Annotated in this window: 49 protein-coding genes, 3 tRNA genes, 1 pseudogene and 1 riboswitch (1 of these 54 only partly in view); of the genes and pseudogenes, 25 read left to right on the top strand and 28 right to left on the bottom strand. The window is 67.9% G+C overall.

Annotation, left to right across the window (positions count from 1 at the left end; genetic code table 11):
• Positions 1 to 35, top strand: the final stretch of a protein-coding gene (locus tag NCCP_RS07365) for an ABC transporter permease subunit (RefSeq protein WP_149956596.1). The gene continues 1738 nt to the left of window position 1, outside the view; 35 of the gene's 1773 nt are visible here — the last part of the coding sequence; its start codon lies beyond the left edge, outside the window; it ends in the stop codon at positions 33 to 35.
• A 331-nt stretch (positions 36 to 366) separates the two neighbouring features.
• Here the strand turns inward: NCCP_RS07365 and NCCP_RS07360 are convergent, their stop codons facing one another.
• From NCCP_RS07360 to rpmH, 8 genes are all read right to left on the bottom strand, one after another.
• Complete coding sequence (locus NCCP_RS07360; protein WP_172627329.1) at positions 367 to 1815, bottom strand: ParB/RepB/Spo0J family partition protein; 1449 nt, start codon at positions 1813 to 1815, stop codon at positions 367 to 369.
• Positions 1816 to 2256: 441 nt separating this feature from the next.
• On the bottom strand, positions 2257 to 3144 hold the full coding sequence (locus NCCP_RS07355; RefSeq protein ID WP_149956595.1) for a ParA family protein: 888 nt from the start codon (positions 3142 to 3144) through the stop codon (positions 2257 to 2259).
• Positions 3145 to 3455: 311 nt separating this feature from the next.
• Entirely contained in the window at positions 3456 to 4097 is a 642-nt protein-coding gene (gene rsmG, locus NCCP_RS07350; protein WP_149956594.1) for a 16S rRNA (guanine(527)-N(7))-methyltransferase RsmG, read from the bottom strand.
• A 22-nt stretch (positions 4098 to 4119) separates the two neighbouring features.
• On the bottom strand, positions 4120 to 4650 hold the full coding sequence (locus NCCP_RS07345) for a Jag family protein (RefSeq protein WP_149956593.1): 531 nt from the start codon (positions 4648 to 4650) through the stop codon (positions 4120 to 4122).
• Positions 4651 to 4653: 3 nt separating this feature from the next.
• A complete protein-coding gene (yidC, locus tag NCCP_RS07340; protein WP_149956592.1) occupies positions 4654 to 5619 on the bottom strand; it encodes a membrane protein insertase YidC in 966 nt (321 codons plus the stop codon).
• 7 nt (positions 5620 to 5626) lie between these two features.
• A complete protein-coding gene (gene yidD / locus NCCP_RS07335) occupies positions 5627 to 5998 on the bottom strand; it encodes a membrane protein insertion efficiency factor YidD (RefSeq protein ID WP_149956591.1) in 372 nt (123 codons plus the stop codon).
• Positions 5988 to 6362, bottom strand: coding sequence for a ribonuclease P protein component (gene rnpA, locus NCCP_RS07330; protein ID WP_414727713.1), 375 nt, complete (start codon positions 6360 to 6362; stop codon positions 5988 to 5990). Before rnpA ends, yidD begins: the two co-directional genes overlap by 11 nt.
• Before the next feature lie 89 nt (positions 6363 to 6451).
• Positions 6452 to 6589 carry a 50S ribosomal protein L34 gene (gene rpmH / locus NCCP_RS07325; protein ID WP_127513203.1) on the bottom strand — a complete coding sequence of 46 codons (138 nt, stop codon included), beginning with the start codon at positions 6587 to 6589 and terminating at the stop codon, positions 6452 to 6454.
• Between the two features lie 622 nt (positions 6590 to 7211).
• Here rpmH and dnaA point away from each other — a divergent pair.
• The 11 genes from dnaA to NCCP_RS07275 all read left to right on the top strand — a co-directional run bounded on the left by dnaA (position 7212) and on the right by NCCP_RS07275 (position 19457).
• Entirely contained in the window at positions 7212 to 8624 is a 1413-nt protein-coding gene (gene dnaA / locus NCCP_RS07320; protein ID WP_149956589.1) for a chromosomal replication initiator protein DnaA, read from the top strand.
• A 555-nt stretch (positions 8625 to 9179) separates the two neighbouring features.
• Positions 9180 to 10301 (top strand): DNA polymerase III subunit beta, encoded by a 1122-nt coding sequence (dnaN, locus tag NCCP_RS07315; protein WP_149956588.1) that lies wholly within the window; start codon positions 9180 to 9182, stop codon positions 10299 to 10301.
• Positions 10302 to 10319: 18 nt separating this feature from the next.
• Positions 10320 to 11585 carry a DNA replication/repair protein RecF gene (gene recF / locus NCCP_RS07310; protein ID WP_149956587.1) on the top strand — a complete coding sequence of 422 codons (1266 nt, stop codon included), beginning with the start codon at positions 10320 to 10322 and terminating at the stop codon, positions 11583 to 11585.
• A gap of 44 nt (positions 11586 to 11629) precedes the next feature.
• A complete protein-coding gene (locus NCCP_RS07305; protein WP_149956667.1) occupies positions 11630 to 12127 on the top strand; it encodes a DciA family protein in 498 nt (165 codons plus the stop codon).
• Positions 12128 to 12391: 264 nt separating this feature from the next.
• On the top strand, positions 12392 to 14473 hold the full coding sequence (gene gyrB / locus NCCP_RS07300; protein WP_149956666.1) for a DNA topoisomerase (ATP-hydrolyzing) subunit B: 2082 nt from the start codon (positions 12392 to 12394) through the stop codon (positions 14471 to 14473).
• A 49-nt stretch (positions 14474 to 14522) separates the two neighbouring features.
• Positions 14523 to 17162, top strand: coding sequence for a DNA gyrase subunit A (gene gyrA, locus NCCP_RS07295; protein WP_149956586.1), 2640 nt, complete (start codon positions 14523 to 14525; stop codon positions 17160 to 17162).
• The gene (locus NCCP_RS07290; protein ID WP_149956585.1) at positions 17159 to 17752 is read left to right on the top strand and encodes a DUF3566 domain-containing protein; all 594 of its coding nucleotides are present in this window, start codon (positions 17159 to 17161) and stop codon (positions 17750 to 17752) included. The genes gyrA and NCCP_RS07290 overlap by 4 nt, the downstream gene beginning before the upstream one ends.
• A 288-nt stretch (positions 17753 to 18040) precedes the next feature.
• Positions 18041 to 18114, top strand: a tRNA-Ile gene (locus NCCP_RS07285).
• 34 nt (positions 18115 to 18148) lie between these two features.
• Positions 18149 to 18265, top strand: coding sequence for a DLW-39 family protein (locus tag NCCP_RS15105; protein ID WP_216364676.1), 117 nt, complete (start codon positions 18149 to 18151; stop codon positions 18263 to 18265).
• An 11-nt stretch (positions 18266 to 18276) separates the two neighbouring features.
• Positions 18277 to 18349 (top strand) — tRNA-Ala (locus NCCP_RS07280).
• Between the two features lie 184 nt (positions 18350 to 18533).
• Entirely contained in the window at positions 18534 to 19457 is a 924-nt protein-coding gene (locus NCCP_RS07275; protein ID WP_149956584.1) for a DMT family transporter, read from the top strand.
• Here the strand turns inward: NCCP_RS07275 and NCCP_RS07270 are convergent.
• Entirely contained in the window at positions 19345 to 20283 is a 939-nt protein-coding gene (locus NCCP_RS07270) for a glycosyltransferase family 2 protein (RefSeq protein WP_149956583.1), read from the bottom strand. The two genes, NCCP_RS07275 and NCCP_RS07270, sit on opposite strands and share 113 nt — an antisense overlap.
• A gap of 92 nt (positions 20284 to 20375) precedes the next feature.
• Positions 20376 to 21281, bottom strand: a complete 906-nt coding sequence (locus NCCP_RS07265; protein ID WP_149956582.1) for a hypothetical protein — start codon at positions 21279 to 21281, stop codon at positions 20376 to 20378.
• 162 nt (positions 21282 to 21443) lie between these two features.
• Between NCCP_RS07265 and NCCP_RS07260 the strand changes: the two genes are divergently transcribed.
• The 5 genes from NCCP_RS07260 (at position 21444) to NCCP_RS07240 (ending at position 27411) form a co-directional block, all read left to right on the top strand.
• Positions 21444 to 21989, top strand: coding sequence for a peptidylprolyl isomerase (locus NCCP_RS07260; protein ID WP_149956581.1), 546 nt, complete (start codon positions 21444 to 21446; stop codon positions 21987 to 21989).
• 208 nt (positions 21990 to 22197) lie between these two features.
• Positions 22198 to 23073, top strand: a complete 876-nt coding sequence (locus NCCP_RS07255; protein ID WP_149956580.1) for a rhomboid family intramembrane serine protease — start codon at positions 22198 to 22200, stop codon at positions 23071 to 23073.
• Between the two features lie 569 nt (positions 23074 to 23642).
• On the top strand, positions 23643 to 24992 hold the full coding sequence (locus NCCP_RS07250; RefSeq protein ID WP_172627328.1) for an MFS transporter: 1350 nt from the start codon (positions 23643 to 23645) through the stop codon (positions 24990 to 24992).
• 74 nt (positions 24993 to 25066) lie between these two features.
• Complete coding sequence (locus tag NCCP_RS07245) at positions 25067 to 26095, top strand: GNAT family N-acetyltransferase (RefSeq protein WP_149956578.1); 1029 nt, start codon at positions 25067 to 25069, stop codon at positions 26093 to 26095.
• Positions 26096 to 26112: 17 nt separating this feature from the next.
• The gene (locus tag NCCP_RS07240; protein ID WP_149956577.1) at positions 26113 to 27411 is read left to right on the top strand and encodes a PQQ-dependent sugar dehydrogenase; all 1299 of its coding nucleotides are present in this window, start codon (positions 26113 to 26115) and stop codon (positions 27409 to 27411) included.
• 92 nt (positions 27412 to 27503) lie between these two features.
• On the opposite strand, the gene NCCP_RS07235 is transcribed toward NCCP_RS07240, so the two are convergent.
• Positions 27504 to 28130, bottom strand: coding sequence for a LysE/ArgO family amino acid transporter (locus NCCP_RS07235; RefSeq protein ID WP_225873737.1), 627 nt, complete (start codon positions 28128 to 28130; stop codon positions 27504 to 27506).
• Positions 28131 to 28515: 385 nt separating this feature from the next.
• On the opposite strand from NCCP_RS07235, the gene NCCP_RS07230 reads away from it, so the two are divergent.
• Positions 28516 to 29313 carry an SDR family oxidoreductase gene (locus NCCP_RS07230; RefSeq protein WP_149956575.1) on the top strand — a complete coding sequence of 266 codons (798 nt, stop codon included), beginning with the start codon at positions 28516 to 28518 and terminating at the stop codon, positions 29311 to 29313.
• Between the two features lie 72 nt (positions 29314 to 29385).
• On the opposite strand, the gene NCCP_RS07225 is transcribed toward NCCP_RS07230, so the two are convergent.
• Both NCCP_RS07225 and NCCP_RS07220 read right to left on the bottom strand, forming a co-directional pair.
• Positions 29386 to 30858, bottom strand: a complete 1473-nt coding sequence (locus tag NCCP_RS07225; protein WP_149956574.1) for a lipase maturation factor family protein — start codon at positions 30856 to 30858, stop codon at positions 29386 to 29388.
• A gap of 131 nt (positions 30859 to 30989) precedes the next feature.
• Entirely contained in the window at positions 30990 to 31487 is a 498-nt protein-coding gene (locus NCCP_RS07220; protein ID WP_149956573.1) for a DUF3817 domain-containing protein, read from the bottom strand.
• A gap of 140 nt (positions 31488 to 31627) precedes the next feature.
• Positions 31628 to 31692: riboswitch (guanidine-III (ykkC-III) riboswitch) on the top strand.
• A gap of 15 nt (positions 31693 to 31707) precedes the next feature.
• Here NCCP_RS07220 and NCCP_RS07215 point away from each other — a divergent pair.
• Positions 31708 to 32022, top strand: a complete 315-nt coding sequence (locus NCCP_RS07215; protein ID WP_149956572.1) for a DMT family transporter — start codon at positions 31708 to 31710, stop codon at positions 32020 to 32022.
• A 66-nt stretch (positions 32023 to 32088) separates the two neighbouring features.
• Here NCCP_RS07215 and NCCP_RS07210 read toward each other — a convergent pair whose 3' ends face one another.
• Positions 32089 to 32337 (bottom strand): cell division protein CrgA, encoded by a 249-nt coding sequence (locus NCCP_RS07210; protein ID WP_225873736.1) that lies wholly within the window; start codon positions 32335 to 32337, stop codon positions 32089 to 32091.
• Positions 32338 to 32503: 166 nt separating this feature from the next.
• On the opposite strand from NCCP_RS07210, the gene NCCP_RS07205 reads away from it, so the two are divergent.
• Genes NCCP_RS07205 through NCCP_RS07200 form a run of 3 tightly spaced genes read left to right on the top strand, consistent with a single transcriptional unit; the run spans position 32504 to position 34073 of the window.
• A complete protein-coding gene (locus NCCP_RS07205; RefSeq protein ID WP_225873735.1) occupies positions 32504 to 33250 on the top strand; it encodes a class E sortase in 747 nt (248 codons plus the stop codon).
• Between the two features lie 11 nt (positions 33251 to 33261).
• Positions 33262 to 33432 carry a hypothetical protein gene (locus tag NCCP_RS14950; RefSeq protein WP_172627327.1) on the top strand — a complete coding sequence of 57 codons (171 nt, stop codon included), beginning with the start codon at positions 33262 to 33264 and terminating at the stop codon, positions 33430 to 33432.
• Positions 33429 to 34073, top strand: a complete 645-nt coding sequence (locus tag NCCP_RS07200) for an anthranilate synthase component II (protein ID WP_149956570.1) — start codon at positions 33429 to 33431, stop codon at positions 34071 to 34073. The genes NCCP_RS14950 and NCCP_RS07200 overlap by 4 nt, the downstream gene beginning before the upstream one ends.
• Before the next feature lie 14 nt (positions 34074 to 34087).
• On the opposite strand, the gene NCCP_RS07195 is transcribed toward NCCP_RS07200, so the two are convergent.
• From NCCP_RS07195 to NCCP_RS07165, 7 genes are read right to left on the bottom strand one after another with little or no spacing between them, the layout of a single operon-like run.
• Positions 34088 to 36283, bottom strand: coding sequence for a protein kinase domain-containing protein (locus NCCP_RS07195; protein WP_149956569.1), 2196 nt, complete (start codon positions 36281 to 36283; stop codon positions 34088 to 34090).
• Positions 36284 to 36303: 20 nt separating this feature from the next.
• The gene (locus NCCP_RS07190; protein WP_149956568.1) at positions 36304 to 38166 is read right to left on the bottom strand and encodes a protein kinase domain-containing protein; all 1863 of its coding nucleotides are present in this window, start codon (positions 38164 to 38166) and stop codon (positions 36304 to 36306) included.
• Complete coding sequence (locus NCCP_RS07185) at positions 38163 to 39608, bottom strand: peptidoglycan D,D-transpeptidase FtsI family protein (protein ID WP_149956567.1); 1446 nt, start codon at positions 39606 to 39608, stop codon at positions 38163 to 38165. The genes NCCP_RS07190 and NCCP_RS07185 overlap by 4 nt, the downstream gene beginning before the upstream one ends.
• Complete coding sequence (locus NCCP_RS07180) at positions 39605 to 41011, bottom strand: FtsW/RodA/SpoVE family cell cycle protein (protein ID WP_149956566.1); 1407 nt, start codon at positions 41009 to 41011, stop codon at positions 39605 to 39607. Before NCCP_RS07180 ends, NCCP_RS07185 begins: the two co-directional genes overlap by 4 nt.
• The gene (locus NCCP_RS07175; protein ID WP_149956565.1) at positions 41008 to 42408 is read right to left on the bottom strand and encodes a protein phosphatase 2C domain-containing protein; all 1401 of its coding nucleotides are present in this window, start codon (positions 42406 to 42408) and stop codon (positions 41008 to 41010) included. The genes NCCP_RS07180 and NCCP_RS07175 overlap by 4 nt, the downstream gene beginning before the upstream one ends.
• Positions 42409 to 42410: 2 nt before the next feature.
• Entirely contained in the window at positions 42411 to 42893 is a 483-nt protein-coding gene (locus NCCP_RS07170; RefSeq protein ID WP_149956564.1) for an FHA domain-containing protein FhaB/FipA, read from the bottom strand.
• On the bottom strand, positions 42890 to 43627 hold the full coding sequence (locus NCCP_RS07165) for an FhaA domain-containing protein (protein ID WP_149956563.1): 738 nt from the start codon (positions 43625 to 43627) through the stop codon (positions 42890 to 42892). Before NCCP_RS07165 ends, NCCP_RS07170 begins: the two co-directional genes overlap by 4 nt.
• Before the next feature lie 282 nt (positions 43628 to 43909).
• Between NCCP_RS07165 and NCCP_RS07160 the strand changes: the two genes are divergently transcribed.
• Positions 43910 to 43993: transfer RNA gene (locus NCCP_RS07160), tRNA-Leu, on the top strand.
• A 283-nt stretch (positions 43994 to 44276) separates the two neighbouring features.
• Here the strand turns inward: NCCP_RS07160 and NCCP_RS07155 are convergent.
• The 3 genes from NCCP_RS07155 to NCCP_RS07145 form a co-directional block, all read right to left on the bottom strand.
• On the bottom strand, positions 44277 to 44969 hold the full coding sequence (locus NCCP_RS07155; RefSeq protein ID WP_149956562.1) for a hypothetical protein: 693 nt from the start codon (positions 44967 to 44969) through the stop codon (positions 44277 to 44279).
• A 28-nt stretch (positions 44970 to 44997) separates the two neighbouring features.
• Positions 44998 to 46464, bottom strand: a complete 1467-nt coding sequence (locus tag NCCP_RS07150) for an ice-binding family protein (RefSeq protein ID WP_149956561.1) — start codon at positions 46462 to 46464, stop codon at positions 44998 to 45000.
• A gap of 93 nt (positions 46465 to 46557) precedes the next feature.
• A complete protein-coding gene (locus tag NCCP_RS07145; RefSeq protein WP_149956560.1) occupies positions 46558 to 47205 on the bottom strand; it encodes a hypothetical protein in 648 nt (215 codons plus the stop codon).
• A 732-nt stretch (positions 47206 to 47937) separates the two neighbouring features.
• Between NCCP_RS07145 and NCCP_RS07140 the strand changes: the two genes are divergently transcribed.
• Positions 47938 to 50241 carry a putative bifunctional diguanylate cyclase/phosphodiesterase gene (locus tag NCCP_RS07140; protein ID WP_149956559.1) on the top strand — a complete coding sequence of 768 codons (2304 nt, stop codon included), beginning with the start codon at positions 47938 to 47940 and terminating at the stop codon, positions 50239 to 50241.
• A 49-nt stretch (positions 50242 to 50290) separates the two neighbouring features.
• On the opposite strand, the gene NCCP_RS07135 is transcribed toward NCCP_RS07140, so the two are convergent.
• From NCCP_RS07135 to NCCP_RS07120, 4 genes are all read right to left on the bottom strand, one after another.
• Entirely contained in the window at positions 50291 to 51313 is a 1023-nt protein-coding gene (locus NCCP_RS07135) for an LLM class flavin-dependent oxidoreductase (protein ID WP_149956558.1), read from the bottom strand.
• Positions 51314 to 51377: 64 nt separating this feature from the next.
• A complete protein-coding gene (locus tag NCCP_RS07130) occupies positions 51378 to 52394 on the bottom strand; it encodes a zinc-binding alcohol dehydrogenase family protein (RefSeq protein WP_149956557.1) in 1017 nt (338 codons plus the stop codon).
• A 173-nt stretch (positions 52395 to 52567) separates the two neighbouring features.
• Entirely contained in the window at positions 52568 to 53257 is a 690-nt protein-coding gene (locus tag NCCP_RS07125; RefSeq protein ID WP_149956556.1) for a hypothetical protein, read from the bottom strand.
• Positions 53258 to 53381: 124 nt separating this feature from the next.
• The gene (locus NCCP_RS07120) at positions 53382 to 56138 is read right to left on the bottom strand and encodes a winged helix-turn-helix domain-containing protein (protein ID WP_149956555.1); all 2757 of its coding nucleotides are present in this window, start codon (positions 56136 to 56138) and stop codon (positions 53382 to 53384) included.
• A 353-nt stretch (positions 56139 to 56491) separates the two neighbouring features.
• Here NCCP_RS07120 and NCCP_RS07115 point away from each other — a divergent pair.
• A pseudogene (locus NCCP_RS07115) lies at positions 56492 to 57671 on the top strand (WD40 repeat domain-containing protein); the annotation flags it as partial.

Genomic DNA, 57671 nt, shown 5'->3' with positions numbered 1-57671 from the left:
GCACGAACTGCCCCGCCCCAACGGCCCCCCGCTGAGGAGGCCGTTCCACGTCCCGGCGCACCGGGGTATAGACCCTGCCCGGAAGGGTGCCGGCGTGGCCACCGCCCGTTGCCCCACCAGGGTGCACGGCTTCAAAGCACCGCTGTTTCACGTGAAACAGAAACAGCGGCAGTCAGCCTTGGCGGAGGACGTGCCTGGTAATGGCAGGATCAATGGTGGCGGGCCCCCACCAGGGGGGGCAACGGGCGGGGGTCCCCCGCCCCGCTCATGGACTTGGGCTTGGGCTCGGGCTTGGCCGCCGGACACCACGAGGGCCGGGGACGTTTCACGTGAAACGTCCCCGGCCCTTCGATGGAACTGAAACCGCTAGGCCTTGGTGTTGGGTGAGATGACCGCCATGATGCGGTTGAGGTCGTCCACGCTGGCGAACTCGATGCTCACCCGCCCCTTCTTGGCTCCCAAGGTGATCTTCACGTTGGTATCGAGGTGGTCGGAGAGCGAGCTAGCCAGGAAGTCCAGGCGCTCGTGGCGGGCGGAGGCCTTCGGCTTTTGCTCGCGCGCGGGGCGGCGGACGCCGTCACTCAGCGCGACCACCTCCTCGGTCGCCCGGACCGAGAGGCCCTCGTTCACGATCCGCTGGGCCAGCTTTTCCATCTCCCCCGGTTCCGCCAACCCCAGCAGGGCGCGCGCATGGCCCGCGGAGAGCACGCCCGCCGCCACCCGCCGCTGGACCAGGGCAGGCAGCTTCATGAGGCGGATGGTGTTGGAAATCTGCGGCCGCGAACGTCCAATGCGCGCGGACAACTCCTCCTGAGTGCAGCCAAACTCCTCCAGCAGCTGCTGGTACGCCGCCGCCTCTTCGAGGGGGTTCAGCTGGGACCGGTGGAGGTTCTCCAGCAGCGCGTCGCGGAGAAGGTCCACGTCCTGCGTATCGCGGATGATGGCCGGGATGGTGTCCAGCCCCGCCGCCTGGGTCGCACGCCAGCGCCGCTCACCCATGACCAGTTCATAGGTTTGTTCCCCGCCCTCAGAGGACGGGCGCACGACGATCGGCTGCAGGAGGCCGACTTCCTTGATGGAGTGGACCAGTTCAGCCATGTGGTCTTCATCGAAGACATGGCGCGGCTGCTTTCGGTTGGGGTGAATTGCACCCACCGGCAGTTCGGCAAAGAACGCCCCGGGGACCTCAACCAGAGTTTCACGTGAAACCTCGTCATCCTGCGCCTCGGCAGGCCCAGCCGCAGCGGCTGCCTGTCCGTCCCCCGCATTCAGGGGTTCCGTTTCCGGGAGGGCCGCCTCCCCTGCTTCGGACTGGGGCTGCGCATCCCGCGGCAGAAGGTTCCGGTCCATCCGCATGACATCAGGCATCTTTGCCCGCTTGCCGGCAGTCCGGCCAGCGTCCAGATGGCGGGACTCTCCGCTGGAATCGACGGAACCGTCCGCGGGCCCCTCAACGGGGAAGGTTTCATCCGCGGCCTCGAGGGCGGCTTCCTCCTCGGTCTTGCCCGGGGTGAAAAACATGTCTACGGGGCGTGCCTTGCGCACTGGACGTGGGCCCGGTTGCGCGTTCGCTCCGCTTGCCTGCGGCGACGGGAGGTTCGGCAGTTCCCGTCCGGCAGCGCGTGTTCCACCCGAGGTCTGGACCAGTGTTTCGGCCACCGTGCCCAATTTTCCGGAGGCCCCGGCGGGACGCTTGCGGGGGGTGGATTCCTGGTCGGCCGCCTGCTCCGCGCCCTGGCTGCCGGCCTGCTGTGCGGGGCTGCTGGAGATCAGCGCGCCCAGTCCCCGTCCCAACCCGCGGCGTTTCTCCGCCATCTAATTTCCTCTCGGCGCATGCATTCCCACTTTAAGTGGGCCGGATGTTCGGGTTTGAGTCTACTTGGAAAAGTCTCCTAGTGCTGGCAGGAGACAGGGTTGTGCTGGCTCCTCTGCCCAGCCGGAGCGCCTCCCGGCCGGTCCCAGGTCAGTCGTTGTGGTGATGGATTCCAGCGGACCTGGCAGGGATGCGCTGGTGCCGGGCGGCCCGTCCCTTCACGGAGGCTGCGGGCTTCGTTTCACGTGAAACGATTCGTGGCTGCCCCGCCCTGTAAGGATCTGGTCGCGGACTCCAAGGTGGCACTACAAGGTCGTTGGTTCCCCTCCCCCAGCCCCAGTTCCAGCCCCAAATGCACTGTGGCCCTCCCCGGTCGGGGAGGGCCACAGTGCGGCAGGCCTCAATGTTTCGTGCCCGTCCCTGCCGGGGAAGGCGCAGGTGGATCAGCCCCGCTCGGCGAGCTCCGCGGCTGCCTCCAGGTAGGACAGCGCGCCGGTCGAGTTCGGATCATACGTAATGACCGTCTGCTGGTAGCTGGGCGCCTCGGAGATGCGCACACTGCGCGGAATGATCGCCTGCAGTACCTGGTTCGGGAAGTGCTCGCGCACCTCCGCGGCCACCTGGGCGGCCAGGTTGGTGCGGCCGTCATACATCGTGAGCAGGATCGTGGACACCACCAGGTCCGCGTTGAGGTGCTTCTGGATCATCTCGATGTTCTTGAGCAGCTGGCTCAGCCCTTCCAGCGCGTAGTACTCGCACTGGATCGGGATCAGCACCTCGCGGGCGGCCACGAACGCGTTGACGGTGAGCAGACCCAAGCTGGGCGGGCAGTCGATGAACACGTAGTCCAGGCGGGGAAGGCCGGAAGCTTCCCGGTGCTTGGCGTACTGGTCCAACGCCCGGCGCAGGCGCTGCTCGCGGGCCACCATCGAAACCAGCTCAATCTCGGCACCGGCCAGGTGGATGGTGGCGGGAGCCACCACCAGATGGTCCAGGTCCGGACACGGCGCAACGACGTCCGCCAGCGGCATGTCGTTGATGAGCACGTCATAGATGCTGTCCACGTCGGCGTGGTGTTCGACGCCCAGGGCGGTGGAGGCATTGCCCTGCGGATCGATGTCCACCACCAGGACGTTCAGCCCGGCGGCGGCAAGGGCGGCGGCCACGTTGACGGTGGTCGTCGTCTTGCCCACACCGCCCTTCTGGTTGCTGATGGTGAGGTAGCGCGTGTGCGGGGGCTTCGGCAGCTGCCGATGGCTCAGGCGTTCGCGGCGCCTGGTCTCGTTCGCCAGCTGGCTGGCCAGCGGCGTGCTCTCATCCATCGTGTCCATTACGCTCCGAACCGGTGCTTCAGTTGCTGTTTGAACCGCCTTTTCAACCACCGGGTTCTCCTCCCCGCTCAGGATGCTGAGGAATGCGAGGTCCGCTTCCGCACCACCGGATGTTTCACGTGAAACACGATCGATGTCGACTAGCTCCTCAACCTCGTTGGGCTGCACATCCGTCGTTCCCCGGTTTGTGGAGGAAAACAGTGCGGCGAACGGGGGAATCCTGCTGCCCGGCTTTTTCACGCGCTGCTACTCCTTGTAAAACTCCTGGGGCCCCACGGCCACCAGTACAGACTATCGCTATCGGCTAAAGATCAACCGACGTGGATTCGCACCACGGTGGTCGGCTCGGCAAGGACCGCGTCACCAACGGTGACCACCTCGGTTTCCTTTCCTCCCAGGCGTCGGATGACCTTGGCGGCCTTCTCGATCTCCTCGGCGGCACTGCGGCCCTTAATGGCCAGGACCTGGCCGCTGCCGTGCAGCAGCGGAATGGTCAGGCCGGCCAGGTTGGTCAGGGCGGATACCGCACGGGCCGTCGCCACATCGGCGTCGATGAGGTCCACGACCTGCTCGGCGCGCCCGCGCATCACTGTCACATTGTCCAGGCCCAGGTCTTCCACGACCTCCGAGAGCCACACGCAGCGGCGCTCCAGCGGCTCCACCAGGGTCAGGTCCAGGTCCGGGCGGGCGATGGCCAGGGCCAGGCCCGGGAGCCCGGCACCGCTGCCGACGTCGGCCACCCTGGCGTGCGGGGCGATCAGGTCCGCCACGACGGCGCAGTTCAGCACGTGGCGGCTCCACAGCCGCGGGACCTCCCGCGGGCCCAGCAGGCCGCGTTCCATGCCGGAGGTGGCCAGGTGGTGCACGTACCGCTCCGCCAGCGGCAGGCGGTCGCCAAATACGGCCTCTGCCGCGCGGCGTTCCTCCGCGGTGAGTTCCACTTCGCTGCTCACGTTCGGATGCCCTTCCACCGGCCTAGGCTTCTGTCAGGGAAACGACGATGTGACGGCGGCTGCCCTCACCCTCGGACTCGCTGTGGAGCCCCAGGGCGGCGACGGCGTCGTGGACCAGCTTGCGCTCGTAGGCGCTCATCGGCTCCAGCGCCACGTCCTCGCCGGTTTCGCGGGCCTGGGCCACGGCGTCCTCGGCAATGCGCTGGAGCTCCCCGGCGCGGCCGGCGCGGTACCCGGTGATGTCCAGGACCAGGCGGGAGCGGTTGCCCGTGGAGGTCAGGACGGCCAGCCGGGTCAGCTCCTGGAGGGCTTCCAGCGTTTCGCCGTCCTGCCCGATCAGTGCGCGCAACGGCTCGTTGTCCTCCTCCTCGCTGAGGATGGAGATGTAGGTGCGCCCGCCGCGCACCTCGATGTCGATGTCGCCGTCGATGTCGGCGATGTCCAGGAGTTCCTCCAGGTAGTCGGCGGCAACGTCGCCCTCCTCCTCGAGGCGGCTGGGGGCGGTCTCCTCGACGATTTCGTCGGTCACGGCGCTTTCCTCCACATTGCTCATGGCCTACTTCTTCCTTCGGTTCTTGCGCTGCGGCTGCTGGCGCTGCGTCTTCGGTTCAGCGATCACCGGTGCGCCCTCCACCGGAGCCTCCGCCTTCTTCTGCCCGACGGGAGGCAGGCCCTTGGCGGCGCGACGCTCATTGAGCTCCTTCTCCGCCTGGGAGCCGGGGGTCGGGTTGTTGCGGATGACGTAGAACTGCTGGCCCAGGGTCCACAAGTTGGTGGCCGTCCAGTAGATGAGCACACCGATGGGGAAGTTGATGCCACCGATGCCGAAGACCAGCGGAAGGATGTAGAGCATCATCTTCTGCTGCTGCATGAAGGGACCCTCGAGGGCCTCCTTGGTCATGTTCTTCGACATGATCTGCTTCTGGGTGATGAACTGGGAGGCGGTCATCGCCACGATCATGATCAGCGCCACGATGATGACCGAGACGCTGGGGGAACCGGACCCGATGGTGGCCAGGAAGGTGTCGGACAGGCGGGCGCCGAAAATCGAGGAATCGTCGAAGCTGCGCACGTGCTCGGGGGAAAGCGCCCCGATGCCCTCGCCGGCTGCCTTGGCGATGGCCGTGTTGTTCAGCACCGTGAACAGCGCGAAGAAGAACGGCATCTGGATCAGGATCGGCAGGCAGGACGAGAGCGGGTTCGTCTTGTGCTTCTTGAACAGCTCGCGCTGCTCGGCCACCATGGCCTGCTGCGAGAGCTGGTCCCGTTTGCCCTTGTACTTGGCCTGCAGCTTGCGCAGGTCCGGCTGCAGGGCCTGCATGGCGCGCTGGGCCTTGATCTGCTTGACGAAGACCGGAATCAGGGCGGTGCGGATCACCAGCACCAGGAAGATGATGGACAGCGTCCAGGTCCAGCCGGAGTGCGGATCCATCCCCAGCCGGGAGAAGAGCTCGTGGAAGGCCCAGAGGATCCAGGAGACCACCTGGCGGAAAGGCCACAGCAGCGTGTCAAAGAAACCCATTAGTCGGTCATGCTCCTCGGGCCGCGTCAGCGGCGTCGTCGTCGGGGGGAATCGGGGGATGGTTCATCACCATGATCTTTGGCGTCTTGCCCTCGGGCCAAATCCTGCGCCCGGGGGGCACGTGATCTATCCCTCCATGACTCCAGGGATGGCAGCGGCAGACCCGCCACGCCGCCAGTCCCGCGCCCTTGAGCGCGCCATGGACGGTGACGGCCTCGAGCGCATACGCCGAGCAGCTGGGAAAGTACCGGCAGACGTCGCCATAGAGCGGCGAGAAGACCTTGCGGTAGGCCTTGAGGAGCAGGATCAGCAGTTGGCGCGGCACATCCAGCGCCCTGCGCAGGAGGGCGGGCAGCGGCTGGCGCGGTTCACCTGCCACGCTCCCCCGCCCCCTTCCCGGCCGCTGGGGTGCCTGCGGCCTTGCGGCAGGCGGCCTCCAGCGCGGCGCGGGCCTCGGTGGAGAGCTCGTCCCAGCCGGCGGCTGCGGCGGGCGGGAGCGCGCGCACGACGACGTCGAACCCGGTGCCGCGCTCGGCCAGGGACTGGGCAGCCACCTCGCGCAGGCGGCGCTTGACCAGGTTGCGGGCGACGGCGTTGCCGACGGCCTTGGAGACAATGAAGCCGAAGCGCGTCGGTTCCCCGGCCTGCCCGGCACCGCGGGCGCGCGCATATAGCACGACGTTCCGGCGCCCAGAACGGGCGCCGGAACGTACGGTGGCGGAGAAGTCCAGCGCGGACCGCATCCGGTGTTCCTTGGGCAGCATGGCGTCAAACGCCTGTGCTGATGCGGGAATCACCCATGCGCAGTGCCGGCTGGACCTGCACGCTGATGCTATGCAGAAAGTTCGGTACGGCCCTTGGAACGGCGAGCAGCCAGGATGGCGCGGCCGGCGCGGGTGCGCATACGAAGGCGGAAGCCGTGCTTCTTGGCACGACGGCGGTTATTCGGCTGAAAAGTCCGCTTGCTCACGGTAGTAACTCCAAGACGATCAATTGATGCGCCTTACCCGTGGAAGTACAGGCCGACGCGTCGTATTAGGGTGCCCGTCCCGGCGCTGCTCCGCGCTGGCCCGGAAACCGGACAAGGACGTGGAGTATTGCCAAAAACGTACACATAGGACTAAACCACGATAGGCGCTGGGGCGAAGGTCCGTCAAACCGGCGCGCGGCCGCAGGTCCCACTCCGGCCAGGGCCGCGCCCATGGGGTCAGGGTGGCGCCCGGGCGCCCCTGCAGGTTTCGCGGACCGGGTTCACGGGCAGGGGTCATGGACAGGGGTCAGCGGTGGCGGCGACGCTTTTTGCTCCCCTGGACTTGCCCACAGGCTGTGAGTAGCGAATTCCCTGCTGTGGACAACACCGGCCAGCGCCGGGAGGGCCGGGTGCGGCCCGGACGTGCGCGGGGGCGCGGGGCCTGATTTGACGCGGCATAAGACGGAATCGCGGCGCGCGTGGCAGGGGACACAAGTTATCCACGGGCTGTGAATAACGCTGTGGATAGACGGTAGGATGGGGGTTCGGGCCACCGCCTCCACATGCGGCGCCGAGCCATAGCCGCTGGTCGGCGGAGGATTCTTGAAGGGACTGCAGATTAGTGAGCACTGACGAGTCGAACAGCGTCGGAAGCGCCTGGCGCCAGGTTGTCCGCAACCTGGAACAGGATGACCGCGTCACGCCGCGCCAGCGGGCCTTCGTCGTGCTGGCCCAGCCACTGGGCCTGATCGGTTCGACCCTGCTGCTCGCCGTCCCGAACGAACTCACCCGCGAAGTCCTGCAGACCCAGCTCAAGGCCCCCCTGGACGACGCGCTGCGTACAGTGTTCCGCGACGACATCCTTTGTGCCTTCAGCATCGACGCCGACCTGATTCCGGTGCCGGCCGAGCCGGCCGAGCCGGAACCGCAGCCGCAGCCCAAGGAGCGCGAGGCCGCCGCGCATCCGCAGCCTTCGCCGCCGTCGACCTCCCAGGAGTTTGGCCGGCTGAACCCGAAGTACATCTTCGACACGTTCGTGATCGGTTCCTCGAACCGCTTTGCGCACGCCGCGGCCGTGGCGGTCGCCGAAGCTCCCGCCAAGGCCTACAACCCGCTGTTTATCTACGGCGATTCAGGGTTGGGCAAGACCCACCTGCTGCACGCGATCGGCCACTATGCACGCCACCTCTACAACGGCATCCGCGTGCGCTATGTGAACTCTGAGGAGTTCACCAACGACTTCATCAACTCCATTCGCGACGATGAGGGAACCAGCTTCAAGCAGACGTACCGCAACGTGGACATCCTGCTCATCGACGACATCCAGTTCCTGGCGAACAAGGACGCCACGCAGGAGGAGTTCTTCCACACCTTCAACGCGCTGCACAACCACAACAAGCAGGTCGTGATCACCTCCGACCTGCCTCCCAAGCAGCTGTCCGGCTTCGAGGACCGCATGCGTTCGCGCTTCGAGTGGGGACTGCTCACGGACATCCAGCCGCCCGAGCTGGAGACCCGCATCGCGATCCTGCGCAAAAAGGCGACCGCGGAGGGCCTCTCGGCGCCGGACGATGTCATGGAGTACATCGCCTCGAAGATCTCCACCAACATCCGCGAGCTGGAGGGTGCGCTGATCCGCGTGACGGCCTTCGCCTCGCTGAACAGCCAGTCCGTGGACATGGCCCTGGCGGAGACGGTCCTCAAGGACCTGATTACGGACGAGGGGGCCCAGGAGATCACGGCGGCCACGATCGTGGCGCAGACCGCGGACTATTTCAACCTCAGCATCGACGAGTTGAACAGCAAATCCCGCACCCGGACCCTGGTGACAGCGCGGCAGATCGCGATGTACCTGCTGCGCGAGCTCACGGACATGTCGCTGCCGAAGATCGGCCAGGAATTGGGCGGACGCGACCACACCACGGTCATCCACGCGGACCGCAAGATCCGTGAGCTGATGGCCGAACGGCGCGCCATTTTCAACCAGGTCACGGAGCTGACCAACCGGATCAAGCAGCACCAGCGCGAGGGCTGAAACTCAGTTCCATTCGGAAAAAGCCACAGTTGTGGATAAGGCTGTGGATGGTTAAGTGGATCATGGCCGAAATCCTGCGCATAACTCCCCCGATGCCTGTGGATCCCTTAAATGGCGCGGATTTCTGTCCACCGCTCGCAGGGGGTTAACGGTTTACAAGACACAGATTGTGCACATGCATAATCCGCGGAAAATCCCGGCCCCATCAAGTTATCCACAGTATCCACAGCAGTTATTAACACTACGAACTACATCTTTTGGGAATTCCAGATAACAAAACCCTCCGGGCTTCCTGCGGCCCAACCACCTCGAGCCGGACCCCTGGAACCGGCCCCTTTGAGCCCGACCCCCTTGAAACCGGAAGCCATCCCCTCTGGAACACCCGGCCGGGAACCCCCTCCAAGAACTCAGATCCGCAGCAGCCCCGCCCTAAAACGGGAAGATGCTCAGTCCCGGCAGATGGACCGGAGGAGGCGGCGGACCGGGCAGGCGGAGCGGGCTAAGCTTGCTCCGACAAACGTGTAATTCCAGTCGCTGCGGAAGGCGGACCACTTCGTGAAGTTCAGTGTCGAGAGGGACGTGCTCGCCGAGGCCGTATCGTGGACCGCCCGATCGCTCTCCCAGCGTCCGCCGTCTCCTGTCCTCTCCGGCATCCTGATCACGGCGGCTTCCGGAACCGTGGCGCTGGCCGGCTTCGACTACGAGATTTCCGCGCACCTGGAGATCCCGGCCGAAACCACCGAGGAAGGCACCATCCTCGTGTCCGGCAAGCTCCTGGCGGAGATTTGCCGTTCGCTGCCCCAAGCCATGGTGACCATCGAAACCGACGGCACCAAGGTCAACGTCACCTGCGGCCGCAGTCGCTTTCACCTGGCCACCATGCCGGTGGCCGACTACCCCGAACTGCCGGTGCTTCCGGACATCGCGGGCGTGGTCGACGGCGAGGCCTTCGCCCAGGCCGTCAGCCAGGTGATCGTTGCCGCTTCCAAGGACGACACCCTTCCGATCCTTACCGGCGTGAAGATGGAGATCGAGGACGACCTGATCACCTTCCTCGCCACCGACCGCTACCGCCTGGCCATGCGCGAGGTCTCGTGGAAGCCCTCGGTTCCAGGAATTTCCACCTCCGCCCTGGTCAAAGCGAAAACCCTGAACGAAGTCGCCAAGACCCTCGGCAGCTCCGGCGAACTGAAGATCGCCCTCGGCGAGAGCAGCGAACTGATCGGTTTCGAATCCGGAAGCCGCCGGACCACCTCGCTGCTCGTGGACGGCGACTACCCCAAGATCCGCTCGCTCTTTCCCGAAAACACGCCCATCCACGCCACGGTGCGCACCACGGACCTGATCGAGGCCGTGCGCCGCGTCGCGGTCGTTGCGGAACGGAACACCCCCGTCCGGCTCGCGTTCACCCAGGGACAGCTTGCCCTGGACGCCGGCACCGGCGAAGATGCCCAGGCCGAGGAGGCCATCGAGGCGCAGTTGGACGGCGAGGACATCACGGTCGCCTTCAACCCCGCCTACCTGGGGGAAGGCCTGAACGCCTTCGCCAGCGAGTTCGTGCGCTTTTCCTTCACCAGCGCCCCCAAGCCGGCCATGATGACGGCGCAGGATTCGCTCGACGGCGGGGACCGCGACGACTACCGCTACCTGGTGATGCCCGTTCGCCTGCCCAACTAGCCGGGCCGGGCGGGACGCGTGTACATCTCCCACCTTTCCCTGACCGATTTCCGCAGCTACGCGCAGGCGGACTTCGAGCTGGGCCCGGGCACCACGGTGTTCGTGGGTTCGAACGGCGTCGGCAAGACCAACATCGCCGAAGCGATCGGCTACCTGGCTTCCCTGTCCTCGCACCGGGTCTCCACCGATGCCCCGCTGATCCGCTTTGGCGCGGAACGGGCGCTGGTGCGGGCGCGGGTGGCGCGCGGGGGCCAGGCCACCGCCGTCGAACTGGAGATCACCGCCGGAAAGGCCAACCGGGCACGCATTAACCGCGCCAACCCGGTGCGGGCCCGGGACATCCTCGGGATCGTGCGCACGGTGCTGTTCGCGCCGGAAGACCTGGCCCTGGTGAAGGGGGATCCGGCCAACCGCCGGCGATTCCTTGATGACCTCATGGTGGCGCTGCGTCCGCATCACGCGGCGACCCGGGGCGACTACGAACGGGTCCTCAAGCAGCGCAACGCGCTGCTGAAGTCCGCCCGCTCGGGCCGGTACACCGCGGCGCACGAATCCACCCTTGAAGTCTGGGACCAGCACCTTGCCCAGGCCGGCGCCCGCCTGCTGCGCGGACGGCTGGACGTGCTGGAACTGCTTTCGGCCCACCTGGGAACGGAATATGCGGGCCTGACGGACGGGTCCAAGGCCGCCACCGCGCGGTACCGTTGCACCGTGGTGGAGGAACTGGACGACGACGGCGGCACCGCCGCGCTGCCCGCCACGGCGCTGCCCCCTTCCGCGATCCCCTCCGCGTCCCAGGACCGGGACCGGCAGGACCCGGCGGGCGGGACACGGGAGGCCGGTGCCGTGCGTGCCCCCGGGTTGGAGGGGGCCGGGATCGGGGACCTGGAGCGGATGTTCCTGGAGGCCCTGGCCGCGCACCGGAAAAAGGAGACCGAACGCGGAATCACCCTGGTGGGGCCGCACCGGGATGAGCTCGACCTGTTCCTGGGGCCCGCACCGGCCAAGGGCTACGCCTCCCACGGAGAGACCTGGTCGCTGGCGCTGGCCCTGCGGCTGGCGTCGTACCGCGTGCTCGGGGAGGACGATCCGCGCGAGGGGGCCGGACCGATCCTGATCCTGGACGATGTGTTCGCCGAACTGGACGCCGACCGCCGCAGCCGCCTGGCCGCCGTCGTGGCCGGTGCCGAGCAGGTGATCGTCACCGCGGCCGTGGCCGCGGATGTGCCCTCCGAACTGGGAGGGCGGGTGCTTAGGGTAACGCCGGGGCACGTGTCGCCGTGAGCGCCGAAGAGCCGCAGCCCCAAGAATTCGACGCCGCCCGGGCGATGCTGAACCGGATGCGGCAATCGGCCCTGGCCCGCGGCGAAATCCGCATCGACGCCGCGCAGGCCAAGCGGGCCGGCGAACGCAAGGCCGCCGACCGCGCCCAGCGGCGGAAGGGGCCGGCCCCGGTCCAGTACGACGACGGACGCGACCCGCAGGGCATCGGCAACGTCTTCGGCCGCATGGTGCGCGACCGCGGCTGGACCTCCCCGGTGGCCGTCGGATCCGTGATTTCCCGCTGGGAGGAGCTGGTGGGGCCGCAGATTTCCGCGCACTGCCGGCCGGAGAGCTTTGAGGCGACCACCGTGGTGGTGCGCTGCGATTCGACCGCATGGGCCACCCAGCTGCGCCTCCTGAGCCACAGCCTGCTCAAGCACTTCGACGAAAAACTGGGACCGGGGGTGGTGACCGCGATCCAGGTGATCGGCCCGGCCGCCCCGAGCTGGCGCAAGGGCATGCGGCGGGTTGCCGGACGGGGGCCGCGGGACACCTACGGCTGAGCCCGAAGGGCCCGGCGGCGGATTGGGGGCCGGCCCGGCGGGACGCCTGCAGGCGCGCTGGGGGGTGTGGGGCGGCATGGCCCCTTGATGTGGACCCCTAAAGCCCTCCTACGGGCATTCATGGGCCTGTGGAGGGCAAGTGGCGGGCGCGTTCCGCGCTTTTCCCAGCCCAAACACGGTAGAATTGATTGTATGGTGTCCCTCCAGTCCGGAGGGGCGCCGGTTCATGAGTGGGCCCAACTCATACGGGGGCCTGCCCGCCCGATGCACAAGGAGTCTGCAGCGCCTGTGGCTACTGAGAACACCGCACCCCAGGAAGATCCCTCCGTGGAGGCCGGGGAATTGGCCACCGGAAAGGCGGAACGCGACTACGGCGCGTCCGCCATCACGGTGCTCGAGGGCCTCGAGGCCGTGCGCAAGCGCCCCGGCATGTACATCGGCTCCACCGGTCCCCGCGGCCTGCACCACCTGGTGTACGAGGTCGTGGACAACTCGGTGGACGAGGCCCTGGCCGGCTACTGCGACCACATCAAGGTCACCCTCCAGGAAGACGGCGGCGTGCGCGTCGAGGACAACGGCCGCGGCATCCCCGTGGACATCCACCCCACCGAGGGCAAGCCGACCGTCGAGGTCGTGATGACCATCCTGCACGCCGGCGGCAAGTTCGGCGGTGGCGGTTACGCCGTGTCCGGAGGCCTGCACGGCGTGGGCATCTCCGTGGTGAACGCGCTCTCGCGCCGGGTGGACACGGTCGTCAAGCGCCAGGGCCACGCCTGGCGGATGTCCTTCGGTGACGGCGGCAAGCCGCAGGGCCCGCTGGTCAAGGGCGAAGCCACCACGGAAACCGGCACCACCCAGACGTTCTACGCGGACCCGGAGATCTTCGAGTCGACGGAATACGACTTCGAGACCCTGCGCGCCCGCTTCCAGCAGATGGCCTTCCTGAACAAGGGCCTGCGCATCACGCTGACGGACGAGCGCCGCGCCGAAATGGACGAGGACGAGATCGCCGAGAGCGGCGAGGAAGAACAGGCGCCCAAGCACCGCGTCGTCGACTACCGCTACGAGGCCGGCCTGCTGGACTACGTCAAGTACCTCAACGCCTCCAAGAAGGTCGACCTGGTCCACGAGGACGTCATCTCCTTTGAGTCCGAGGACACGGAGAAGAAGATCTCCGTGGAGGTCGCGATGCAGTGGACCACCGCCTACTCCGAGTCCGTGCACACCTACGCGAACACCATCAACACCCACGAGGGCGGAACGCACGAGGAGGGTTTCCGCGCCGCGATGACGGCGCTGATCAACCGCTATGCGCGCGAGAAGCAGATCCTCAAGGACAAGGACGACAACCTCACCGGCGACGACATCCGCGAGGGCCTGACCGCCGTCATCTCGGTCAAGCTCGGCGAGCCGCAGTTCGAGGGCCAGACCAAGACCAAGCTGGGCAACTCGATCGCCAAGGGCTTTGTCCAGGGCGTCGTCAACGAGGAGCTCGGCGACTGGCTGGAGCGCAACCCGACCACGGCCAGGGACATCATCCGCAAGGCGCAGCTGGCCGCGACCGCGCGCATGGCTGCCCGGAAGGCCCGCGAAAACGCCCGCCGCAAGTCGCCGCTGGAATCCTTCGGCATGCCCGGCAAGCTCTCCGACTGCTCCTCGAAGAACCCGGTGGAGTGCGAGGTCTACATGGTGGAGGGCGACTCGGCCGGCGGTTCGGCCAAGCGCGGCCGCAACCCCGAGACCCAGGCGATCCTGCCGCTGCGCGGCAAGATCCTGAACGTCGAACGCGCCCGCCTGGACAAGGCGCTCGGAAATACCGAGGTCCAGTCCATGATTACGGCCTTCGGGACCGGCATCGGCGAGGAATTCGACCTCGCCAAGCTGCGCTACCACAAGATCGTCCTGATGGCCGACGCCGACGTCGACGGACAGCACATCACCACCCTGCTGCTGACGCTGCTGTTCCGCTACATGCGCCCGCTGATCGAAAACGGGTTCGTCTACCTGGCGCAGCCGCCGCTGTACCGCATCAAGTGGTCCAACGCCGCGCACGACTACGTGTTCAGCGACCGCGAGCGGGACGAGGCACTGAAGAAGGGCCAGGCGGCGAACAAGCGCCTGCCCAAGGACAACGGCATCCAGCGCTACAAGGGCCTGGGCGAGATGGACTACACCGAGCTGTGGGACACCACCATGGATCCGGAACGCCGCACCCTGCTGCAGGTCACCATGGAGGACGCCGCCGCCGCGGACCAGATCTTCTCCGTGCTGATGGGCGAGGACGTCGAGTCCCGGCGCTCGTTCATCCAGCAGAACGCGAAGGACGTGCGCTTCCTGGACATCTGATCCGGGCGCCCCTTCGACGCATGCAGACTTTGACTAGAGGAAGAACCCGATGAGCGACGAGACTCCCGAGAACCCGCAGAACCCGCAGAACTTTGAGGCCGCGCAGGAGCCCGTGGAGGGCACCGTGATCGACCGCGTCGAGCAGGTGGACCTGCAGACCGAGATGCAGCGGTCCTACCTGGACTACGCCATGGCCGTGATCGTTGGCCGTGCGCTGCCGGACGTGCGCGACGGCCTCAAGCCCGTGCACCGCCGCGTGCTGTACGCGATGTTCGACGGCGGCTACCGCCCGGAGCGGGCCTACAACAAGTGCGCCCGCGTGGTCGGCGAGGTCATGGGCCAGTACCACCCCCACGGCGACACCGCCATCTACGACGCCCTGGTGCGCCTGATCCAGGACTGGACCATGCGCTACCCGCTGGCGCTGGGCCAAGGCAACTTCGGTTCCCCCGGCAACGACGGCGCCGCCGCCCCGCGGTACACCGAGACCAAGATGGCCCAGCTGGCCATGGAAATGGTCCGGGACATCGACGAGGAAACCGTCGACTTCCAGGACAACTACGACGGCAAGAACCAGGAGCCGACGGTCCTTCCGGCGCGCTTCCCAAACCTGCTGGCCAACGGCTCCTCCGGCATCGCCGTGGGCATGGCCACCAACATTCCGCCGCACAACCTGCGCGAACTGGCCGAGGGCGTGCAGTGGTACCTCGACCACCCGGGGGCCTCCAAGGAAGAGCTGCTCGAGGCGCTCCTCCAGCGCATCAAGGGCCCCGACTTCCCCACCGGTGCCATGATCCTGGGCCACAAGGGCATCGAGGACGCCTACCGCACCGGACGCGGCTCCATCACCATGCGGGCGGTGGTCAGCGTCGAGGAACTCCAGGGCCGCACCTGCCTGGTCGTGACCGAGCTTCCCTACCAGGCCAACCCGGACAACCTGGCGATCAAGATCGCCGAGCTGGTCAAGGACGGCAAGATCCAGGGCATTGCCGACCTGCGCGACGAGACCTCCGGCCGCACCGGCCAGCGCCTGGTGATCGTGCTCAAGCGCGACGCCGTGGCAAAGGTCGTCCTGAACAACCTCTACAAGCACACCTCGCTGCAGGAGAACTTCTCCGCGAACATGCTGGCGCTGGTGGACGGGGTGCCCCGCACGCTGTCCCTGGACGCGTTCATCCGCCACTGGGTGACGCACCAGATCGAGGTCATTGTCCGGCGCACCAAGTTCCGCCTGCGCAAGGCGGAGGAGGCCGCCCACATCCTGCGCGGCCTGCTCAAGGCGCTCGACGCCCTCGACGAGGTCATTGCCCTGATCCGCCGCTCGCCCACCGTGGAGGCCGCGCGCGAGGGCCTGAAGAAGCTGCTGGAGATCGACGACGTGCAGGCCCAGGCCATCCTGGACATGCAGCTGCGCCGACTGGCCGCCCTGGAGCGCCAAAAGATCACCGACCAGCACGCCAAGCTGGAGGCGGAGATCGCCGAGTACCGGGTGATCCTCGGGGACCCGGGACGCCAGCGCCAGATCATCTCGGAGGAGCTGCACGAGATCGTCGCCAAGCACGGCGACGAGAGGCGCACCAAGATCCTCATGGGCTACGACGGCGACATGTCCGTCGAGGACCTCATCCCCGAAGAGGAAATGGTCGTCACGATCACCCGCGGCGGGTACGTCAAGCGCACCCGCAGCGACAACTACCGCTCGCAGAACCGCGGCGGCAAGGGAATCAAGGGCGCGCAGCTGCGCGGCGACGACGTCGTCGAGCACTTCTTCGTCACCACCACCCACAACTGGCTGCTGTTCTTCACCAACCACGGGCGCGTCTACCGGGCCAAGTGCTACGAGCTTGCCGAGGCCGGCCGCGACGCCAAGGGCCAGCACGTGGCCAACCTGCTCGCTTTCCAGCCGGACGAGCGCATCGCCCAGGTCCTGGACCTGCGCGACTACGAGCAGGCGCCGTACCTGGTCCTGGCCACCAAGAAGGGCCTGGTGAAGAAGACCCGCCTGGCGGACTACGACACCAACCGCAGCGCCGGGGTTATCGCCATCAACCTGCGCGAGGACGACGAGCTGGTCTCCGCCCAGCTGGTCAGTGAATCCGACGACCTCCTGCTGGTGTCCCGCCACGGCCAGTCGGTGCGCTTCACCGCCACCGACGAGGCGCTGCGCCCGATGGGCCGCAACACCTCCGGCGTGACGGGCATGAAGTTCCGCGACGACGACGAACTCCTCGCCGCCGACGTCGTCACCGAAGGCTCCTACGTCTTCATCGTTACCGAGGGCGGCTATGCCAAGCGCACCTCCATCGACGAGTACCGCGTGCAGGGCCGCGGCGGCCTGGGCATCAAGGTTGGCAAGTACCAGGAGGACCGCGGCCACCTGGTCGGCGCGCTGATCGTCCAGGAGGAGGACGAGGTCCTGGTGGTCATGGAGGGCGGCAAGGTGGTCCGGTCCGATGTGGCCCAGGTCCCGGCCAAGGGCCGCGACACGATGGGCGTGATCTTCGCCAAGCCGGACAAGAAGGACCGCATCATCGCGGTGGCCAGGAACACCGAGCGCGGGCTCGGAACGGACGCCGATGACGATGCAGTACCGTTGGATGCGAACCAGATCCCGGCCGGGACGGAGACCGTTCAGTCCGCTGCGGACGAGGCGGCGCCTGCGGCCGCCAACGACGGAGGTAATGCGTGAGCACCCCGAACACTCCCCGCCCGGGGGCATCCCGCCCGGCCGCGGCCGCCGGGGCACGTCCGGCAGCGCCGCGGCAGGCACCGGCAAGTGCCGCCCGCCCCGCCGCGTCCCCGCGTCCCGCCCAGGCCCAGCGCCCCGCAGCCGGCGCGTCCCGTCCCGCCCAGGGGCAGCAGCGTCCGGCTCCGCGCCCGGGCCAGCAGCAGCTGGTCCGCCCGGTGCCCAAGGCCAAGGTCCGCAAGGCCCGTCTCCTGGTCAGCAAGGTCGACCCGTGGTCCGTGCTGAAGATGGCGTTCCTGCTGTCCGTGGCGCTGGGCATTGTCACCGTGGTCGCCTCCGTGGTGCTGTGGACGGTGCTGGACCTGACCGGCATTTTTGACCGCATCAACGAACTGCTCCGCGACGTTGCCGGCACGGAGAGTTCCTTCGACCTCCAGGAACTCGCCTCGCTGGGCCAGGTGGCCTCCTTCGCGACCATCGTCGCCGTCGTCAATGTGGTCCTGCTGACCGCCCTGTCGATGCTCTCCGCGGTCCTGTACAACATCTCTTCGACCCTGGTCGGCGGTATCGGCGTCACGCTCACCGACGACTAGGGCCCGGCCGGCTCCCGGCCCCCGCCCGGCCCGGCGGGGGGCCCGCCGCCTGGCCCGCAGGCCGAAGACGTGCCGCGGGCCCCAAAGAACCTGCCGCAGGGCCGAAGCAACGGCTCCCGGCGCGGAATCCTCCGTGCCGGGAGCCGTTGTGCGTACCCGTGCCGGGGTGGTTTTGAGGGGGTCTTCCGGTTTGGGCCCCGAAAAACCGCGGAAATACGCCCATTTGGGGCCGATTTGGTTTATCTGCTGTTCTTCGGTAAAGTCTTATCTCGTCCTAAGGGACACTGAGGGCGTATAGCTCAGGCGGTTAGAGCGCTTCGCTGATAACGAAGAGGTCCCAGGTTCAAGTCCTGGTACGCCCACGGATCCCTCCACGGTTGAGTCAAGGAGGACCGCATGCGCAAGCTGTTGGTTCTGGCAGCCGCGATTGCGGGAGTCTTCACTTACCGGAAGTGGAAGGAATCCGAGGCGGAGAAATCCGCCTGGAGCCGGTCGACCGACAAGGTGGACTAGCCACCCCTTCCGGGGGCATGGCGCAATTGGTAGCGCACCTGCTTTGCAAGCAGGGGGTTAGGGGTTCGAGTCCCCTTGCCTCCACCGGATGGAATGTCCCGGACCGCTAGGTCCGGGACATTTTTCTTTGCGGTGACTTTCTTTGCGGTGACTTTCTTTGCAGCGACCTTCTTTGCGGTGGCTTTCTTTGTGGTGATTTTTCTGCGGGGACGCTTCCTGCCCCGCCGGCGGCTCCCGTCGCCCCGGCGCGCCTCGCTAGGGTGGGACGGTGATCTTCCTCCTCGCGGCGCTCGGTATTCTGGGCGCGTCCGCCTCCGGACCCATCATTGCCTCCACCCCCGGGGTCCCCGTCCTGTCCATGGCGTTCTGGCGCAATGCGCTCGGTGCCGCCGTCATGGCGGCCCCCACAGTGGTGCGCGACCCGGGATCCCTGGTCCGGGCCGGCCGCCACGGGTGGGGCTGGAGCGCCGTGGCGGCCCTGGCGCTGGCCCTGCACTTTGCCTGCTTCATGTTCTCCGTCCGCATGACCTCCGTGGCCACGGCCACCGCCCTGGTGTGCCTGCAGTCGGTGTGGATCGCCCTCTACCGGCGGCTGGGCGGGACAGGGCTTCCCTGGGCCGTGGCCGCCGGGATCGCGCTGGCGTTCACCGGAGCCGTCACCATCACCGGCTTCGACCTCGGCGGGGATCGGCGGGCCCTCCTGGGCGATGTGCTGGCCATCGCCGGCGGCATGCTCTCCGCCGTGTATACCCTGGCCGGAGCCAAGGCCCGGCAGTCCCTTGCCACGGGCTCCTACACCACCCTCTGCTACGGGATGGCGGCGGCGGTCCTGCTGGTCCTGTGCCTGGCCTTCAACGTGCCCCTGTGGGGGTTCGGGCCGGCCGGATGGGCGGGGATCCTTGCCCTGACGGCTTTTGCCCAGATAATGGGCCATACGATCCTGAACCACGTGGTCAAGCGCCTGGGTGCCCTGACGGTCTCCACCCTGACCCTGCTGGAGATTCCGGGGGCGGCCCTCCTCGCCGCCCTCCTGCTGGGGGAGTCCCTGCCGGCCGGCACCTATGCGGGCATGGCACTGATCATGGCCGGGTTGGCCGCCGTCGTTCGCGGACAGCGCGCCGCGCTGCCTGCGATGCCTCCGAAGCCTGCAAAGCCTGCGAAGACGGCGGAGTTGTCGCGGGGAACGGACTGATCCCCCGCCGTCCCGCATCCGTGCGGCCATGGAGGTACCGCAGGGTCCGGGCCGGGTAGTAGATGGACAGGAAGAGCAATTCCGGGATCCGCAGGGCCTTCCTTTCGATCCGGTGCGCCCTGTAGGTGCGGCCGAAGCGCGCGACGTAGCGGCGGTAGTCCCCGGGGGAGTCCTCGAGCCGGCGTGCGGACATTCCGGCCACCATAGTGGGGACGTAGCGGATCTTTAGATGGTGCTCGGCAAGGTGCAGGGAAATATCGATGTCCTCGTGCATCTGGTCCGCCTCGTCGCGGCACACCTCCCCGGAAATTGCCTCCCATGCGGTACGGCGCAGGGCCATGTTGGAGCCGAAGAGGAACTGGTGCTGCCGGCAGGCAAGATTCAGGACCAGCTGGCGCAGGCGGTCGTCAGCCTTGAGGCCCCACCGGCGCAGCGGCATGTCGTAGTAGTGCACCGGTCCCGTGGCACCCATGACCTCCGGGTCCAGGAACGCGCCCGCCACCTGCTCCACCCAGTCCGGCTCCAGCACCGAATCGGCGTCGATGCGTCCCAGCACATCCCCGGTGGCCAATCCCAGCCCGGCGTTCCGGGTGGGAACCAGCCCCTGTTCGGCGTCCTGGCGCGCCAGGCGGAGCGGGGCTTGGGGGTGCTCGCGCTGGAGCCGGCGCACGATCTCGGCTGTGCGGTCCGTGGACCGGTTGTCGACCACGATGATTTCCCGAGCGGGCACGCTCTGGCGCAGCGCCGCCGCCACGCACTGCCCGATTACGGCTTCCTCGTTATACGCCGGGATGACCAGGGAAACGCTCGGTTGCCGGGGGTGCACGCCCACAATGTACCAACCCCGCCCGCTCAAAGGCACAGGGCCCCGCGTGTGCGGGGCCCTGTGCCTTTGAGCGTATGTGGCGTGCGTGCTCGCTACTCGGCCGCTCCGTCCGGGGTGCGACGGCGGGCACCACCGCGGGGGCCCGGCTTGGGGACCTCGGAGCTGCCCTCTTCGGGAGCCTCGGGCTCGGAGCCCGCGCCGGCTTCCCCTACGGGGGTCTCCTCCACTTCCCCGGCCGGGAGGGTTTCCCCGATCGGCGCGGTTTCCGGCTCGGTGTCCGCCATGGCGGACCCCGGTGCCGGCACAGCGGGCCCGGCGGCCGGCTCCGCGGACTCCGGGGCACCAGCCACGACCGGGATCGGTGCCGGGTCGACCGGGGCCGGGGACTTCCAGGGATCCTCAACCGGCTTGGAGGCCTTCCACGCGGCGATGCCCGCCGCGGCCGCGGCCGCGAAGACCGCGAAGACCAGGAGGCCCTTTTTGCCGCCCCCGCGGGCCTGTCCCTTCGGGGCCTTGGCGGAGTGCCCGGCGGCAGCCTTCTTCAAGGCCTTTTTGTCCATCTTGACGGCCGCGGCCGCCTTCTGCACCACCGGGGCGGCGGAGACCTCGTCCAGCTTGCGGATCGTGTAATCGGCGGCCTCGCCCAGCTTCACGCTGGCGGCCGGAAGGTATTCGCGGACCACCACGTCGCGGGCGTGCTGCAGCGCCGGGGCGGCCTTTTCCGCAGCGCCCTGGATCCTCGGGGTGGCCTCATCGACCACGGCCGAAATCCTCGGGGCAACCCTTTCAAGGCTTTCCTGGATTCGTGGAGTTACCCGGTAGACACCTTCCGCGAGTTCCTGGGCGGCGCGGGACAGGCCTTCCTGGATCTTCGGAGAGGCCGTTTCGATGCCTTTCTCGGCCCAGTACACGGCAGCCTCCACCCTCGGGGCAACCCAATCCCTGGCGCTGTCGGCGGAACTGCCGAGGTCTCGGGCACTGCGTTCGGTCTTCTTCACACGTTCCTCCCGGATGCTAAGGGGCTTTGCGGCCCAGCCTACGCGCATGTCAACCCCGCGGGCCATCGCCCGGCAGCAGGCGGCGGGCGCGTCCTCCCATGTTCACTGTCCGCGTACCCAAGCCGGGCAGGGGTCCGGGTGCTCCGTGGAAGAATGGAGGTCATGACTGCTATCCCCACGCACAAGGCGACCATCCACACCACTCTTGGCGACATTGTTGTGAACCTCTTCGGCAACCACGCGCCGAAGACCGTCAAGAACTTCATTGGCCTCTCCACCGGCGAGCAGACCTGGGTTGACCCCCAGAGCGGCGAGGAGAAGACCGGAACTCCGCTGTACAACGGCACCATCTTCCACCGCATCATCTCCGACTTCATGATCCAGGGCGGGGATCCGCTGGGCCAGGGCATCGGCGGCCCGGGCTACCGCTTCGATGACGAGATCAACCCGGACCTGGACTTCACCCAGCCGTACAAGCTGGCCATGGCCAACGCCGGCATCCAGGGTGGCCGCGGCACCAACGGCTCCCAGTTCTTCATTACCTCGGTTCCCACCACGTGGCTGCAGGGCAAGCACACCATCTTCGGCGACGTGACCGATGAGGCTTCCCGCGCCGTCGTCGACTCGCTGAACTCCGTTCCCACGGACGGCCGCGACAAGCCGCTCGAGGACGTCGTGATCTCCAGCATCGACATCGAGGAGCTCTAGGCAGCTTCCCGGCGCCGCACCGGCGCACCTGGTCCCGCCCGGTCCCCGCAAGGAAGCCACGGCGGGACCTTGCCGTTTAAGACCTTGCCGTTTAAGAGCGTGCCGTTCACGAGGCCGTTCAGGAGACGTGAAGACTTGGGCGATCCATACCGTGCCGGGTCGGCCGCCCTCCCACCCATCATCACGACCAAGCACCAGGAGTCCACCCATGGCCTTCGGCCAACCCGCGCACCAGCCCGAGATGGAAGTGCCGGTCTGCCCCCGCCACCCCGACCGCCCCTCCTACGTGCGGTGCCAGCGCTGCGGCAGGCCGGCCTGCCCGGAGTGCCAGCGCTCCGCAGCGGTCGGCGTCCAGTGCATCGACTGTGTCGCCGAGGCCAACCGCACCCTGCGCGCACCCCGGACCTTGCTGGGCGGCAGGGTGCGCGACGGCAAGCCGGCAGCCACCTATACGCTGATCGGACTGTGCGTGGCGGTCTACGCGCTGCAACTGCTGTCCCCCGGGGTGCAGGAGGCACTGGCCTACAACGGGGTGTACACCGGGTCGGAGCCGTGGCGGATGCTCACCTCAACGTTCCTGCATTCGCAGGGCTTCCTGATGCACATTGCATTCAACATGTACGCGCTGTTCATCACCGGGCGGATCCTTGAGCCTATGCTGGGCCGGGCACGGTTCCTGGCCCTGTACCTGCTGGCCGGCTTGGGTGGTTCCGTGGCCGTTCTGCTGATCAATCCCTATTCGTGGGTCGTGGGCGCCTCCGGAGCGGTGTTCGGGCTGTTCGGGGCCCTGCTGGTGGTCACCCGCGCCCGCGGGGGCAACTACAAGCCGGTCCTGGTGCTGCTGGGCATCAACCTGGCGATTGGATTCATTCCCGGCACCAACATCGCCTGGCAGGCCCACCTGGGAGGACTTGCGGCGGGAGCCGCCCTGGCCGCGGTGTTCGCCTACGCACCGCGGGGACCGCGCCGGGCGCTCCTCCAGTGGACGGGCGTGTTGGTGGTGGCAGCAGTGCTGCTGGCGCTGACCTGGGTCGGCTGGCAGAACGTGCTTCAGGATGTGGCCCAGCGGTACGGCGCCGCCTAGCCAAGAGATTGCCGTGGGCCCAGCCCGGGAGGGGTTTCCACACCCCTTATCCACAGTGTTAATAACTGACACCCATGTAATTCCCTGCGCGGAAGCATTCGTTCCAGCCGGAAACCCGGGACCGACCAGCACAGAAAACCCTTCCGGCCTCAATATGCACACGCAAATCCACATCTGTGGATAACGCTGTGCACAGATTGTGGGGTGTGGATAGGCGGACTGAGGGCTATCCCATTGCGTGGCCTTCCGGGGGCCAATGCCCCCATCTTCCGCGGTTTTACGGGGGATATCCAGAGGTGCGCTAAATTCTCCACAGAACTTCTCCACAGTGTTAATAACTCAACCCCCCGCGATTCCCGGGGCCGGACCGCCTGCATCCGCGCCATTCCGGGCCCTCGAATACAGTTACCAACACAATTGTCCCCATCTGTGGATAACTCTGTGCACAGACTGTGGTTTCCCGGCCCGGGGAAGCCATTCAGGGCCACTAGGATCAGGGGGTGAAATCCCCCGAGTCCTCCGGTCCCACCGCGCTCCCCCAAGCGGTTTCTCCGGGTTCCACACCTGCCGTGGATTCCGCACCTACCCTAAACTCCGTACCTTCCGCAGGCCGGGCATCTTCGCTTGAAGGGGCACAAGCCGCCCGCCGGGCCTGGACCGTTGCCGCACTCACGCTGCTGGCGCTGGTAGCCGGGGCTGCCTTCCGCTCGACCACCGGGGCCCTGCTGGAGCCGCTGGAGTCCGAATTCGGCTGGACCCGCTCCGCAACCAGCGGCGCGGTCGCCGCGAACCTGGTGGTTTACGGCCTGACCGCGCCCTTCGCAGCCGCCGCCATGGAACGGTTTGGGGTGAAGAGGGTGGTGGCTGGCGGCCTGCTGCTCACCGCCGCCGGCAGCGCCCTGACCACGGTCATGTCCGAGCTGTGGCAGCTGTGGATCCTCTGGGGGGCGTTCATCGGCGCCGGCACCGGGGTTATGGCCCTGGTCTTCGGGTCCATCGTGGCCAACCGCTGGTTCGCCGCCCGGCGCGGGCTGGTGATGGGCCTCTTCTCCGGCGCCAATGCCTGCGGACAACTGATCTTCCTGCCGTTGATCGTCCACCTGGCGCACTCCCCCGGCTGGCGGGCGGCCGCCCTGGCCGTGGCCTTCGTGGCGGCCTTGGCCGTTCCGTTGTGGCTGCTGGGGTTCGCCGACCGGCCACAGGACCTGGGCCTGCGTCCCTACGGGGAAAACCCGGACGATCCCCAGCCGGACCCCGTTCCGTCCCCCGTGCCGGCCTGGAAGCTGGCGGTGGTGGTGCTCCGTGAAGCGGCGTGCAGGCGGGTGTTCTGGATCCTGGCCTTCACCTTTTTCGTCTGCGGCTGGTCCACCAACGGGCTGGTCCAAACCCATTTCATTCCCGCCGCGCACGACCACGGCATGCCCGCCACCACGGCCGCCGGGCTGCTGGCGATCATCGGGGTGTTCGATATCGCCGGGACGGTCCTCTCCGGCTGGCTGACGGACCGCTTCGACCCTGCCCTCCTCCTGGTCGCCTACTACGGCCTGCGCGGGCTCTCGCTCCTCTTTATCAACACCATGCTGGCCCCGGCCATCGAGCCCCCGCTGTGGATCTTCATCGTCTTCTACGGCCTTGACTGGGTAGCAACCGTGCCCCCGACGGTGGCGCTGTGCCGGGAGCACTTCGGCATCCAGCGTGCGGGCATTGTGTTCGGCTGGGTGTTCGCCGCGCACATGGTCGGCGCCGGCATTGCTTCCACCGCGGCCGGGTGGATCCGTGAAAGCACCGGCAGCTATGCGCTGGCGTGGATGTCCGCCGCCGTCCTGTGCGGGGTGGCAGCACTGTCCCTGTGCGTCATCCGGTCTCCCGGGAGGCGCCTGCCCCCTGGAAGGCCGCCCGGGGACGCGGCGGGTACGTGACAGGCCCCGCCCCCGCAGCTAGCGTGGTGGAGTCTGTGGAAGACACCCGCACAGAAGCCCGGAGGAGAGCCGCCGTGCCGCTGGAACACCGGCCGATCACGCCCGCCGACACCGGGGCGTGGAGCGTCCTGACGAACGCGCTCGCCGCGGCGGACGGCACCGGCGAGCGCTACGCCCCCGGGGACCTGGCGGAGGAACTGCTGGAACCCGGCTTCACTCCGGCCTTCGACAGCACGGGGGTCTGGGACGGGGACCGGATGGTCGGCTACGGGCAGCTGCGCGTGAAAGCCGTCCTGCTCGAGGGGCAGGCGATGGCCAGTATCCACGGGGGTGTGCACCCGGCCTACCGGGGGCGCGGCGTAGGGCGGGCCATCATGGACCGCATGGAGGCACGCGCCAGCGGCCTCTCCGCCCAGCGCCATCCCGGAGCTCCGGTGCGGCTCAACGTGTGGGCCCCCGTCCCGGACTCGGGAACCGCCCGTCTTGCGGCCGCCCGCGGCTATGTGCCGGTGCGCTACTTCCAGGACATGCGCCTGGACCTGTACCACTGGCAGGATCCGGACCCCGGAGGACCGTCGCCACGTGCAGTCCCTTTCGAACCACGCCATGCCGAGGCGGTCCGACTGGCCCATAACGAGGCCTTCGCCGACCACTGGGGCTCCACGCCGCGGACTCCCGAAGCGTGGGCAGACATGCTCGCATCGCGCAGCGCGCGCCCGGAGCTCTCCCGCGTCGCGCTCGCCGAACCGCCGGCCGGAGCATCCCTTGATCCGGCCGGGCCCGGCGCCCCGGCCACGGACTCCCCCACCGCGCACTTCCCCACCGCGGGCTCCCCCGCCGGCGCCGTCGACTCCTACGTCCTCTGCGCCGAATGGGTGCCCGGAACGCTCCACGTCAACCTGGTCGGGACCCGGCGGCGGGCACGGGGCCGGGGCCTGGCCGCCCTGCTGCTGACGGACGCCATCCGGGCGGCGAGGGAGGCCGGGTACCGGTACGTGGAACTCGGCGTGGACTCGGAGAGCCCCACCGGTGCGGTGGGCCTGTACGAGCGCGTGGGTTTCACCAAGGTCCGCACCAACGCGGTCTATTCGCGGCTGCTCTAGGACCCTACGCTGGCCCCATGGGTGTGGAACGCTCGGGCAGCCCGGTGGAGGAATCCCTTCCCCGCCTTGCGGTTCCGGCCGGCAGGACGGTCCTGTCCCGCAGGGCCGTCCTGGCCGCCGCGGCGGCCGGGCTCATGGCCGGGTGCGGGCGCGGGGACCGTGCAGGACAGCCGTCGCCGCCCCAGGCCACCGCGGGTGCCACGCCGGGAAGCAGCACGCCCGGAAGCGCCGCACCGGCGCCATCCACCCCCGCCGCGGAGGGCGGGGCGGACCCTTCCGTCACCGCAACCATCGCCGAAGGACTGGACACCCCCTGGTCGCTCGCCTTCCTGCCCGACGGCACCGCCCTGGTTTCCGAGCGCGACACCGCCCTGCTCAGGCGCATCGGCCCGGCCTCCGGTGGTTCGGGCGGGGATGGAGCGGGTGGGGCTGAAGCGGGCGGTGGCGGATCGGGTGCAGCGGGGCGGGGCCTGAAGGAAACGGTTGCCGAGGTCCCCGGCACGGTCCGCGGCGGCGAGGGAGGCCTGCTGGGACTGGCCCTCTCCCCCGATTTTCCGCGCGACGGGCTGCTCTACGTCTACCGCACCGCAGCGGATGGAAACCGCGTGAGCTCTTTCCGCTACGGGGACGGGCTCGGCCGCGAAACCGTCCTGCTGGGGGAGATTCCCAGCAGCCGCATCCATAACGGAGGCCGGATCGCCTTCGGCCCCGATGGTTTCCTGTACGTCGGCACCGGCGATGCCGCCCACGCGGATTCCGCGCAGGACACCTCCTCGCTCGCCGGGAAGATCCTGCGGCTGGCCCGGGACGGGACCCCCGCCCCGGGGAACCCTTTCGGCAACGCGGTCCACAGCTTCGGCCACCGCAACGTGCAGGGCCTGGCGTGGGACGGGCACGGGCGCCTGTGGGCGAGCGAGTTCGGGCCGGACCGCGACGATGAACTGAACCTGGTCCGAGCCGGCCAAAACCATGGCTGGCCGCTGGTCACCGGCACGCAATCGGCCGCGGGGACGGTCCCGGCGGTGCATGTGTGGCCCTCCCCGGCGGACGCCTCCCCCAGTGGCGTGGCGATCCTGGGGGGGACGGCTTACGTCGCCTGCCTGCGCGGGCAACGCCTGTGGCGGCTTCCGCTGCCCGGACCGGGCACGGAGTACGACGCCGGCGGGCGGCTTCCGGGGGCGGCGCACTTCCTGCGCGGGAACGCCGCAGCGGGCGGGTTCGGCCGGCTGCGGGACATCGTCGCGGCCCCGGACGGGACCCTGTGGCTGGCGACCAACGAGGGCTCCACCTCGCGCGTGCTGCGGGTGGAGGCCTGAGGCGCAGCCGCAGGAGAGCCCGCAGCCGCAGGAGCCCGCAGCCGCAGGAACCCGCACGCCCGGTCCCGCACGCCCGGTCCCGCAACCGGAGCTCAATGCATCAGCAGGGAGACGGCCAAGGCGGCCATGAACACGGCAACCAGCCCGTCCAGTACCCGCCAGGACGCCGGGCGGGCGAAGAACCGGCGCAGCCCCCGCGCCCCGAAGCCCAGGGCGGAGAACCACACCAGGCTGGCCAGGGCCGCCCCGGCGGCGAACAGCCAGCGCCCCGGATCCCCCTGTGCGGAGGCCAGGGAACCGAGCAGCACCACGGTGTCCAGGTACACATGGGGATTCAGCCACGTCAGCGCAGCAACAGTGAGCACCGCCGCCTGCGGCCCGCTGCTCCGGTTCCCCCCGTGAGGCCCGGTGTCCGCCTCTACGGTCAGGGCCGCAGGCCGCAGCGCGCGCCGGGCCGCGAACGCGGCATAGACCAGCAGGAATGCGGCCCCGCCCAGCCGCGCGGCCATCAGCAGTCCGGGCACCTGTGAGGTCAGTACGCCAAATCCGGCCACGCCGGCCAGGATCAGCAGGGCATCGGAGGCGATACACACCACCACCACGGGCAGGATGTGTTCGCGCCGGATGCCCTGGCGGAGCACAAAGGCGTTCTGGGCACCGATCGCAGCAATCAGGGACAGGCCGGAACCGAAACCGGCAAGGACGGGGAAGGAAGACACCCCTCCACGGTAGGAACCCCCTTTCTCCGGGTCCAGCGAAGGATCCTCGGTTGCCCTTGGGATTCCTGAATATGGACTGTCCCTGGACCAGCCGCGGGCCTTTGCCGCCGTGGTGGATGACGGCGGCTGCGAGGAGGCGGTTCGGCGCCTGCACGTCATCCCCCTCCACCCTCAGCCGGAGGATCAAGACGCCCGAACGGCAGGCGGGTACCGTCGCCGTACAGCGCCTGCGCCCGGCCGCCTCCGGTCCGGCCAACGGCGGGGAGGCCCGAAGGATTGGCCGAACCTCCGGCAGAGGTACCGGCCGTGACCGAACTGGCCGGGATGCGACGGGCCTTAATGGGGCCGGCATTGACCGGACCGGACCCGGGCATAGGCTGGGGGCATGCGGATTCTGGTGGCCGGAGGAACGGGAGTGCTCGGCACCCGGGTGGTCGAACTGTTGCGCAGCCGCGGGGACGAGGTGTCGGTGCTGACCCGCCGTGAGGGGATCCCCGGTGGCGTAGCCGGGGACCTGGCCACGGGAGCGGGGCTGGATGCCGCGTGCGTGGGTGCCGACGCCGTCATCCACCTCGCCACGGGCTCCACCCCCGCGGGCTGGCAGGAGGTGGACGTTGAAGGCACCCGCCGGCTGGCCGAGGCAGCCACCCGGCAACACGTGGGCCATTTCCTGTACATCTCCATCCTTGGAGTGGACCGCATCCCGTACGCCTACTACCGGGCCAAGGCGGAGGGCGAACAGGAAGTCCTCCGGGCCGGAGTGCCATGGACGGTACTGCGGCTGGGACAGTTCCACGAACTGCTGGACACGTTCCTGCGCGTGGTGGCGGCGGTGCCTGTCGTCTTTGTGCCGCGCGGGCTCGCCGTGCAGCCGCTGGCCGCCGCGGACGCCGCCAGGGTCGTCGTGGCCGCGCTCGACGCCGGTCCCCGGCAGCGCATCCTGGGAGCCGGCGGCCCGCAGATCCTCACGGCCAAGGACGCCGCCGAGCAGTGGCTGGCCGCCCGGCGCGCTGCCGGAGGCCGCGGCGGATCCGTGGTCGAACTCCCCCTTCCGGGCCGCTTGATGCGCGCCTTCCGGGCCGGGCATAACCTGATGCCGGCCTCGATGCAGCCGGGCACCGCGTTTGGGGACTGGGCCCGCGAACGGTTTGCCGCAGGGACCGGTCCCGCCTACCGGAGGTAAACCGAGGGGTCCCCGGCCGGACGCATCCCTCCCGGCCGGATTTCCGGCCCGGCGCCCGGTGGAGGCCGGGACCTACCGGTCCCACCCCCGGGATACCGGCGGGACCACTTCTCCCAGCGGGGTGCGGATCCAGCGCTGCCCTGTTTCGCGGAACTCCGCCCGCGTCGCAAACCGGTACAGGAACGCCCGCGCCCGCACCCAGGCCGGGCGCTCGCCGGCGAACGGGTCCTCCCGCAGCAGCCGCAGGACCGCCGGGTCGGCGGCCAGCAGGCGGCTCAGGAACACGTGGAACCAGCGCTCGTGCACCGAACGCAGGGGCAGGAACCACATGAGCCAGTCCAGCCGCAGGTGGTACGGGGCCCACTGGCGGGGTATCCGCCGCACGTCCCCCGGCTTGCCCTTGAACCCGTATTCGCGCCACTCGGCAGTGTTATCAGGGTCCGCGTCCAGGGTGCCCTCAACGATGATCTCGATCCGCTCCTTGGTCACGGTCCCGAAGGCGCCATAGGCGTTGACCAGCTGCCAGCGGTTGAAGGCGGCATTCATGAGCTGGTGACGCGAGAAGAGGTTCAGCAGCGGCCGGTAGCTGAGCACCAGCAGCAGCACCGTTACCGCGGAAACCAGGACAACCCACCACAGCGGGGACTCCGCGCCCGCTTCCTGCCCTAACGGGATCACCGGGAACACGGAGTGCGCCACTCTGTCGCTGACCGCGCTGAAGGCAAGCACGATCGCCATCCAGTTCAGCCAGGCGAAGTTCCCCGTGGCTATCAGCCACAGCTGGGTCACCACGATGACGCCCGCGGCGATGCTCGCCACCGGTTGCGGCGCGAAAAGCAGGAAGGGCACCACCAGCTGCGCGAAGTGGTTGCCGGCCACCTCCACCCGGTGCAGCGGTTTCGGCAGCAGGTGGGCCTGCCGGCTGAGCGGGCCCGGCATGGGCTGGGTCTCGTGATGGTAGTAGAGGGCCGTGAAGTCCCGCCATTCCCTGCCGCCGCGGATCTTGATCATCCCGGCCCCGAATTCCAGCCGGAACACCAGCCAGATGGCCAGCAGCATTATGGGGGCCGGCGGGGGCACGCGGTTGGAACCGAGGAAGGCTGCGAGGAACCCGGCCTCCAGCAGCAGCATCTCCCAGCCGAAGCCATAGAAGGTGTGCCCGACATTGACGATGGACATGTAGAGCCCCCACAGCAGCAGGAACGCGGCCATGGGCACCCAGGGGGGACCCGTTTGGGGCAGGCCCGCCACCAGCAGTGCGGAGACGGCCAGGCCCGTCCAGCACATCGCGCGCAGCCGCCGGTCGGTGTATCGCCAGCGGGTGAACAGGGTGGGACGGGGACGCTGTCCGCTTTGGGCTGCCCGCTCGAGGTAGCGGGGTACCGGCAGCAGGCCGTGCTCGCCGAGCAGTGCGGGGAACTGGTTCAGCGTGGACAGGAACGCGACAAAGTACAGCGCTGCGATGCCGCGCTGCAGCACCTGCCGGGCGAACTCACGGTCCGTGGCGTTGAACCAGTTCGCGTCGAACCAGAGGATCCAGTCCACGCCTCCACGCTACGCCGGAAGCGGCGTCCGGTCACCTGCTGGGACGGCGGATCCGTCGTTCCACCCGGCGCGGGGAAGCCGGGTATGCTGCGCGGCGGCGAAGCCGATTTGAGCGGGCCTGCCCCCGCGCATTAGCCCTTGGGGACCGGCGGGCCAACGGCCAGCAGGACGGCGGTGGCCGCGGCGACCAGCACGGCGCCGGCCACGGAGGCGGCCACGGGCCGGCGCAGGCAGAGGGCCTGGAGCTTCTCCACCGGTCCGGCGGGCTGCTCGCCCCCGGGCGCCAGCCGCCATCCGCCCTCCAGCAGTCCCCGCCGCGCGGTAGCCCGCTCGAACGGGAGCGTGGCGAAGGGGATGACGGCCGAGGCCAGGCCCAGCAGGCCGCGCGCAAAACCCCAGCGCTGGTTGACCCATACGAACACCGTCACCACGCAGTAGGCCAGGAAGACCACGCCATGCGCCAGCCCGAAGACCGGCACCAGGGCCTCGGTAGTGCCCGAGTACTTCAGCACCATGCCCAGGATCAGCAGGGCCCACGTGACCATTTCCGCCAGCGCCAGGGCGCCGTAGAGCTTTTTGGGAGTAACCCCGGAAGGGCTGGGGGGCGGGGAGGGGCGGGCCTCGGTCATGGCGGTCCTTCGGTCGGTGGCGCAACGGGTATTGGACGAGGGGGCAGTAGACAGGCGGGCAAGGAGTAGGCAGGCAGGAGTAGGCCGGCAAGCAGCGGACAGGCGGTCAGGGAGGCGGGGGACTCCGGTGATAGCCTAACCGGCAGGAATCCACCTTTCCCCGGACGAGGGAGCCGTACCCGGACCACGACAAGACGGCCGCGGAAGGGACGGGTGTGCCATGGCGTGGGCCGTGTTGGTGGTATCGGGGCTGCTGGAGGCCGTATGGGCGGTGGCCTTGGGCAAGTCGGAGGGGTTCACCCGCTGGGTGCCCACCGCCGTGTTCGGAGTGTGCGTGGTCCTGAGCATGGCCGGGCTGGCATATGCCATGCGAAGCATATCCACGGGCACCGCCTACGCCGTGTGGGTGGGCATCGGGGCGTCCTTGACGGTGGCCTACGGAATGGCTTTCGGCGGTGATGCCGTCAGTTGGCCCAAGATTGTCCTGATCACGGTCCTGATCGGGTGCGTGGTGGGCCTGAAATTCGTCGAGTGACCTTCCCGCGCGGCCGCTGGGCCCCGTCCGGGCGGCTCCTGGGGCCGGTGGGGGACAGGTGGCGGGCTAGCGCCAGCGGGTGGTCATGAAGAAGCCCACCATCGCCAGGCCAAAGCCGATCACAATATTCCAGCCGCCGGCCGTGACCAGCGGCAGTACACCCTGGGAAATGTAGTAGACCATGATCCAGAGCAGGCCCAGGAGCATCAGGCCGAACATCACCGGCTTGTACCAAACCGGCAGCGGCCTGTAGTCGGCCTGGCCGGAGCCCTCCTCGGGCCGGCGGTTCTTGCGGCGGGTCTTGGACTCTGGCACGGCTTCTCCTGCGCTCGGGCGCCGGCGACATCCGCTGAAATGCGGGTCGGGCGATATTGTGGCTGGTGGGGCCGGCCCGGATCGTACCGGCACGCTCCCTGTCAACATCTCAATAGTAGCCGCTGGGTCCCCTATGCCCCGGGCGGCGGCGCGGAAGGAACCTGGAATGCCCAAAGTGGCCCAAGGCACCGGCATGCCGGCGGGTGCCCCGCCCCGCGGTTCGCGGCGTGGACCCCTGTCCGCCGCCGTCGGGGTGTTTGGCGAACTGTTCCTGACCGCCGGCGTCGTGCTGCTGCTCTTTGTCGCCTGGCAGCTCTGGTGGACGAACCTTGACGCCGGGCGCACCCAGGAAGCGGCCGTGGAACACGCCCTGGAAGGATTCTCCGCAGGCCCGCCGGCCGAGCCCGCCGAGGGCCCGGCCTTGGAGGGAGACACGTTTGCGGTGCTGTACGTTCCCCGCTTCGGCGAGGACTTCGCGCGGCCGGTCGCTGCCGGCGTCGGACTGGACGTGCTCAACACGCTGGGTATTGGCCACTACCCGGAAACGCAGATGCCGGGGGAGAAGGGCAACTTTGCGGTCGCCGCCCACCGGCAGACGTACGGGGAAGCGTTCCGGGACATCCACAAGCTTCGGGAGGGCGACCTGGTCTACGTCCAGACCGCCAAGGGCTTCTATACCTATGCCTACCGGAGCACGCAGATCGTCCACCCCTCCAGCTCAGAGGTCCTGGCTCCGGTGCCCGGCAGGCCGGGGAAGGAACCCTCGGAGGCCGTGCTGACCATGACCAGCTGCGACCCGCCCTTCACCACCAAGATGCGGATCATCGCCGTCTCCGTGCTGGAATCGTTCACTCCTGCCGCGGATGGCCCGCCGGTGGCCATCGCCGACACCGTAGCCCAGGCGCGGAAGTAAGGGAGCACTAAATGTACGCCTGGATTTTCCGCCACCTGCCCGGACCGCTGTGGCTCCGCCTGCTCATTTCCGTCCTGCTCGTTGGGTTGGTCATACTGGTTCTGATGGAATACGTGTTCCCGTGGGCGAACCAGTTCGTTCCCTGGACCGACTCGACGATTGGCATGGTGCTCCCGCGATGACCGCCCCCACCCGGATCCTGGTGATCGACAACTACGACAGCTTCGTCTACACGCTGGTCGGCTACCTGCAGGAACTCGGCGCCGAAACCACCGTGGTCCGCAACGACGACGTCACGCTGGCCGAGGCGATCGAGCTGGCCGCCGCCCGCGACGGCGTCCTGATCTCCCCCGGCCCGGGCAACCCGTCCGAGGCCGGCGTATGCATCGACCTGATCAAGTGGTGCGGAACGCACGCCAAGCCCCTGCTGGGAGTGTGCCTGGGCCACCAGGCCATTGCCGAGGCCTACGGCGGAGTCGTCACCCACGCCGAGGAACTCATGCACGGCAAGACCTCGCTGGTGCACCACGGCTCCCACCCGATCTTCCGCGACGTGGCGAACCCGTTTACGGCCACGCGCTACCACTCCCTGGCCGCCGTGCGCGGATCCATCCCCGAAGAGCTGGAGATTACTGCGGAGACCGAGGGCGGCGTCGTCATGGGCCTGGCGCACCACGAGGCTCCGCTGTGGGGCGTGCAGTTCCACCCCGAATCCGTGCTCACCGAAGGCGGCTACCGGATGCTCGGCAACTGGCTGGAGTCCCTGGGCCTGGCCGGCGCGGCCCGGGCCGCAGCCACCCTAAGCCCGCTCATCAAGCAGTAGTCCCCTCCGGGCGGCTAGTCCCGCCGACCGTTGCCATTTCCTTGGCCGTTGCCCGAATTGCCGGAGCCGTTGCCTGAATTGCCGTTGCCGTTACCGTTGCCCGAATTGCCGTTGCCCGAATTGCCGGAGCCTGAATTATCGGAGCTGCCGGAGCCTTCCGGGCCGGACGGGTCCGGCTCCTGCGCGGCCGGGGCAGCGGCGACGGTGGCCACGACCGTGCTGCCCGGCTCCACGTCGCTGCCGGGGGCCTGTTCCTGGCGGATGATCGTGCCCGGTTCCACCAGCGAGTTCTCTTCCCGGCGGACCTCCAGGTTCAGCTGCACGGCGTCGTCGGCGAGGGCTGCACGGGCGCTCTCCTCGGTCATGTCGATCAGCCGCGGGACGGTGACCTTCCCCGTGGAGAACGTCAGGTCCACCGTGCTGCCGGCCTTGACCTCCTCGCCAAGTCCAGGGTTCGTGCCCACCAGCCGGTCCCGCGGAACGGTCGCGGAGTTGTCGTGGGACACCTCCCCCACCAGCAGCCCCAGGTCGGTGAGCACGCGCTCCACCGAGGCTTCGCTCTGGCCGGCCAGGTCCTTGGGCAGCCGCACCTGCTCGGGCCCCATGGAGATCAGCAGCCGCACCTCGGAATCCACCCGCAGTTGCTCGCCCGCCAGGGGCTTGGTGCCCACGGCAAGGTCCTTCGGGACGGTATCGTCGAACACCTGCTCGGTGAGCGGGCGCAGGTCGACCGCGATCAGGGCGTTCTGCGCCTGCGTGAGGGTCATGTTGGCGACCTCCGGTACTGCGACGGTCGCGTTGCGCGCCCGTTCCTCCTGGCTCCAGTTCCACAGCAGCCAGCCACCGGTGCCCAGCACCACCACCACGGCCAATGCCAGGACCGTGATCCAGGCCCGCTTGCGGGCGCCGTCGCCGTGGTCCTGGCCGTCGCGGTCCTGGCCGTCGCGGTCCTGGCCGTCGCGGTCCTGGCCGTCGCGGTCCTGGCCGCCGCGCCGCGACGGGAGGGCTGGTTCGGCGTGTTCCACCGCGTATTGGTCCCCGTAGAACCCGTCGGACAGGAGATCCGCGGAGAGGGCATTCCCGGAGAAGTCATCTGCGGACAGGTCATCTACGGACAGGGCATTTGGGGGCAGGCCATCTGAGGACAGGCCATCTGAGGACAGGGCCGCAACGGGCATCGTGGCGGACAGGAGGTCCCCGTGCTCCCCGTGCTCCCCGGCGTCCCGGTGCTGCTGGGGCCCATGGGCGCGCGTGGGCGGCCCGTCCTGCACCGCGAAGGCGGCGGTGGCGTCGTCATCCTCCGTGCCCGAGGCCGGCGGAGGCGTCATGGCCAGCGCCTGGGTGGCGGCCTCCGGGCCGTGGGCGGCCCGGGCGGCCGCAAGGGCCGCGGCGAAATCGGCGGCGCCCTGGTAGCGGTCCTCCCGGTCCTTCCGCAGGGCCCGCTCGACGACGGCGTCCAGCGCGGCGGGAACGTCCGGGTTCAGTTCGCCGGGCAACGGGGCCTGCTCGCTCACGTGCTGGTAGGCAACGGACAGGGGACTGTCGCCGATGAACGGCGGCCGGCCGGTGAGCAGCTCGAAGAGCAGGCATCCGGCGGAGTAAAGGTCGCTGCGGGCGTCCGCGGACTCGCCGCGGGCCTGCTCGGGGGAGAAGTACTGGGCGGTGCCCACCACGGTTTGGGTCTGCGTCATGGTGGCTCCGGCGTCGGCCAGCGCCCGCGCAATGCCGAAGTCCATCACCTTGACGCGCCCGTCCGGGGTGACCATGACGTTCGCCGGCTTGATGTCCCGGTGGACGATCCCCTTACGGTGGCTGTAGGCCAGCGCGTCCAGCACGTCCAGGGTGTGGCGGCAGGCCGACTCGACGGTAATTTCCCCGGCCCGGAGCAGCTCCCGCAGGGTGCGGCCCTCGACGTACTCCATCACGATGAACGGCGCGGCCAGGCCCTCCCCGGAAACCTCCGGGAGCGGTTCCTCGCCGGTGTCGTAGACCGCGACGATCGAGGGATGGTTCAGCCCGGCCACGGCCTGGGCCTCGCGGCGGAACCGGGCCTGGAACATGGGATCCCGGGCCAGGTCGGGGCGCAGCAGCTTGATGGCGACCTCGCGCCCCAGGCGAAGGTCGCGTCCGCGGTGGACATCGGCCATGCCGCCGCGGCCGATCAGCGCACCGACCTCGTAGCGGCCGTCGAGGATCCGGGGACCGGCCACGGAGGGACGCCCTTCCAGGCTCACCGGTTCCCGGCCGGGGAGGACGTGGCCGGGCTCGGCGTGGCGGGCTCACTGGACGGCGGAGCCTCGGTCTCCTCCGGGCCGGTGGAGACGGTGTACTCGACCGGGAAGCCGCGGGCAACGCCGTCGCCCTCCTCCGGCCTCACCGAGACGACGCGGCCCTCAGGGACGGTCTCGCTGGGCACGAATCCCGCCCGCACCGGGCGCAGGCCCGCGTTCTCCAGCTTGGAGCGGACGCTGGCCTCGGTCGCGCCCACCAGGCCGGAAGGCACGGACACGCTGGTGCTGGGGACCGCGTAGGTGACGGTGACAGTGTCGCCGCGGGCCAGCGTGCCGGCAGGGGAGACGTCAAGCACGGTGTTTTCCGCCTGGGTGCTTTCATCCGGAACCGCGTTGACCCGCAGCCCCAAAGCCTCCAGCTCCTGGCGCACGGTGCCCAGCGGTCGGCCACGGTACTCGTTCGCGGAAATCACGATCGCCGCGGGGGCGGAGGAGGTCGTTGGACGGGCGGAGGAGCTGGAGGGGGTCGGGGACGCCGAGGAGCTGGTGGCGGTCGGGGTCGGGGACGCCGTCGTGGGGACCGGGGTCTGCACCGGCTCCTCGCGGCCCCCGGTCAGCAGCGGCGCCAGCCACACACCCAGGGCTGCCAGCAGCACCAGCGCGACGAGCGCCAGCAGCGGCCACGTCCACGGACTGCGCTTGCGGACGCCGCGGTCCCCCCGGCCGCCGCGTTCGGCCGGGGCCGGGGCTCCGCCGTCGTACTCGTCCTCGTCGTCATCCGGCGTCCAGGCGCGGCTTGCGCCCAGCAGCGAATCGAAACCGTCCCCGCCTGCCCCGGCGGAAGGGGTCGCGGTGGTGGGCGGGGCGGCCATCGGGGTGGCGACGGTAGGCAGCGCGCTGGTGGGCGGGGCGGCCGCGCCGGTGGCGGACGGCTGCGCACGCGTGGCGGCGTCGGTGTACGGGACTGCCTCCGTGGCTGCGGTGTCCGGGGCGCCAGTGCCGACCAGCAGCATGCCCGGCACCGCGGCCTGGGCGGCCTCGATGTTGCCGGCGCGGAGGGCGTCCGCGGCCTCGGCCAGCTTGGTGGCATCGGCCGGGCGCTCGGCCGGGTTCTTGGCCAGCATCGACATGATCAGGGCGCGCACCGGGGCCGGGATGGACTCGGGCAGCGGGGGAGGGGTGTCATTGACCTGGGCCAGCGCGATCGCGATCTGCGACTCGCCCGTGAAGGGCCGGCGGCCGGCCAGGCACTCGTAACCGATCACGCCGAGCGAGTAGATGTCGCTGACGCCGGTGGCCTGCTGGCCGGTGGCCTGCTCCGGGGCCAGGTACTGGGCGGTGCCCATGACCTGCCCGGTTGCGGTCAGCGGAACCTGGTCGGCCAGGCGGGCGATGCCGAAGTCGGTGATCTTCACCTTGCCGTCCGGCAGGATCAGCAGGTTGCCCGGCTTCACGTCGCGGTGCACCAGGCCCTGCGCGTGGGCCACGGCCAAAGCCTTGGCGGTCTGGCTGATGATGGACAGCGTCCGGTCGGGGGAGAGCACGCGCTCGCGCTCGATGATGGCGGACAGCGGCGGGCCGGGCACCAGTTCCATGACCAGGTAGGCCGAACCCTCCTCCTCGCCGTAGTCGAACACGTTGGCGATGCCATTGTGGTTCAGCAGCGCGGTGTGGCGTGCCTCCGCCCGGAACCGCTGGAGGAAGCCCGGATCGCCGGTGTACTCCTCCTTGAGGATCTTGATGGCGACGGTGCGGCCCAGGATCTCATCGCGTGCCTTCCACACCTCACCCATGCCGCCAATGGCAATACGGTCGGTCAGTTGGAACCGTCCGCCCAGGGTGATTCCGGATGTTGGCCTCACTTGTTGAACACCGCCTCTAGGATCTTCTTCATGCTCGGGCCGGTCAGGTTGTGACCGGTGTTGTAATCGACTTTCTCAATGACCACGGTGACCGCGACCTGTGGGTCGTTGGCCGGGGCGAACCCCGTGATCCATGAGTTGACCTTGCCGGTGTTGCCGATCTGCGCGGTGCCGGTCTTGGCCGCGATCTCCAGGCCCGGGATTTGGGCGCTCATCGCGGTGCCGCTCTGGACGGGTCCGAGCATCAGCTCGGTGACCTGGTCCGCGACCTCCTTGGAGGTCGCGGTGCTGAACTGCTCCGGCTGCGGATCCTCGAGGACGCGCAGGTCCGAGGCTACGACCTGCTTGATGAGGTTCGGCTTCATGATGACGCCGTCATTGGCGATGCCCATGGCCACCATGTTCATCTGCAGCGGGGTCGCCTTGACGTCGAACTGGCCGATCGCGGACTGCGCCAGCTGGGCGGCGGACATGTCGGCCGGGAACACGCTGGGCGTCACCCGCAGCGGGACCTGCAGCTGCTGGCCGAAGCCGAAGCGCTCCGTGACATCGCGCAGCGCGTCCTGGCCCACCGCCTGGCTGATCTCCACGAACGGGGTGTTGCAGCTCTGCGCGACGATGAAGGACAGCTTCGCCCGCGACTGGCCGGAGCAGATGCCCTGCTCGAAGTTGCCCAGCGGGGTCCTGGTGCCCGGCAGGATCACGGAGTTGGGGTTGTCGATCACCGTGTCCAGGTCGTACTTGCCGGATTCGAGGGCGGCCACCACATCGAGGATCTTGAACGTCGAGCCCGGGGGAATCAGGTGTCCGATCGCGGGGTTGATGTTCGGGCTCAGGCCCGTCGTCTCCAGGATCTTGTCCATGTTGGTGGTGGCCTGGGCGCCGGAGACCACGGCGAGCTTGTTCGTGTCGTAGCTGGGCTTGGAGGCCATGGCCAGGATGTCGCCGGTCTTGGGGTTGGACACGATGACGGTGCCCTGGACCCCGTCCGGCAGCACGTTGTAGGCGGTCTCCTGCAGCTTCGGGTCGATGGTCAGTTCCACCGAGGCGCCGTCGTTGGTGCCTCCGGAGAGCATGTTCACCAGCCGGTCGTAGAACTGGCTGTCGCTCTGCCCGGTCAGTTCGGCGTTCATCACGGATTCGAGGTGCTTGGACCCGAAGGTCAGCGAGTAGAAGCCGGTCAGGTGCGAATACAGTTCCGGGTCGTGGTAGACGCGCTGGAACTTGAAGTCGCCGTCGGACTCCACCGACTCGGCCACCGGCTTGCCGTCCACCAGGATGGCCCCGCGCGGGAGGTCGAAGTCACGGTACAGCTGGCGGTTGTTCAGCGCGTTGGCGTTCAGGTCCTCGGAAGCGAAGAACTGGATGTAGGTCAGGGACCCCATGATCGCGGTGAAGAACACCAGGATGGCGATCCAGACGTTGCGGATGGCCTGGTTCATCGGGCGTCCTCCTGGGTGGCCGGGGCGGCCTGCGGCCGGCGTCCGGGCGCGGTGCCCGCCTTTTCGGGTTCGGTGAGGGGTCCGACGGCGGCCGGGCGGCGGGCGCCGTGGGAGACCAGCAGCAGCAGGGCCACGATGATCCAGTTGGACAGCAGCGAGGAGCCGCCGGCCGCCAGGAACGGGGTGGTCAGGCCGGTGAGCGGGATGAGCCGGGTGACCCCGCCCATCACCACGAAGCACTGCAGGCCGATCGTGAAGGACAGTCCGGCCGCCAGCAGCTTGCCGAAGGCGTCCCGGGTGCCGAGCGCGGCGCGGATGCCGCGGCTGACCAGCACCACGTACAGCAGCACGACGGCGGTGATGCCGAACAGGCCCAGTTCCTCGCCCAGTGCGGCCACGATCATGTCGCTGTTGGCATAGGTGATCAGGTCCGGGCGCCCGTTGCCGAGGCCGGTGCCGAACAGGCCGCCGTTGCCGAGGCCGAACAGGCCCTGGACGATCTGGAAGCTGCCGCCGGCGCGGTTGTACACCTCGGGGTCGAAGGCGTTGAGCCAGGCGTCGATGCGGCGGGTGACGTGGGACATGAACTGGGAGGCCAGCAGGCCGCCGACCGCCACGAAGGCCAGGCCGATCACGATCCAGCTGATCCGGCCGGTGGCGACGTAGATCATCACCATGAAGAGGCCGAAGAACAGGATCGAGGATCCGAGGTCGCGCTGGAAGACCAGCACGCCGATGCTGACCAGCCAGGCGACGATCATCGGGCCCAGGTCGCGGTAGCGCGGCAGCTGCAGGGGTCCGAGCTTGCGTCCGGCCAGCAGGATCAGGTCGCGGTTGCTGGAGAGGTAGCCGGCGAAGAAGATCGCCAGGGTGATCTTCGCGATTTCCCCGGGCTGGAAGGAAAACGGTCCCAGGCCCACCCAGATGCGCGCCCCGTTGATCTCCCGCCCCAGGCCCGGGATCAGGGGAAGGACCAGCAGGAATGCGCTCAGCGCCAGGAAGATGTAGGTGGCCCGGCGCAGGATGCGGTGGTCCCGCACGGCCCACAGCGTGATGATCGCAGCCGCCACGGCGATGCCGGTCCAGAGCAGCTGGCGCGAGGCCGCGTTGTCCCCGGTTGCGTTGTCGATCCGGTGGATCATCGCCAGGCCGAGGCCGTTCAGGGCAACGACCACGGGAAGGATGATCGGGTCGGCATACTTTGCCCAGATGCGCAGGACGGCATGGACGGCCAGCGCCATGCAGGCCAAAGCCACGCTTTGGGTGAACCACTTCTGCTCAATGCCGGACTCGTTGCTGAGGCTGACAAGATAGTTTGCGCCCGTTACGACGGCGAGGGCCAGCGCCAGCAGGCCCAGTTCGAGGTTCCGGCGGGGGACGGGGGCTGTCGTGACGTCGCTCACGGGGCCTCCTCCTTGCAGTAGGACGGAAGGTCCGCGGGTGGGGCCTCGCCGTCGGCGGGAACCACCACGGGGCAGGATTGCTTGGCGGTGATCAGCAGTTCCCCCACGATCCGCTGGGCGTGCTCAAGGTCCCTGGCGGCCAGCGAACCGGTCAGGCGCTGCTGGGTGTAGGCGGGCAGCACGCTGAGCGGGATGTCAGTGACCGTGTCCACGTGGGAGAGCTTGATCGGGCCCAGGTCCTGGGAGACGCCGTTGAAGATCGCCACCCGGCCGTTGTAGTTGCCGACGAAGTACTGGGTCTGCGTCCACATGTAGCCCAGGGTGAGCACCGAGGCCAGGATCAGGGCCATCATGCCCAGGAAGGCCGGCACCAGCCAGCGGCGGATGCGCCGGCGGGCAGGAGGTTCCTCGGGGGATTCGGACTCGGCGGCCACCGGCGGCGGCGCCTTGTGCGTCAGGATGGCGGCGGCGCGCCGCTGGGCCGAACGCTGCGTCACGATGGGGATCTGCCCGGTTTCGGTGGCCAGGGCCGCGGCGCCCACGAGGACGTGCGGGCGGTTGGACATCTCATGGCGCAGGACGGCGGCGCTGGCCTGGAGGTCTCCTTCACGGGCAACCTCAAGCTGGCCGGTGTCCGGAGCCTCGACCTCGGCGGGAGGCGGCAAGGCGGCGCCGTCGTCTTCCGCGACCTCCACCACCACGATGGTGACGTTGTCCGGGGAGCCGTTCGCGAGGGTCGTTTCGATGAGGTCGTCGACGGTCTGCTGCAGGGATTCGGTGCCGCGCATGATCTGTTCGGTGACGGCTTCGGGAACCACCGCGTTCAGCCCGTCGGAGCACAGCAGCCAGCGTTCGCCCGGCTCCACCGGGTACTGCGCAATGTCCAGTTCCGGACTGGCGTCGGAGTCGCCGAGCACGCGCATCAGCACGTTCTTGTGCGGGTGGGTCTCGGCTTCCTCGGGGCGCAGGCGTCCTTCGTCGATCAGGTGTTGGACGAAGGTGTGGTCCTTGCTGACCTGCTCGAACACGCCGTTCTTGAGCCGGTACGCCCGCGAATCCCCAATGTGGGCATATTGGAACACGTTGCCGGTGAGCAGGACTGCGGTCACCGTGGTGCCCATTCCGGAGAGCTTGGGGTTGGCGCTGACCAGCTCGTTCAGGATGGAGTTGGCGGTCTGGATCTCGTCGGGAAGGACGGTTTCGGCATCGCCCTCCACGGGGCGGTCCAGGTGGACCAGGTCCAGGACGGTGGAGGCGGAGGCCACGTCGCCGCCGACATGTCCGCCCATGCCGTCCGCCACGACGGCAAGGTAGTTGCCGGCATAGGCGGAGTCGTCGTTCTTGGAGCGGACCTTCCCGACGTCGGACCGCGCCGCGAAACGCAGGATCAGGGCCATGACTAGGGCCTCAGCTCCATAATCGTCTTGCCGATCCGGATCTTCTGCCCCAGCTCGACCGGCTGCGCGCGGGTCAACTGCACCTCGCCCAGGAAGGTGCCGTTGGTTGAGCCCAGATCCTCGATGAACCAGCGGCTGCCCTGCGGGAACAGCCGGGCGTGGCGGCCCGAGGCGTAGTCGTCCTCAAGCACCAGGGTGGCCTCCTGCGCGCGTCCCAGCAGGATCGGGCTGGCGGCCAGCTCCAGGGTGGTTCCCGCCTGCGCGCCGCCCACGACGGCCAGGGTCCGGGCGGATTGCTTGGCCGGGGGAGCCGGTTCCGGGGCGAGGTCCGGGTTCTTGCGCACCTCGCGGGCACTGGGCGCGCCGGCGCGGACCTTCTTGCCGACGCTGAGGTCGCGGCGCAGGGCGGCGACGACGCTGAGGATGAGGACCCAGAGCAGGATCAGGAAGCCAAGTCGCAGGGCGGTGAGGACGAGTTCGCTCATGGGCGGCCTCCGGAGCGTTGGGGCAGCAGGCGGAACGTGATCCGGGTCCGGCCCATCGCAATGATGGAGCCGTCGAACAGTTCCTCGCGTCCGGCCACCCTTTGGCCGTTGACGTAGCTGCCGTTGGTGGAACCGAGGTCGACCGCCCACACGGAACCGCCTTCGCGGACGATTTCCAGATGGCGGCGGGAAACCCCGGGGTCATCGATCAGGATGTCGGCGTCGCCGGAGCGGCCCAGGATGATCGAATCGGCATTGAGTGCGTAGCGCTGCCCGTTGATATCCAGGACAGGCTGCAGCTGCGCGGGCTGGCGGGCGGGAGCGGCCGGGGCGGGGGGAGCGGCGGGGGCCTCCGAGGCGCTGTCCCGGGCCATGTCCGCATCGATGGTGAAGTGCCCGGGCTTGAGCTCGGGATCCTTGTGGAAAGAGACGCGGACGGCTCCCTGCAGCGTGTACTGCTGGCTCTTGGCATGCTTGAGCGCAACGGTGCACAGCTCCTCCGCCAAGGTGGGCCCCCACTGGCGCACCCGCGCGAAGTCGTCGGCGCTGAGGCGAACCGTAAAACTGTTGGGCGCCAGGGTGCGGCCCTCGGACAGGCCCAAGGTCTTGGCGTCCATTTCATTACGCAGGCGGCTGGCGATCTCCACCGGCTTGACGTCGCTGGATCCGGATCCCCGGAAAACGCTGGTCACCAGCTTCTCCAGGCCGCGCTCAACATTGTCGACGAGACCCATCGGCGCTGCTCCTCTCCTGGTCTTCACATCCGCGGTTGGCGCCCCGGAGCATCGCACTGCGGAGCGCGGGCCGGGTGGCCCGTGCCTTCCCGATACTACTTGGATTGCCTTGGAATGGGCCGAGGCCCCTACGCAGCCGGCCCCTGATCCAACGAGCCCGAGCCCCGAAAGGTTGCCAAAAAGTGAGGCCAAACACAAAGGCGGAGGCCGATTTGGCATCTGCGGTCAAGACGTGGTTAGATTATTTCCGTTGTTCGGGGGAAACCCGCGAACAAGTGAAATGCGCGAGTGGCGGAATTGGCAGACGCGCTGGCTTCAGGTGCCAGTGCCCGCAAGGGCGTGGGGGTTCAAGTCCCCCCTCGCGCACAGAGGGATGTTTGTGAAACTCAGGGTACTGGGTTTGCGAAACTCCCGACGTGCGTAGGAAGAACCGGTTGTCCCGAGAGGGGCAGCCGGTTTTTTCGTGTTTTGGGACGTTTCGCAGGGCTCGGGGCGTGCGTGTGGGGGTTTCCGGTGCCCGGTTTACCCTGGTGGGGCTGTCCAGGGTGTTTTTGGGCATGGGTGTGGCTCCGAGGTGTGGTGTTCCTTCGGAGCCGTTGGTGTTTATTCAGTTCGGTGCCGCGCCCGCCCCCGGGGTTGGGGCTGGGGGTCAGGCGGCTTGGGGTGTGTCCGGTGGCGGGGCTGCGGGGTTGGGGGTGTAGGTGCGCAGGTCGTCGCGGGCGGGGGTGCGCGGGGCCCGGCGCTTGCCGGGGAGCTTGGACGGGTTGGTGGCCTCCGGCGCCGGGATGCGGGTTTGTTCGCTGTGCCAGGTGCGGATTTTGAGCAGGTTTGCCGAGACCACGGACAGGGTGGTGAGCAGCAGCTGCTTGGCGTAGCCGCGGACCCGGCGCCGTCCGGGGTTTTCCAGGTCTTCGCGCCCGGCGTCTTTCACGTAGGCGTTGAAGCCTTCGATGCTGTTGCGGGCGTGGGAGTAAAGCTTCTGCCAGCCATCAGTCTTGTATTGGAGTTTCTGGGCGTACTTCGCCCCGGCCGTGGCGGGGAAGGAGGTGCCGGAGGTGTTGGTGCAGATCCGATCCGGCATGGTAGGCGGGGTGAGGACCGGAGTGGTGGGCCGGAACGCGGGCATCCCCAGCCCGGTCCTCTTCCCGCCGGCGGCAGGTTTGGTGGGCCGGAGGCTGCAGGAAAGGTCGGGGTAGGGGCCGGTGGCCGGGCAGCGCCAGCGCGCGGCGCCCTTCTCATCGCGGGTGTCTTTGGGGGTGAGCAGGTACTTGGAGCGTTCGGTAATGCGCTGTTCGTACCGGTCCAGGTCCCCGGTCTGGCGGAACTCGATGGTCGCGTTCACCAAGGTCTTGGGCGTGGAGGGGCTGGTGTTAGGTGGGGATGGCGATGGTGTCGCTACTGGTGCTGATATTGCCTGTCGTTGAACTGTCACCGACGGCTATCAGACGGCCTTTCAGAGTGATCCCGCCGTCCGACTGTGCGGTGCGGCCGGCTATCCACGTACCTTCTACCTTGTTGTTGGCGAGGATCTTGGCGGTGTTGTCAGCGCACCAAAAAACGTTCCCGAGCTTGGTGCCGTTGACCAGGCTGATAGTGGTGCCGGGAGAACTGGACGCAGTAGCCAGGCTTTTGGCCCGGATGATGAACACCGCGTGGGGATCGCCCTTGGCGTCCAAGGTCAGGTTGCCCAAAGTGAGATCACCAGAGGGATAGCTGTAAACGCCGGGCGTGATGGTTCCTGACAGGGACGGGGTGGCCAAAGTAGTGGTGGCTGTTTTGGCTTTCAGTTCACTGAACAAGGCGCGGGCGTCCGTCATGGCGTCGATGGCGTCCTTGCTGTTTAGGTGAGTGGTTGGGTAACCCGTAATGGTGCTTCCACTTGTACTTGTACCGATGAGGCCCGAAACCGAGGATGCCACCGGGTTTTTGCCCGTCAGCCTGTCTTCGACTTTGACTTGGGCCAGCAGTGCGAAGGCTGCTGCCCGACCGAGGGAGGGCGGGAAGGATGATGCTGTGGCAAAGCTGGTGCCGGTGCTGGTGCGGGCGGTGAGCGCGGCGTTGGAACGCGTATCAGGGGAGGCCGCCAGGCCCGTGAGTGCCGCCGTCCCTGCCAGTCCGAAGACGGCGCGGCGGGCCACGCGGCGTCCTGTAGCCGGTGCCGATTCAGCGTTATGGAAGGCGGGGCCGCTGATCCAGGCCAGTACCTTGTCACGGTCATTCTCCGGTTCGCTGTCACCGGTGTGGGGGGGAGCGGGCCGGTGCGGGGGGGCATGACTGACACGTTCTTTCGTGTCCTCTGTCCCTAATGGGCCTGTGGCGCTTTCATCGTGTCCACTGTCGTGGTTTTCGGGGTCGTGGAGGCGGATACGGGAGACGGCGATGAGGGCCAACAGTGTCCCGGCCAGCCACAGGCTCAAAGGCAGATAGTCGCCGGTGTTCCACCAGAGGCCCGGCAAGCCGATGTAGGGCACCAGCAGCCGTCCCATGCCGGTGATCTGTTCACGGTGCAGCGGTTTAAGATCCGGGTCGGGGTTGGCGTCACCGGCCGTGGTGTAGGTTCCGTCATCGTGGGCGGCGGTGACCCGGTGCAGGACCGGTGTTCGTTCCTGCCCGGTTCCGTCCGGTGCGGTGGTGCTGAACCGCACCACCGCGTTCATCGGGATCAGATCCTGCTCGGCAAGTGGTGAAAGCACCACGACGTCGCCCGGAGCGATGTGCGGTTGCATGGACCCGGTCTGCACCACGGTCCCGTGCCAGCCGAACAATCCGGGCAGCAGAGCAGCACCGGCCAAGGTGCACAGGATCACCAGGTAGGCCTGTGAAACGGCGGCCAGCAACAACGACCCCCAGCCCGGCGGGGACCGCCGGGCTGGGGGTGCAGGGGTGTCGTTGCGGGCCGCGTTCACGACTGCCCGAAAAGTGGCGGCGATTTAGGCGCTGCTGCCGGCCTTCAGTTCCCACACCAACGTCGCGCCGGTGGATTGGCCCATGAGTGCGTTCTCCTGCTCCCGGGTAAGGCCCAGGGTGTCGAAGTCATAGCTGACTTTGTACACAACCACAGTCGTTTGTTTTCCAGGAGCTGACCCAGCTCCCGCAGGCGTCGTTGCCGTCGTTGAAGCCAAGGTTGACAGTGCGTTTCTGGAGAAGATGTCGCCGGTCTTTAGGAAGTCGGAGCAGTCTGTGTTAGCGGCGGTGGCGCCCGGGGTGCTGAAGCTGCCAGCTTCCATCTTCAGCATCAGCCGGTCGCTGAAGTCCACGCTACTGGCATCGTGGCCGCCAGTGAGACCCGTTACGGAGGCGTAGAGATTGCCGGTCACATTGACCGTGGATGTTGCAGTGACGGTGATGCACTTGGCCCCGGTATCGCCCGGGGCAAGGCCGGAAACGGCGAAAGTTGCCCCATCCACGTCGTTGTCAGTGAGAGTAATCTGACCGGTGGCCCAGTTGTTGGCGGTGCTGGTGTTGGCGGTGAAGGCCGCGGTGGAGCCCTGCCAGACCATCGCCCCGGCGGCGAGGACGGCCAGTGGCCCGGCGGTGAAGCCGACAATCTTACTGGTACGGGAACTGGGAGCACGCATGAGCTATTCCTTCGTGGTTTAGGCCGACCCGCTCTGCTCCCGGGATGCAACAGGCCCCCACGAGCAGCACGGGATTGAAAATTCCGATGCTGCTGGCGGCCCCCAAAGTTCCTGTTGACACTTAGATATTGCTGGTTCCCCCCGGCGACCTAATCGGAAGTATGTCATGACATGTATCCGTCTTGTCTAGGGAATTTAGCGTGATTTACAAAGTATTTACCCGAAGGGGAGTCAAAGGCTGGTCCCCGCGGTCCCGTTATGCCCAAGACGTGCACCCTCACGGGTGCCTGAGGGAGTTTGGCGCGGAATCGCTTTCGGATCCTTCGGCACCCGCCCCGCCAAGAGGGGATGGTGGGGGCCCGCGGATCGCGGGAGCGAAACTTTCCAGCCGTTCCAAGGCGGGCGTTCGTTCTCCTCCATGGCGCCACTGCAGGCGGGACGGAACGACGCCGAACGCGGATACACCGACTTGTTGTTCGCAAAGGCGGCCCGCGTGCGGCTGTGCTCCCTAAAGCGGCCGCCTCCCGGATGGGGCCAGGCTTTCATCCATCGCTTTTACAGTCCCCCTGGGGCCGGGTAGGTTGGGGACATCCCGTGTTTTGCTTTGTGCCGCGTTTCTTTACACCGCAGGATGCAGGCGTTCCATAGAGCGCCGTGCAGCGGACAGTGGCAATCTCGGGCCGAACGTATCCCGCCTTTTGAGGGTAGAAGGCCCAAGGCTGTGGGGGGTTGATGATGTATCAGGGTGCTACGGAGCCACGGCGGCCTGCAAGGCTGGTCTCCAGCCAGTGGTTACTGCCTGGGATTCTGATCGCCGTAGCGGGCATGTACGCGGCGGTCGTCATTTTGCCGTCCACAGGACCCTTTGACGTCTTCATCGACCGGATGCTGGGCCTGCTAACCATGTGGCTGCCGGCCCTGGCGGGCTGGTCGGTGGTGTACCGCAGGGCAGGGGGACGGGAGGTGGTCTTCTTCGCGGCGGCCTTGTCCTGCCAAGCCGTGGGATACACCTGGGACGTGTTGCATATGACGGCCGGAAAGGATGCCCCCCGGTATTCAATAGCGGAGGGTGCATACATTGCGTTCTACGTGCTCATGCTGGCGGCTTTGTCCGTTGTTATCCGGACACGGCTGCGCGGACTGGCCAAAATTATCCTGTTGGACAGCCTCGTGGGGGCCCTCGGTGCAGCGGCTGCCCTTTTGGCTGTATTGGGACCCAAATTGGTTTCGGTTCTCCAGGGCCCGCCATCGCTGGGCGCGGCCATAGACGCCGCGTATCCGCTCATGGATCTCATGCTTGTGGCTGTTGTCGTGGGAATCGCCGCTTCCGGGCGTTCCACGAGCAGGGGGTGGTGGCTTGTTGGACTGGGGCTCCTGGCTTATGCCGGAGGGGACGTCGCCTATCTTCTGCTGGAAATGAACGCCGTGGATTTCCTGGACACGACACTGGTCGCCCCGTGGGCGCTCGGGAACGCAATGGTCGGCGCCTGGACGCTGCTCCAAGCGCATTCGGCGGGGCCCGACGTCCGTGTCCGGATATCCAAATCCGGACAGGCTGTCCCTGCCCTGGCCACGAGCGCCGGGTTGGGTGTTCTGGTCCTGGCCTCGCAACGCCCGCTCATGCTTCCCGCGGTAGTGCTCGCCAGCCTTACCCTGGCGTTGGCCGTGGTGCCGCTTGTATTCCGGCAGCGGCTCGAGCTGTCCCGGGCCAACAGCCAAGCGCGGACCGATGACCTGACGGGTATCCCCAACAGACGCGCCCTCTACGCGGCCGTGCCTCAACAACTTACGGCGAGCGGAAATCAGCCGAGCGCGGTGCTGCTGCTGGATCTCGACAAATTCAAGGAGATCAATGACGGGCTGGGGCATCAGGCCGGGGATGACCTCCTGCGTCAGGTGGCTGCCCGGCTTTCCACACAGCTGGGGGCCGGTACGCTTCTTGCGCGTATGGGAGGCGATGAATTCGTGATGTACGCCGGTTCCTGCGGTCCCCGTGAAGCGCAGGACATGGCAGTGAAGATACGCACCGCCCTGGCAGAGCCCTACAGCCTGGGAGGCATTACGGTTCATGTGAATGCAAGCATTGGGATTGCCTGCCACCCGGAGCATGGGCGCGACTTGGACGTCCTGTTGCGCAAGGCCGACGTGGCGCTGTACTCGGCCAAATCCACGCGTAGCGGGCATGCCCTGTACGTGGAGGACCCGGCCAACGCCGCTCTCCAGCCGTTCTGCAGTCTGCAAACCCTGAACGACGCGCTGTCGAATGACCAGCTGGTTCTTCACTTCCAGCCAAAAGTTGAACCCGAAACAGGACGCGTGCGCGGTGTTGAAGCGCTGGTTCGCTGGGAGCACCCGGCCTTGGGTCTGCTTCAGCCGGATGCTTTCCTGAAGTACTTCCAGGAAGCAGGGCTGATGCCCGCGCTGACCAACGTTGTTCTCATCAAGGCACTGGACCAGGCCGCTGTGTGGGCCTCGGGCCCCCAGCACCTGTCAGTGGCCGTTAACGTGCCGGCGAGTTCCGCGATGGACGCCCGACTGCCGGATCAGGTGGCAGCAATGACCCGGGCCCGCGGCCTGTCCCCTTCCATGCTCGTCCTGGAAATCACGGAGGACGTCCTTGTCGCTGACCGCAGCCGCGCCTGCACCACGCTGAGCGCCCTGAGGGAAATGGGTGTCCGGGTAGCGGTGGACGACTTCGGCACGGGCTACAGCTCCTTGTCCTACCTGCGCGAACTGCCCATCGACGAGATCAAGCTCGACCGCTCCTTTGTCAGCGCCATGATGGACGATGAGCGCGCCACCGCCTTGGTGGCCTCCACCATTCATTTGGCCCACAGCGTGGGACTGGAAATGACAGCGGAAGGGGTCGAAGACGAAAGAGCGTACCGCGCCCTCCGCGAGTACGGCTGCGACTTGGTGCAGGGCTATTTCATCTCCCGGCCAGTCCCTGCCGAAGTATTGGACACGTGGTTGAGCAACCGGAATCCAGAACAGAGCCCGGATGGCAAAGTAACTTCCGCAGGCTTTCCCAAATAGGCCAACCCTGCTTTATGGGGCCATAAATTCCATTCCGGCCCGGCCAGGGTCAGCGCCAACCGAGCTGCGGCGCCACGTGCGTCAGGATGGCATCGATGACGTGGGTGTTGTACTCCACGCCGAGCTGATTGGGGACCGTGAGCAGCAGGGTGTCGGCTGCCGCGATCGCCTCGTCTCCAGCCAGCTTTGCGACCAGCTCGTCGGGGGTGCCCGCATAGGACCGGCCGAAGACCGCCCGGGTTTTCGCGTCGATGTGGCCCACCTGGTCGGAGCTGAAGCGGTCGTGACCAAAGTACTTCCAGTCGCGCTCCTCCGTCAGCGCAAAGATGCTCCGGCTGACGGAGACGCGGGGCTCCCGCTCGTGTCCGGCCTCCTTCCAGGCCTGCCGGTAAAGCTGGATCTGCTCGGCCTGCTGGACATGGAAGGGCTTGCCGCTCTCGTCATCCTTGAGCGTGGAGCTCTGCAGGTTCATGCCCTGCTGCGCAGCCCATACCGCCGTGGCGTTCGAACCGGAACCCCACCAGATGCGCTCCCGGAGGCCTTCCGAGTACGGCTCCACGCGCAACAGGCCCGGAGGGTTGGGGAACATCGGGCGGGGATTCGGCTGCGCGAAGCCCTCACCCGTGAGTACCTCGAGCAGGCGCAGAGTGTGCCGGCGGGCCATATCGGCGTCGGACTCGCCCTCGGCCGGGGAAAAGCCGAAGTGGCGCCAGCCGTCGATGACCTGCTCTGGCGAGCCCCGGCTGATGCCCAACTGCAGGCGTCCCCCCGAGATGAGGTCGGCCGCGCCGGCGTCCTCGGCCATGTATAGGGGGTTCTCGTAGCGCATGTCGATGACGCCCGTGCCGATCTCGATGCGACTGGTCCGTGCCCCGATGGCGGCCAGCAGCGGAAACGGGGAGGCATATTGCTGCGCGAAGTGGTGGACGCGGAAGTAGGCTCCGTCCGCGCCGAGCTCCTCGGCCGCGACCGCCAGGTCGATCGCCTGCAGGAGCGCGTCCGACGCACTGCGCGTTGCGGACTGCGGGTGGTCGGTCCAGTGGCCGAAGGACAGGAATCCGATCTTCTTCACATCAGGAGCCAACTCCGCGGCGGCGGAAATTCTTCCCGGTCCTGCTGCCTGTGGGGGTAAAGCCCTAGGCCTCGTTGGTGATCACGACCTTGCCGATCATGTGGCCCGACTCCACCAACCGGTGGGCTTCCCGGATCTGCTCCGCCGCAATGGGCCGCAGGGTTGTTGTCACGGTGCTGCGCACCTCCCCGGACGCCACCAACTGCGCGACCTCGGCGAGCAGTTCATGCTGGCGGATCTGGTCAGCGGCCTGATGCAGGGACCGGGCGAACATGAACTCCCAATGCCAGGACAGGGCCTTCGGTTTCAGCCCAATCACATCGACCGAGCCAGGGTCGTCAATGGCGACGATTTGCCCGAACGGGTTCAACACATCGATGTAGAGCTCCGTCTGGTCCTCGGAGTTCGCCGTGAAAATATAGTCGATGCCCTCCGGTGCAACCTGGCGGATCTCTGAGCGCAGGTCTCCGCGGTGGTTGACGGTTTCATGGGCGCCGAGCGAGCGCACCCAGTCCTCGGCTTCGGGCCGCGACGCAGTGGCGATGACGCGCATCTGTGGAACGAGGGCCCGCAGCAGCTGCAGGACCACGGACCCGACTCCTCCGCTGGCACCCACCATCAGCAAGGTTCCCCCGCTGTCGGAGGTCAGCTTGAGCTTGTCGAACAAACCTTCCCAGGCGGTGATCGCGGTCAAGGGAAGCGCAGCAGCCTCGGCGAAGGTCAGGGACGCGGATTTCGGTCCCACAATGCGCTCGTCGACGACGTGCAGTTGCGTGTTCGTACCGGGCCTGTTGATGGCGCCGGCGTAGTAGACCTCATCGCCGACCGCGAAGAGGCTTGCCTCTGCCCCTACCGCCTGTACCACCCCAGCCGCGTCATAACCGAGAATCTGCGGCTCCGCCTGGTCCGCACCCCTGCCGCGCACCTTGATGCCGACCGGGTTCACGGACACGGCCCGCACTTCCACGAGCAGGTCCCGCGGCCCCAAGGGCGGGACCTCCATCTCGATGTCGGCAAAACTCGATGGGTCGCTGGCAGGCGCCGTCGAAACCGACGCGATGGCTCGTGTTGAAAGGTGCATGGGACCAGCATGGACCACGGGGTTCAGTGGCGGTCAAGGGCACCGGGCAGCCAGAGAGCATGAGGGGCCGCTGAGGGTGGTGGATCCGTCCGCATCATTCGTGAGCGTGAAACCGTCGAACCAGTCGCTACACCCTGGATCAAGCCGTCCTGGGAGGCGGATTTCGTAGCGGCTCATGCCACTGCGCGGTCGCCCCGGGCCTGCTCCGCGTGTACCTGCAGTGCCGCGGTGTTCCGGCGCTGGTCGGACCAGAGGGAATAGCCGAGCCAGACCAGGGCAAGGCCCATGGGGACGGCGGCCATGCGTTCGAGTGCGTGGGGCAGCAGGGCCCCGGCGACCGGGGTGAGGGCGGCAGCGGCAACCAGCAGGATGCCGGCTCCGCGTGAGAGCAGCCGGGCACGGATAACGGCGATGCCGAAGAGCAGCGCGCCGCCCACGTAGAGCAAACCTCCAAGCTGTGGCAGTGCGGAGAGCGGGCCCAGGTCGGTCACGGGCGCATTCCGGCCGAACAGCCCGACGATATCAACGGAAACCTGGGGTGCTTCGGCGACGAAGAGGGGCGCGATAAACGCCTCGGCGAAGGTGAAGGAGGACTGCAGGATGAAGAAGAAGCCGAACATCAGGTACCCGGCGAGGCCCAGAATCCCGAATGGGCCTACCTGCCTGAGATAGATGCCGGTAATTCCTATGAGGGCGAGCACCGCCTCGAGAAAACTCAAAGCGTGGACAGTCTTCCACTGTTGTGTCGCCAGCGAGGCGGCGACGTCGGCGGGATGGATGAATTGGATGACGATGTAGGCCAGGCCCGCGAGTGCGGCGGCGACCGCGGCCCCGCGGGTAAGGGTGGACGTCGTGATGCTCATGGTGTGCTCCTGTGGTGTCGCTGGGACGGGCGGTTGCCCGGGCGCATTCGAAAGTTACGCAGGAATGTGGTGAGTGGACATCACCACCTTCGCGGGTCACAGGGTGATTGTGGTGGATGACGGCCTAGATCAGGCCCAGCGTTTCGGCGCGGTGGAGGGCGGAAGCGCGGCTGCTCACTTCAAGTTTGCGGAAGATGTGTTTCGTATGGGTCCGCAGGGTGTTGAGCGAGATGCGGAGTTCGCGGGCAATCTCCGGGCCTGACAGCTCGGTGGCCAGGAGCCGGAGCACGTGCAGTTCACGCTCGCTCAGCATCTCGCGGAGCTGGCTGGGGGCCAGGGGCCCGCTGGTGTTGCGGAGTGCCTGGCTGAGCCGGCGCACGAAGTCCGGGCTGATGCCGGCGCCGGCGGCGGTGCGCAGAAGTGCCAGCATCGGAGCGCCCTCGTCGATGAACAGCCGGAAGCAGCCCTCGGATTCGGCCCAAGAGAGGGCGCGTTCCAGGGGCACGAGCGCGTGGGCGGTCTTGCCCTGCGCGTGGTCCGCGAGGGCCTGCAGCATCAGGATTTCACTGACGCTTCCCAGCCGGCGACCGGCTTCCGCGGCAGCGAGCAGCCGGCCGAGCAGTCCCCGCGCGTCGTCGAGCGGTTGGCCCGGGAGGCCTGCGTTGTGCTCCGCGATCATCAGCCGGGCGAGGGTAATGTGGCCGAACTCGTGGAGATAATCGGGCGTATCCGTGGGTGTGAGTCCCTGCCCGTCCACCCAGGCGCGTGCTTCGGGAAGGCGCCCCTGCCTGATGTAAATCCGCGCCTTGAGGCCCCCGATGGGGCAGACATCGGGGAAAAAACCGCGGCGGTAGTGCTGCTCCGCATCGGTCAGGAACTTGAGGGCAAGGTCGGTTTCGCCCTCGGCCTCGTGCACCCCCGCCATCGCCACGAACCACCGGTACCGGTGCTCGTGGGAGAGGGCGCTTTCGCCCAGTTCGGCGCTCGCCGACAAGTGGTTCCTGGCGAGCGCAATCTCGTTGCTCTCCCGCAACACGGCGGCCAGGCCCGCGTGAAGGTCCGCCCGCGGCTGGCCGCTGTTGCCGTACTCCAGGGACTGCCGCAGGGCGGTCTCGTACATCCTTTGGGCCTCGCGCAGCCGGCCCAGCGGCAGCAGCATGTCGGCGATGACCATGGTGGTGCTCAGCGCGTCGGTCAGGTTGCCGGCACTGCGGAGGCTCTTCGCGGAGTCCCTGAAAGCGGCCACCCCGGCGTCGAGCTCGCCCGTGGCCCATGCCGCCAGGCCCAGCAAACCGGCCGCCGCGCCCCGGCCCAAGTGGTCATCGGGCTCCGCGAGGCGGAGCGCGCGCTGTGCATGGTGCGCGGTTCCGGGCCGGTTCCCCGAGGCTAAAGCAAGCGAGGCACGGTAGAGCTCGATCGTCACGGGCAGCGTATGGAGTTCCTGGCTGGGCCCGGAATCGTGGGCGGGCGGGCCACCAGCGGTTCCTGCCGCCAGCAGATGCTCCGCCTCGTCCAGTTGGAGGCTGGCTGTGGAGAGGTCGCCCGCAACGAGCGAGGCCCATGCGGAGAACACCTGCAGCACGGGCCGGCGTTTCCTGGTGTCATCGGGCAGCGCCGCAAGCCAGCCAAGGAGGGTCGCATCCTGCCTGCTCTTGCGGACGCCGGGGATGATGGCCTCGATCATTCGCGCGGCCCGCGGGAAGTCGGCGGCCTCGAACGCATGCCTGATTGCTTCATCGGGTGAGCCGTTGTGCTCGTACCATTCACTGGCCAGGCGGTGAAGGGCCGCAACGTGGGCCGGGCCGCGCGCGAGTACCCGGGAGCGCAGCACGTCGGCGAAGAGGTGGTGGTACCGGTACCACTGCCGGCTGTCATCCAGTGGCACGATGAACAGATTGGCCCGCTCAATCGACTCCAACATGCGGGTGCTGTCCGTACGTCCGGCCACGGCGTCGCAGAGCGGGCCACTGAGCCGGTCCAGAATCGCGGTGCGGTAGAGGAAATCACGGATGTCCGGTGCTGCCCGGTTGAGGACCTCTTCGACGAGGTAGTCGATCACGAAGCGGTTGCTTCCGGCGAAGGCTTCGATGAACGCGGAAACGTCCGGACTTTCGCGCAGGGACAGGCCGGCGAGCTGAAGCCCGGCAATCCAGCCCTCCGTGCGCGTCCCGAGCACCGCTTCATCCTGGCGCGAAAGGGAAAGCCCCATCACTTCGTTGAGGAAGGCGGAGGCCTCATCGGGAGTGAAACGCAGATCGGCGGCGCGCAGCTCGGTCAAGTCCGCGCCGGCCCGCAGCCGCGCCAGCGGCAGGAGCGGATCGGAGCGGCTTGCTATGGCCACATGCGCCGTGGAGGGAAGGTGGTCGAGCAGGGAAACGACCGCTTCGACAACGGTTAGGTCCTCGATGCGCTGAAAGTCATCCAGAAAAAGGATGAGCGGCTGGGCGCTGCGGGCCATGTCATTGATGAGCGAGGTGAGGGTCGCTTCGACGGGCAGCCGCACCTCGGGGTCCTCGCGGCCGATCGCAGCGTCTGCCCGATGGAGGGCCGCAGCCAGGTAGGTGAGGAACCGGACGGGATCGTTGTCGCTCTCATCCAAAGACAGCCAGGCGACGCGGACCTCCGGATGCCTCCGGCGCGTCTGGGCAATCCACTCGCTCAGGAGCGCGGTCTTGCCAAACCCGGCGGGTGCGGAGACAAGGGTGAGCCGGCGTCCTGCTTGCCTGCCGGAGGCCAGTTGGTTGACGAGGCGGGGGCGGGGGACCGCTCCGGCGCGCGGGGACGGGACGAAGAGCTTTGTAGCCAGCACCGGCAGTGCCGTTGTCCAGTCCGTCATTGCCCGGTCCGCCATTGCCTGGTCCGCCGCTGCCTGATCCCTCATTGTCGATCCCCCTCATTGTCGATCCTAGGATGCGCGGACGCCGCAGCCGTCACTCTTCCCGGTCTGTCTGCGTGACGGATTCCGCGGCCCTGTCACAGAGTTGTAATGTTCCCTGCCGCTGTTGGGAGAAAGGAATGACACTGCTGTAGTTTGACGCAGGCAGATGCGCGCCCGGCCGTTGGCCCGGGCAGCCGCCCGGGCAGTGTCCCTGAACCGCGCGGTCTTTGAACCGCACGGCGGACGGCGGGGTTGGACGGTGCATTTTTGCCAGCTCAGCAAACTTTGGGGACACGCATTGCCACTAGACCGGCAGGCGTTCACCCGACTCGTCCTCCGATAGGAGCTCTACATACATGCGCAGATCCACCTTCCTTTCGGCCGTGAGCGCCGTGCTGCTGGCCGGTTTTCTCGGGCTCGCCGCACCCTCAGCGGCACACGCCGCAGACGGCGACGACCTGGTCGGAGGGTGGTACGCACTGACCTGGACGAACTCTCCAACCCTGTATAAGGTCGCGAAGGACGGCACACTCACCGCGGTCGGCTCGGCTCCGCAGGCCTTCGGCATCGCGGGATTCGACGTCGATGCCACGAACGGGCGGGCCCTTTTCCCGACGTATAACGGAGAGGGCCAGTTGTGGGAGGTCGACCTCGGCACGGGCGACTTTACCAAGGTCGCGGACTCGAACTTTACCGACGCCACGGCCTTTGACATCGGCAACAACGGTGAGTTGTGGATCGCGGCCGACAACCTCGACGGCTCCCGCGGCTTCGGAAAGCTCGACTCAAACACGGGGCAGGTCACGCGCCTGGCGGCAGGGCCCGAGCGCATCGCCGCCCTCGCCACCGCTCCGGACGGCGTCCTCTGGGCCTTCGGCTACAGCAACAAGGCCTACACCTACTCGCCCGAGACGAACGAGTTCACGCACGTCGAAGACCTCAACGTCAGTATCCTCGCCGCCGACTTCGACACCGACGGCACTGTGCTCCTGCAGAGCTGGGACGGCACGCTGACTCGCTACGACATCACGACCGGCGAGACCACGAAATTGTTCCGCATGAGCAACTCGGTGCCCGGTTTCCAAGGCGAAGCGTTCTCGGTCGCAGGTCCCACCGACGGACGCACCGTCGATGAGGTGCTTAACCCGCCTGCGGCCCCCGCAGTGACGGTGTCTTCGGGCGAGGTCACCGCCGGTGACGAGGTGACCGTGACCGGTGCCCACTTCACCCCGGACGCCACCGTCCGCATCGAACTGGACGGCACCGCCCTCGGCACCGCCACCGTCGATGACCTCGGCGCGTTCACCTACACCGCGACCATCCCGGTCAGCACCACCGCCGGCGCCCGCACCATCGCCGCCGTCGACACCACTTCCAACCGGACCGTCAACACGCCCCTCACTGTGAAAGCGGCCCCCGCAGTGACGGTGTCTTCGGGCGAGGTCACCGCCGGTGACGAGGTGACCGTGACCGGTGCCCACTTCACCCCGGACGCCACCGTCCGCATCGAACTGGACGGCACCGCCCTCGGCACCG

Source organism: Zafaria cholistanensis (genome assembly GCF_008580665.1).
GTDB lineage: Bacteria > Actinomycetota > Actinomycetes > Actinomycetales > Micrococcaceae > Zafaria > Zafaria cholistanensis.
Note: the sequence above shows the minus strand (reverse complement) of the source record. Positions and strands in the feature narration are given on the sequence as shown.

Excerpts from the sequence above, each read along its gene's own strand:
- NCCP_RS07140 (WP_149956559.1), top strand. The coding sequence starts at position 47,938 with ATGATGTATCAGGGTGCTACGGAGCCACGGCGGCCTGCAAGGCTGGTC.
- NCCP_RS07145 (WP_149956560.1), bottom strand. The coding sequence starts at position 47,205 with ATGCGTGCTCCCAGTTCCCGTACCAGTAAGATTGTCGGCTTCACCGCC.
- NCCP_RS07175 (WP_149956565.1), bottom strand. The coding sequence starts at position 42,408 with ATGGCCCTGATCCTGCGTTTCGCGGCGCGGTCCGACGTCGGGAAGGTC.
- NCCP_RS07255 (WP_149956580.1), top strand. The coding sequence starts at position 22,198 with ATGGCCTTCGGCCAACCCGCGCACCAGCCCGAGATGGAAGTGCCGGTC.
- NCCP_RS07130 (WP_149956557.1), bottom strand. The coding sequence starts at position 52,394 with ATGCACCTTTCAACACGAGCCATCGCGTCGGTTTCGACGGCGCCTGCC.
- NCCP_RS07355 (WP_149956595.1), bottom strand. The coding sequence starts at position 3,144 with ATGGACACGATGGATGAGAGCACGCCGCTGGCCAGCCAGCTGGCGAAC.
- rnpA (WP_414727713.1), bottom strand. The coding sequence starts at position 6,362 with ATGCGGTCCGCGCTGGACTTCTCCGCCACCGTACGTTCCGGCGCCCGT.
- NCCP_RS07205 (WP_225873735.1), top strand. The coding sequence starts at position 32,504 with ATGCCCAAAGTGGCCCAAGGCACCGGCATGCCGGCGGGTGCCCCGCCC.
- gyrA (WP_149956586.1), top strand. The coding sequence starts at position 14,523 with ATGAGCGACGAGACTCCCGAGAACCCGCAGAACCCGCAGAACTTTGAG.
- NCCP_RS07170 (WP_149956564.1), bottom strand. The coding sequence starts at position 42,893 with ATGAGCGAACTCGTCCTCACCGCCCTGCGACTTGGCTTCCTGATCCTG.
- NCCP_RS07120 (WP_149956555.1), bottom strand. The coding sequence starts at position 56,138 with ATGAGGGATCAGGCAGCGGCGGACCAGGCAATGGCGGACCGGGCAATG.
- NCCP_RS07260 (WP_149956581.1), top strand. The coding sequence starts at position 21,444 with ATGACTGCTATCCCCACGCACAAGGCGACCATCCACACCACTCTTGGC.
- NCCP_RS07345 (WP_149956593.1), bottom strand. The coding sequence starts at position 4,650 with ATGAGCAATGTGGAGGAAAGCGCCGTGACCGACGAAATCGTCGAGGAG.
- NCCP_RS14950 (WP_172627327.1), top strand. The coding sequence starts at position 33,262 with ATGTACGCCTGGATTTTCCGCCACCTGCCCGGACCGCTGTGGCTCCGC.
- NCCP_RS07240 (WP_149956577.1), top strand. The coding sequence starts at position 26,113 with ATGGGTGTGGAACGCTCGGGCAGCCCGGTGGAGGAATCCCTTCCCCGC.
- NCCP_RS15105 (WP_216364676.1), top strand. The coding sequence starts at position 18,149 with ATGCGCAAGCTGTTGGTTCTGGCAGCCGCGATTGCGGGAGTCTTCACT.
- NCCP_RS07200 (WP_149956570.1), top strand. The coding sequence starts at position 33,429 with ATGACCGCCCCCACCCGGATCCTGGTGATCGACAACTACGACAGCTTC.
- NCCP_RS07305 (WP_149956667.1), top strand. The coding sequence starts at position 11,630 with ATGCTGAACCGGATGCGGCAATCGGCCCTGGCCCGCGGCGAAATCCGC.
- NCCP_RS07230 (WP_149956575.1), top strand. The coding sequence starts at position 28,516 with ATGCGGATTCTGGTGGCCGGAGGAACGGGAGTGCTCGGCACCCGGGTG.
- NCCP_RS07185 (WP_149956567.1), bottom strand. The coding sequence starts at position 39,608 with ATGAACCAGGCCATCCGCAACGTCTGGATCGCCATCCTGGTGTTCTTC.
- NCCP_RS07215 (WP_149956572.1), top strand. The coding sequence starts at position 31,708 with ATGGCGTGGGCCGTGTTGGTGGTATCGGGGCTGCTGGAGGCCGTATGG.
- yidC (WP_149956592.1), bottom strand. The coding sequence starts at position 5,619 with ATGGGTTTCTTTGACACGCTGCTGTGGCCTTTCCGCCAGGTGGTCTCC.
- NCCP_RS07125 (WP_149956556.1), bottom strand. The coding sequence starts at position 53,257 with ATGAGCATCACGACGTCCACCCTTACCCGCGGGGCCGCGGTCGCCGCC.
- NCCP_RS07165 (WP_149956563.1), bottom strand. The coding sequence starts at position 43,627 with ATGGGTCTCGTCGACAATGTTGAGCGCGGCCTGGAGAAGCTGGTGACC.
- NCCP_RS07220 (WP_149956573.1), bottom strand. The coding sequence starts at position 31,487 with ATGACCGAGGCCCGCCCCTCCCCGCCCCCCAGCCCTTCCGGGGTTACT.
- gyrB (WP_149956666.1), top strand. The coding sequence starts at position 12,392 with ATGCACAAGGAGTCTGCAGCGCCTGTGGCTACTGAGAACACCGCACCC.
- NCCP_RS07360 (WP_172627329.1), bottom strand. The coding sequence starts at position 1,815 with ATGGCGGAGAAACGCCGCGGGTTGGGACGGGGACTGGGCGCGCTGATC.